Raw genomic sequence first — 57,144 nt, 5'->3', positions numbered from 1 at the left:
AGCCGACGATACGCTCAACCTCGGCCAGCGCCTTGTCGACCTGGGTCTTCAGCTCGTCCGGATACTTGCGGTCATTGGCGTAATAGTAGGTGCAAAGCTCGGTGGTGACGGTGAATCCCGGCGGAACCGGCAGTCCCAGATTGCTCATTTCGGCAAGGTTCGCGCCTTTGCCGCCCAGAAGGTTGCGCATGTCCGCGCTGCCTTCCGCCTTACCTTCACCAAAGCTGTAGACCCACTGCGCCATCTTTAACTCCCTCCAAAGAGACCACCCGGCCTCTCATTGTTCGTCACCCCGGACTTTGCGTCCGGGGCCTATCCATGCCGTCAAAGACGGCAGGCAGAAGCGGGAGCCTGATGCTGGCGCCCGCCCCTATCCTTCGATCACCGTGAAGTCGGCAATAAGGCCGAAGACAGCACGGATGTTCCCGAGCAGCGCCAGACGGTTCGCACGAACGGCAGGCTGATCGGCATTGACGGTAACGTCGGTGAAGAAGGCATCGACCGGATCGCGCAACTCGCCCAGCTTGGCCATGGCGGCGGCGTAGTCTTCAGCCTCGACCAGCGGCTTAACAGCGGCTTCCGCCGCAGCCAGAGCCTTTGCAAGGGCCTGTTCCGGCGCTTCCGACAGCAGCGAGCCATCGATGGCGCCGCCGTAGGACTTGCCGTCCTTCTTCTCTTCGATCTTGAGGATGTTGACCGCGCGGCGGTTGCCCGCCAGCAGGTCGGCACCGTTCTTGGTGCCGAGGAACGCCGAGAGCGCATCCACACGCTTGAGCAGACGGACAATGTCGTCCTCGCCACCCAGCGCAAATACAGCCTGGATCAGATCGTGGCGCACGCCCTTTTCACGCATCGCCACCTTTAGGCGGTCGGCGAAGAAGGCGATCAGCGCTTCGACGGTCTTCGGATCAGCCTTGCCATAGCGGCCGACAGCATTCGTGAACAGCGGGGTCAGCGGCAGACGCAGACCATTTTCCGTGATCAGGCGAATGACGCCAAGGGCTGCACGGCGCAGCGCAAACGGATCCTTCGACCCCGTCGGCTTTTCGTCGATGGCGAAGAAACCAGCCAGCAGATCGAGCTTGTCGGCCAGCGCAACCGCCACCGACACCGGTGCGGTCGGGCAATTGTCGGACGGACCCAGCGGCGAATAATGCTCGGCAATCGCCTTTGCGACTTCCGGGGCTTCATTCTGGTGGCGGGCATAATACTGGCCCATCACGCCCTGAAGTTCCGGGAACTCGCCAACCATGCCGGTCGAGAGGTCGGCCTTGGCAAGCTTGGCCGCGCGTTCAGCAGACTTGGCATCGGCACCGACCAGCGGCGCCAGATGGGCTGCCAGTGCAGCGATCCGCTCCACCCGCTCGGCAACCGTGCCCAGCTTGGCGTGGAAGATGCGCGACTTCAGGCCTTCCGACCAGTCTTCGAGCCGCTTCTTGCGGTCCTGGTCCCAGAAGAACTTGGCATCGGACAGGCGGGCGCGAAGCACGCGCTCGTTGCCGCCGATGATAATGGTTCCGCCGTCGCTTGCGATCATGTTCGCTACAACGACGAAGTGGGGGCTAAGGTTGCCGTCGCTCTTTCGCACCGCAAAATACTTCTGGTGCGACCGCATGGAGGTGGTGAGCACCTCGGCAGGCACATCCATGAAGGCATCGTCGATGCGGCCACGCAGCGGCACGGGCCATTCGACCAGACCCGCGACCTCGTCCAAAAGCCCCGGATCGTCTAGCAGAGAGCCGCCGACTTCGGTTGAGAGCGCCTTGGCACCATCAAGGATCTGCTGCTTGCGCTCGTCGGTCGACAGCACGACCTTCGCCGCCTTCAGCTTGGCCTTATAATCGGCCCAGTCGGTCACAGCGAAAGCATCGGGCGCGAGAAAACGGTGACCGCGCGTCACATCGCCGTAAGGCAGGTAATTCAGATCGTCCGCTGCGCCGCTGGCGACATAGCCCGGCTGGCGGCCACCCTCGGTCCGCACACCTAGATGCAGGCCACCGGGCAGGGTCTTGCCGTCGAACAGGGCGAGGATCGAGCGCAGGGGGCGCACCCACTTCATCGCCGTATCGCGCCAGGTCATCGACTTCGGCCAGGTATAGCCCAGGATCAGATCGGCGATCAGACCCGGCAGGATGTCGGTCGCGGCGCGCCCGGCAATCTGGCTGACGGCGAAGAACATCTCGCCCTTGTCGGTCTGACGGCGCTCGAGCTGATCCACCGTCAAGCCGGTGGAGCGCAGGAAGCCGTCGATAGCGGGCTGCGGGGCGTCAGTGCGCGGACCGCGCTTCTCTTCCGAGCGATCCGGGGCCTTGGCGGCAATCCCGGTCAGGTGGAAGGCAAGACGGCGCGGGGTCACCTCGGCTTCGGCCGAGGCAGGCGCAAGCCCCTGTTCGGTCAGCAGCGCGACGAGACGGTCTTTGAGTTCCTCAACTCCACGCACCTGCATGCGGGCGGGGATTTCCTCGCAGAAAAGTTCGAGCAGAAAATCGGCCATTTAAATCTTTTCCTTCAATCTCTTAGGCTGAAATTTTCGCCATCCAGCCCTCGCAGCAGCCCTTGGCCAGGGCGCGTACGCGGCCGATGTAGGCGGCACGTTCGGTGACCGAAATCACCCCACGTGCATCCAGCAGATTGAAGTTATGGCTCGCCTTGATGCATTGGTCGTAGGCGGGCAGCGGAAGACCGGCCTCCAGGAGCTTGGCGCATTCGGCCTCGGCATCCTTGAAGTGCTGCAGCAGCACGGCCGTGTCGGCATGCTCGAAATTATAGGCCGAGAACTGCTTCTCATTTTCGAGGAAGATATCGCCGTAGGTCTTGCGGGCGGCGCCTTCGGCCCCGTTCCAGTCCAGGTCATAGACGTTGTCGACGCCCTGGATATACATGATCAGGCGCTCAAGCCCGTAGGTCAGCTCGGCGCAGACCGGATTCACGTCCAGGCCACCGACCTGCTGGAAGTAGGTGAACTGCGTCACTTCCATCCCGTCGCACCAGACTTCCCAGCCCAGGCCCCAGGCGCCCAGCGTCGGGCTTTCCCAATCGTCTTCGACAAAGCGGATGTCATGCTTCATCGGATCGATGCCGAGGCGCTTCAGGCTTTCGAGATACAGTGCCTGCGGATCTTCGGGCGACGGCTTCAGGATCACCTGGAACTGATAGTAATGCTGCAGGCGGTTCGGATTCTCGCCATAGCGACCATCTGTTGGGCGGCGCGACGGCTGCACATAGGCGGTGTTCCAGACACCCGGACCGAGCGTTCGCAATGTAGTGGCCGGATGGAAAGTACCCGCACCGACTTCGACGTCATGTGGCTGTAGAATAACGCATCCCTGTTCGGCCCAGAAATTCTGGAGCGTAAGGATGAGCGACTGGAAACTGGGGGCTTTTGCGCCGCCTCTGACCATGTCGAAAAAACCTTTCTTGACGTCGGGTCGGGAAGAAGGTCGGCGGCAGCTTTAGCCGGGCAAGCCACGGAAATCAAGCCACCGACAGGTGAAGTTTTGGCAATGCAGCAACGCGTAAAGCTGCAAATTCGTAACGATATTACAAGGGACTCAGCTACCGGGGCAAGCCAGGCGACCGCATGTAGTGCCGCTACGCAACACTACATAGGTTCCACAGGCTGGACACTTTTGCAGATCCTCGATTCCCTCTTCTTTTTTAGCGTCCGAGGGGCTGGTCGCGCGAAAGCGTCCCTTCTTTTCGGGTTCGGCAGGCCTCCCCCCGCCAAAGCGACGGAAGAGATACCAGATGCCCCCGACGATCAGGGCGAGGAAGAGGATTTTGGAGAGCGAGAATCCGAGCATGGGACTTTTTACCGGGCAAGCCCGGGCTTGGTCAAATCCCGGGTCAAAAAGAGGAAGCGAGCCGTCAGCGCAACGGCTGCCGTGGCAAGTCCGACGGCAAGGCCGAGCCACAGCCCCTGGGTGCGCATGCCCAGCGGGAAAGCCATGACCCAGGCGCTCACCAGACCGACAGCCCAATAGGAGAAGAGGCCGATCACCATGGTTGAACGGACATCCTGGATGCCACGCAAGGCCGCCGCCGCGACGGCCTGGGTGCCGTCGACCAGTTGGAAGATCCCGGCTATGATGAGGAGCGGCGGGGCAAAGGCCAGCGTCGGCAGGTTGCCCGGCACATCCAGATCGATGAAGCGCCCCACCACCCATTCCCCAGCGGTAAAGAATAGGGTTGCCGAACAGCCCATGCCAACAAGGCCGAGGCCGATCCCGGTCAGGCCGATGCGGCGGACACGATGCTGCGCCCCCTGCCCCACGGCATGGGCAACCCGCACCATCGTTGCATGGCTAAGGCCGACAGCCACCATGAAGGTCGAGACGATCGACTGGTTGGCGATGGTATGGGCCGCAAGCTCGATCGAGGTAAAGAAGCCCGCCATGGTGGAACTGGTGGAGAACAGCAGGGTTTCGGCCGCAAAGGCGACGCTGATCGGCCAGCCGATAGTCCAGAGTTCCTTGAGATCGGCATTGCCAGCGTTGGGTCGCCACAACATCGCATAGCGGCGGCAATGTTTCTCGAACCGCACATAGAGGGCGAAACAGCCCAGCATCACCCAGATGCCGATGGTGATGCTGAGCCCAACGCCCTTCAGCCCATAGCCATGATCAAGCAGCCAAGATCCGATGACATATTCGACCCCGACACCGAGGATCGCGATCAGGGTGCCGACACGCGGGCGTCCGATGGCGGCCGTCGTGAACCGCAGCACCGTCACCCAGGTATAGGGAATAAGCCCCAAGGCCAGGAACGCAAGATAGCCGCCGACATCCGAAGCCAGGTCAGCATTATATCCCAGCGCCCGCAGCAGGCCGGGCAGCAGGAGCAGAATCGCCATGCCCGGCAGGCCGATCAGGAAGGCCAGCTTCAGCCCCTGATAGGCAAAAGCGCCTGCTTCATCGACATTCCCACGCCCTTCGGCCTGGGCCACCTTGACCCCGACAGAAGAAACGAGGCCATTCGCGATCACGGTCAGCGAGAAGAAGAGCGCATTGCCAAGACCGGCGGCGGCCAGGGCAGCCGAACCGATCTTTCCGGCCAGCACCGTCGCCACCACATTCATCATGACGAGGGCGAATTGCGCGATGATGATCGGCAACGCCAGACGGAATGTCTGCCCGGCCTCGCTCAGCAGCGAGGGCCGTTCGACCGTGGTGCTCACTTAGACTTCCTCCCCAGGAAAGGCAGCGGCCTCTTTTAAAAGGGCCTCGACCTCTGGCGTATAGCCTTGGCCGTCCCGATGCAAGACGAGACCTGCCTTTAAGGTAAACGGCGCTCGGCTGCCCTTTATGCCCCGTAGGATCACGCGCTTGGCAGCCCCCCCAGGACGCGGCCAGAGCGGCAGAGCTTCCAACGCCCCAAAACGACCACTCACGGCTGTCAGCAGCTCAGGCAGCCGGTCCATGCGATAGATGAGCGTCAACTGTCCGCGCGGCGCGATCAGACGTGCCGCCGCCTTGGCCCAGGGTTCGGGGTCGGCGATGGTCGCTTTGGCCTTCCAGGCGATGGGCGAGGCGTCGGTTTCTGAAACCCCATGATAGGGAGGATTGGCATAGCCGCCCGCAAAGCGGCCCTCGGCAACCAACACATCCCCTTCGATCACCGTCAGCCGATCCGCGAACCCGTTGAGGACCGCATTCTCCCGCGCCAGGGCGGCAAGAGCGGAATCGATCTCATAGCCTGTCACCCGCAGGTCCGGCCGCCGGGCAAGCAGGCACAGCGCGGCCGCCCCGACCCCCAACCCCATCTCGACCAGATGAGCACCTTCCGGGGCCAGTATGCTCGCGGCCAGGATCACAGGATCGACACCCGCGCGATATCCTTTGGCAGGCTGGCGCACGCGCAGAAGTCCGCCAAGGAAGATGTCGTCGGTGGTGTCGGTCACGGGGTCACGATGCCAGCGTCACGCAAAAGCCCCAGAGCAGCCTCGCCATCCTCGTGCAGCACCATCAGGCGACGCGGTAGGATACCGAGGCTGCCCTCGACCACGCTCGTAAAACCATCGGCCACGACACTCTCGATGCCGCTGTCGGTGAGCAGCGCCTGGGCATAAGAAAGCTTCACGGGATCATTGGTGGTCAGGACAGTATGCATGGGTGCGGATCGTAGAGAGTCGCTAGGGCTACTCAAGTGAAAAGCGTCTGACAGAAGCCGTTATCCGAACGGCACGGTTCACCCGCGACAAGCATTTTCTTGACCCCGCGCTCATCCCCCCTATTCTGCGCGCGCAGTTTTCTATGAAGGGCCCGGCCCGGAGTCAGGATGAGCCAACCCGTACGCGATAATCACCGCCCCGCTTCGATCGATGCGTTGAGCGCCCTGGTCGCCGACGATATGCAAGCGGTGAACGCGCTCATCATCGAGAAGATGCAGAGCCCGGTCGCGCTGATTCCGCAGCTTGCCAGTCATCTGATCGCGGCGGGCGGCAAGCGCCTGCGCCCCATGATCACCATCGCGGCCGCCCTTTTGTCCGGCTATCGCGGTGCCGATCACGCCAAGCTGGCCGCCTGTGTCGAGTTCATTCATACCGCGACGCTGCTGCATGATGATGTGGTGGATGAGTCGAACCTGCGCCGCGGCCTTGCCTCCGCCAATGCCGTCTTTGGCAACAAGCCCAGCGTGCTTGTCGGCGACTTCCTGTTCTCCCGCGCGTTCGAACTAATGGTCGAGCCGGGTTCACTTGAAGTGCTGGCGATCCTGTCGCGCGCCTCCGCCGTCATTGCCGAAGGCGAAGTGTTGCAGCTTGTCACCACCAACGACCTGTCGACCGACGAGGATAAATACCTCGAAGTGATCGGCTCGAAGACCGCGGCCCTGTTCGCCGCAGCTGCCGAAGTCGGCGGCGTCATCGCTGGGCGTCCGGCCGAGGATAATCAGGCTCTAGCGCGCTTCGGGCAGGAACTGGGTATCGCCTTCCAGCTGATCGACGATGCACTCGACTATGCCGCCAGTCAGGCGGCTCTAGGCAAGACAGTCGGCGACGACTTCCGTGAAGGCAAGATCACCCTGCCCATCATCCTGGCCTACGCAAAGGGCAGCGAGGAAGAACGCGTCTTCTGGCGTCGCACGATGGAAGATCTGGAGCAGGACGACAGCGACCTCGCCAAGGCGCAGAAGCTGATCGAAGCCCACGGCACGGTTGCCGAAACGGTAGAGCGTGCCCGTCAGCGCGGCGAGATCGCCAAGCAGGCGCTGAACCGCTTCCCCGACAGCCCCCTGCGCCGCGCCTTGTGCGAAGCGGTCGATTTCGCGATCGAGAGAGGCCACTGAGGTACTCTAAGCACTAAATGCTTCAGAGAGAGGCGCGATAGCGCTGAAAGGCCTCAGCCAACATTGGGCTCAAGATCGTCAGTTTTCCTTTGAAGCGCCCCAGGATCTCAAGCAGAAACCGCGTCTCCAGTGCCCTGTCATGACCGACGGAATAGTCATTCACCGTGGATCCATCCTGCGGGTAGGCGCCTTCGGGATGGGCGAAGAGGTCGATCCCCGCGACGATCAGATGAGCAGGCTGTAGACCAACCGCAGCCGCCAGCATGACAGCACCGTTCGTTGGCGTGTAGGGCCCAAAGTCGGCCGGATCATAAAGCCCCAGACGTTCGGCTATTCCGTATCGGATGACCCGTGGTGCGAATGCGAGAGCGGAAAGCATCGCCAGTTCGTCATCAGGCGTCTTCAACATGAAGCCTGCCGGCGGGCTAAGATCTTTCACGGCTGACAGCGATGTAAAAACAAAATCCGGTTTCAGAAAGCTCCCGCGTTGCAGCCAACTGCTGTTAACGCGGAACAACCGGTCATAGGCAACGCCCTGTAACTCCGGCGCTTCGCTGCTGGGACCGTTGCCTAGGCACAATATCGACTGCGGGTTACCGAGAGTTGCCTGGAGTTCAGCGAGGCCAGAATACTGCCTGAACTTGCGCTCGAACAATGCCCCGAAGATTGGAAGCGATCGGATGCGATTCAGGCGTCGGACGCGCCCGCCTGCCAGTGTATCGGTGCCCCTTCTGCCCCGTTTGCTGGCCACAAGATGCGGCTCGAGGATATCGACCAAATTGGTCACCGCCGCTGGAGCGAGGGCTTGGATATCAGGAATATAGAGAGTCTCTCCCCTGCCTCCAGCCCCCTCTCCCACCACCAGCCTGCGGGTCACCCGCGAGCGCCAGGGCATGCTTTCCAGCAGAGGTAGCGTCTCAGCATCAGCAACGGCAAGAATATCGCACCCTCGCCAGGCCGCTTTTTCTATGAGCGACACAGGCAGACGCTCAAACTGTCCGGCCAGAACAACCAACCTGACGCGCGCGCGCTTCAGAAAACGGCGTTCGAAGAATTTCATCGGATAGGGATGGCTGACCACATCCGCCAACCGCTTGCTCTCAGTTCCGAGCAGCAGGACCGGCAGTCGAGGGTATCGGCCGCGCAGATGGTGGACCAATGCCAAGGCCTGATCCGTCATGGGGGTATCCCCCGCCAGGATCAGAACGCTACGGGTCGTCTCAACAGGGACCCATCCGATCCGCGAGCGAAGACCACCCATCAATAGCAGCTATCTAAGCCCGCACCAGCTGGAAGGCATCAGGACGCACGTGACGGCGCGCTATCTCCTGCTCCAAATCCTGGCGTGTGACTACGCCCTTATCCAGGCATTCCTGCAGAAGGTCGAAGAAAAGTTTCTCCTGCGCCTTATCCGGATGGGGCTTGTAGAAGCCGTTTGGCGCATAGCCTTTACCGGATGCATGGGCCTTGAGCGCGCGCCACAGCCCCTTCAAACGGGCGGACAGCGTCGTGCGACGCGCCATGAAATCGACCGGGAGGCCGGTCTTCCAGGGCTGGGTGCGGCGATTGGTATTATGCAGCATCCGGGTTTCAGGAGCCAGGCGATCAAAGTCGTTCCAGACCGGATCCAACGGACCGATCGTGCCGGGAGGCTGGGTCAGTAACCACATCCAGTCGCGATAGTCGCGCTTATTCTCGAACAGCACACCAAAGTCTTCCGCCGCCTTCCAGTGGGTCAGCTTGGCGCAATCGAGGAGCATGACGCTGGAAGCGAAATGGCTTGGCCTGGTGTCCGTCGCCTCCATGGGACGGGCCAGAATGGCAGCCCCCTTCATATCGGTCGCAAACAGATCGTTGATATCCCCGATCGCAAAAATATCGGGGTCCATCACCACTGCCTTGCCCTGATAGCCCATCAATTCTGGAACTGCAAAGCGCAGCGGGGTGAAAGATTGGAGATTGTTGGCTTCCCAGACGACGCCCTTGCCTTCACGCAAATAGGTTTTTCCATCATAGGCAGCGATGAATGGGAAATCTTCGTCCTTGATGATGCGGACATCGAAGGCATCGGGATTGGCAGAATTACGGCGCAAAGCATGGGCGGCGACATGCGCACCCAAAATCTGCTTGGCATTAGTGTGAATGAAGACTGTGTTCTTCATGCGATCGCCGCTCCGTTTCCGCCTGGAGCCATGGTGGTATCATTCACCCGCTGTCGGTGACAAGCGGTGCGTCAGCCTGCCGCCTTGCTGGCAGACGCAGAGCCGAGTTCATCCCGCTGAAGCCAACCGCGCACCATGTTCTGCATGGCGTCATAGTCAGCCGGGAAATCCAGCTCGCACCAATCCAACCCCTGAATGGAGCGGATCCCAACACAATTCTGCGCTTTCGCAATCTGATCGATCGCCGACAGATACCAGCGGCGCAGACCTTCAGTGGTCGCCATGGCCTTTTCGACTTCAGCAACGAAGATACGGCCACCTTCTTCGGTGAAGCGCAGGAAGCCAATCGACTCGCCGTCAGTCACATCGGCGTCCAGGGTCTTGCCGATGGCTACAAGTTTGTCGCCTTCGGTTGCGACCTTCATATCGTCGGAATCGTAAGTCGGTTTGCGATTCACGGTGACCGTGATCGGAAAGCTGGTCGGATGCAGCAGAACATGCTGTGCCACATCGCCATCGAACAGAGTATCGCCATTCAGGATCGCGAACGCGCCGACCATTTCCTTGCGGGCAATCCAGCAACTGCCGAGATTGTCTGCAACCGAATAAAAGGGGTTATAGAGCGTGCGAACCGACAGGCCGGGAAAATCGCGCGTAGCCAGAACCGCATCGACCTGATCTGCGCCAAAGCCGGTCACGACGACAACCTCCGTCACCCCGGCGCTCGCCAGACTTTCCAGCTGCCATTCCAGCACGGAACGACCGGACAGCGGCATCAGGCACTTGGGCCGAGTGGCCGTATGCGGCAGCAGACGCTTTCCTTGCCCAGCGCTGAGAATGATGGCCTTCATGGGTCGTCACCTAAACAGAGATTACAGCGCCGAGTTCACAAGAACGGGGCGTTCGGACGGGCTGATCACTCCCAATTCAAGACCGACAGTTTCGATAATATCGATGGCACGGTCGATCTGCGCGGGGGTATGGGCCGCGCTGATGCTGGAGCGCAGCAGGCAAAGGTTGTTCGGCGTCGCAGGCGGCAGACTAAGATTAAGGTAGATACCCGCCGCAAGCAGCTTGTTCCAGAATGCGATCGCGGTCGCCTGATCCGGCAACGCAATCGATACAATCGGACTCACAGTCGGGCCGACCTGAAATCCAAGGGCGCGCAGACCAGCATGCAGATGCTCGGAATTATCCCGCAGGCGCTGGCGCAAAGCCGGACGCTGACGAAGCTGGTTCAAGGCTTCCAGCGATGAAGCGATCGAAGACGGCGGCAGCGAAGCCGTAAACATATAAGGTCGGCAAGCGACACGCAGCACATCAAAGTCGGGGATATTCGATACACAGAATCCCCCAACGGTGCCCAAGCTTTTGGAGAAAGTGCCGACGATAAAATCGACATCGGCATCAACGCCGACCTCTTCGGCCAATCCGCGGCCACCTTCTCCCAGAACACCCAGCGAATGAGCCTCGTCCACCAGCAGGTAGGCGCCCATCTCCCGCTTGATGGCGGCGATTTCAGCCAGCGGTGCCTTGTCGCCCAGCATGGAATAGATGCCTTCGACCACAATCAGGCGGTCACCGGGAACGCCCTCCAGACGCTTCAGGCGCTTATAGAGATCATTCGGATCATTATGGCGGAAGCGCAAAACCTGCGCATTACCCAGACGTACGCCATCGTAAATGCTGGCATGGCTATCGGCATCGATAATCAGATGATCATCCTTGCCGACCAGGGTCGACAGAATCCCAAGATTAGCCTGATAGCCGGTCGAAAAGACCATCGCATGATCGCGGCCATAGAAATCCGCCAGCGCCGCTTCGAGAGCGCTGTGCTGAACATAAGTGCCGTTAGCGATGCGCGAGCCGGTCGTGCCGGTTCCATAGCGCGTCAATGCATCCACCGCACGATCGATACAGGCCGGATCGAACGTAAGACCCAGATAGTTGTTCGTCCCCATCAAAAGGATGGAACGGCCCTGAAATACACCTTCGGTGGCGGAGGTTATCGAGTCGAAAGAGATACCGAACGGATCAAAACCTTGCTCCTTCAGCGACGAATAGGCCGCTTGAAGGGGGGCAAACTTATCTAGAATGCTCATGCAGCCGCATGCCCTTTGAGTTCGCCGATTGTGCGTACGAGATCGCCCACAGCTTCAATTTCCGCAATACGGTCCAGCGAGATCGAGACATCGAACCGGTCTTCGAGTTCCATCACGAAATCCATCACGGCAACCGAATCAAGACCGAGATCGCTTGCGATCCGAGTTTCGGGAGTCACGGTAACCTGCCGGGAGAGCGTCGACTGAATCATCTCGACGACATCCCGGAAAATGTCCGCTGGATCGATCATGCTTGTACTTCCATCACTCTCATAAAGGCGCAAGCTATAGAGAAAACAAGCCCCGCCCCCGGCGACCCCCGTAAAGATGGGCCAATTATGTCATTTTTTGTATCACATGGTTTTGAAATCGCTGCCCAACAAATCATTACAAAACATTACAAAGGTGCGACCAAGCTGTGGGTTACACCAGTCCGCGGGCACGGTACCATCGTGCAGTGGAGGTTATCCCAGCGTGCATCGTGATCTGCGGGGTCCATATTTCGGCTGGAGGTAAGGCTTCACCCGCCACGGCCCAATCCTTATGCGTGATCTCCCGAGCCTTGCCGCGTGTGAGCATCATTACTCGCCCCGTCAGCCGACCCCAGGTTTCACTGACCGCGCCCGCCACATGAATCATCGTCGAGGGGATCTGGATATAGAATGGATCGCTGCCCAGCGCTGCAGCCGCGATCTTCAGAAGGTCGGCGAACTCGTATCCCGACGGCTCCGCATCAGCGAGATACCAATGCCCTGCCAGCCGGGTCCGGCTGATCGCTGCAACCGCCCGCGCTGCATCTTCGGCATGGATCAGGGCCAGCCTGCTACCCTGCGGCTGGCCTAGCGGCGCAATCCGCCCACTCGCCAGCTTGAACAGCACAAGGGTTTCTTTGTCGCCGGGTCCATAGATCGCAGGGGGACGGAGAATGCCGATGCGGTCTTCAGGCAGTATGGCCCGGATCATCTCCTCTCCGGCGAGCTTGCTTTCGGCATAATGGGAAAGCTCCGGACTCCGGGCCGCAAGCGAAGATATCAGGAGAAAATGTGCGTTAGGAATCAGGCGTGAAACAGTCTGCGCAAGCCGCCCTGCCCCATCCCGATTGACAGCCATGAAATCTTCGCGGCTGCGCGCCTTGATCAGTCCGGCGCCATGGATCACCGCCTGAGCCCCCAGACACAGACGATCCAACGCCTGCTGATCCTCAAGCCTGCCGGGCACGACCTCCAGATCGACACCAGCCCAGCGGGCGTCCTGGGGATCCTGACGCATCAATATACGAACGCGATATCCCGCTTCATGCAGGGCGGGCACAAGATAGCGCCCCAGGAAGCCGCTGGCTCCGGTGAGGGCTACAACCGGCTTTTCGCCATCAATCGTCACGGAACGCGTCATCGAAGTCGCCCGCCAGAAACTGGGCTTTGCTTTTGGCACGGCTGAGCTTGCCCGAAGAGGTCTTCGGCAGACTGCGCGCCGGGACGAGCCTCACGTCAGCCTCAACCCCATGGCGGCTGCGCAGCAAAGCGGCAATATCGGCCGCCAATTTGGCTCGCCCACCTGCATCGGTCAAACGGCATTGCACGAGCGCGCAGACGCTTTCGCCTTCGGCACGATCAATCGAAAAAACCGCCACATCACCGCTTCGCAAGCCGTCGACCCCGGCTTCGACGCTCCATTCCAGATCCTGCGGCCAGATATTACGGCCATTGATGATGATCAGATCCTTGGCACGCCCGGTAATAACGATTTCACCACCCAGTATGTAACCGAGATCGCCGGTATCGAGCCAACCATCGGCCGACAGGACAGCCGCCGTCTCCTCGGGCGCGCCGAAATAGTCGCGCATCATGCTGGGGCCGCTGACGAAGATCCTGCCGATCCGCCGCTCTGGCAGGACCGCACCCGTGGCATCTCGCACTTCGACCTTATGATCGGGCAGGATCGGACCGCAGAGCACAAAATCGCGCGGCCGGGCATCGGGACCGCTTGGTGCCGCGGCGACCTGATTTTGCTCGAGCTCTCGCAGATCGACAGTATCCCGGCGACATCCTTTGCCCAACGGCGCAAAGCTCAGGGCCAGGGTCGTCTCCGCCATGCCGTAGCTGGGCGTGAAGATATTGGCGTCGAACCCACGAGCAGCGAAACGCGCTGCGAAACGGTCCAGCACTTCTGGCCGGATCATGTCGCCGCCGATACCAGCCGCACGCCAGCTCGAAAGCGACAGATGATCGACGTTCAGGGTTTCCGCCCGGCGCGCGCAAAGCTCGTATCCGAACGAAGGACTATAGGAAAGCGTCGCTTTGTTGCGCCCGATAAGATCGAGCCACACCAGCGGACGGCGCGCAAACTCATGGGTCGGCAGCAGATCGATGCTCACCTGCGCGGTCAGCGGCGTCAGGAAGAAGCCAACAAGCCCCATATCGTGATAGAGCGGCAACCAACTGACACCCCGGTCAACCGAGGTCAACTTCAGCCCATGCTGCGCAATCGCCCGGGCGTTGGCCATGAAGGCCTTCTGCGTGACTGCGGCCCCTAACGGGAAGCGGGTGCTGCCGGACGAAAACTGGATATAGCTGAGGCTGCTGCTGTCCTGAGACGGCAGACTATCAACAGTCTCTGTGGCCTGCGCCTCGAAACCGGCCAGGGTTCCGGCGAAGACAAGATCTAGGCCGGTGACGGCGTCGGCGATCCAGGCCGCCAGCGCAGTTGGCCCGAAGGCTGCCCGCGCGCCACAATTCTCGATCATCCGGCGGATATGCGCGACATAGGCCTCGCGCCCCCCGAAGGCGGCTGGCAGAGGCATGGGAACCGGGACTAGGCGGGCATATTGGCAGGCGAAGAAGATGCGGGCGAAATCGCCATCACTCTCTGCGAGCTGCGCTACTCGGTCGCCAGGTTTCAAACCACTTGCCAGCAGCCTGGCCGCCAGGGCCTGCGCCTCAATGCGCAACCGACTGTAGGACAGGGCTTCGACCAGTTCGCCCTTGCCTGAATAGAAATTGAAACCCGTCTCGCCCTGCGCAGCGTAATCAAGCGCATCGGCTAGCGTGTCGAAAGTCGCCAACTGCTGCGGCAGATTGGCATTCACGGTCGGTGTCGGCTCGATCATAAGCTGCTTTTGAATGAGTTAGGAGCTGCTGCCCAGCGTTGCCGCCGGTGCCTGCGAAAGGATATGCCCGCCTTCAAGACGAATTGTACGCGATGCCGCGCGGGTCCAGGCCGGCTGATGCGAGATAGCAAGAATGGCGATGCCCGTCTCGTCGGACAAAGCACAGAGATTGCGCACGATGTTGGCTTCAGTCTCGGGGTCGAGGGCGGTGGTCGATTCATCGAGGATGAGCAGACGCGGCCGATGCAGCAGGGCGCGCGCAATGGCAATCCGCTGCCGCTGCCCCCCCGAAAGACGCGCTCCACGTTCCCCAACCAGGGTATCCAGCCCCTCCGGCAAGGCCTTCACGAAATCGATGGCTCCGGCCTGGGTCAAAGCCCGCTCTACATCTTCCCGGCTAAAGTCGGCCTGACCAAGGGTCACGTTGGCAAAGATCGACTCATGGAACAGCGTCAGTTCCTGCGGCACATAGCCGATCATCTGCCGCCAGGCGACAATATCGATATCGGACAGCCGACGACCGTCTATGAAGACCTCGCCAGCGGACGCATTATGCAGCCCTAGCATAATGTCCACAGTGGTGGTCTTGCCTGATCCAGAGGAACCGGTCAGGGCCGTGACCATTCCTGCCGGCACCGAAAAACTCGCCTGCGAAATGATCGGCGTCACGCCGTAGGAGAAGGAAACATCGCGGAACTCTATGGCTCGCTCGAAAACAGGCTTTTCCTTGCCAACCGATCCTTCGACCTCGGCACGGGCCGTTTCGATCGCATCGGCAATGGCGACATAGCCGCTCTCATTGATGCGGACATTTTGCAGATCCTGCTGAGCGCGCCCGATTGTCAGCACGGTCTTCACCAGCAGCACGGCCATCACCAGCACCTCGCCAGCGGGCATCTTCCAGAACGTCATCGCCCCATAGATGCCGACAGCAAGGCAGATCGCCAGGATCGGCTCCTGCAACGCCTTATTAGCGTTTTTGGAGAAGACCTGATCACGCATCGCCCCGTTGATCGCCATCACATCGCGGCGGAAGAGCGTCGCGAAGCCCGCCTGACGTCCCATAGCCTTGATTGGCTTGATGCCGCCCAGGACATCGGTCATTTCGCCGATCATCCGGCGCAGCACCTTGGTCTGAACCTTCGCGCTGCGCTTGGTGATCACCACAAAGCGATTGAGCGTCAGGATCATCAACAGACCGACCACGCTGGAAAGCACTGCAAGCTTCCACGACATCAGCGCCGCGACCGCCAAATAACCGATGACCAGAATGACATTGCTGAAAAGCTGCGCCGCGGCGTTATAGGCCTCGCCCGCCTGATTGGCCTCGGTTCCGAAGGAATTCGACAAGCGCCCAACCGGCTGCCCCGCATAGTAGGACCAGCGGGCCGCCAACAGCGCCTCGATCAATTCCAGCCGCATGCCGGTCGCCACGTCCGCCGCTGCGCGCCCCACCTGCCGCAAAGCCAGCATCAGCAGCCCCGCCTTGAGCAGCATGCCGATGATGAGGAAGCCCAGGAAGAAATTGACGTCTGGCGCCAGCCCGATTTCGTGGGACCATCTGACGATTTCACCGCCCAACCCACCAGCTTCATTACCATTCTCGCCTAGCATGGCGAACAAGGGCAAAAGACTAGCTATACCGAGTGCTTCCGCGAGACCGGCGAAGGTCAGACAGAACAGCGTCAGGAGCCCACGGGCCGGAGAAACGGCCGAGCCGACCCTGACCAGCGCAGGGGGACGCGCTCGCTTTGGCTTGTCAGATTTCTGTTTGCGTGACATTCGATCCAGCATAAGGCCGCCCGATGGGGCGTTTCTCACTCATAAAGTCAGTCAGGGCATTCTAAGATGAATAATGGGAAGCCATTACTAACGGCATCGGATAGCCCCAGCAAGGATAAGGGTGTTTTGGTAGACGGACAGGCCCGCCGCATTGCAGCGGTGACCACATCCCATAAGGCGGGCTACAAGGCTTATAGCCGCCAGATGGCAGAAACCTTCGATCAGTATTGGCCGGCAGATGTCCCCTTGCTGTTTTATACCGAAGGCTTCGATCTGGATGTTGCGAGTCCCCGGATCCTAGGCCGCGATCTCGTCTCATCTTGTCCCGAACTGATCGCATTCAAGGCCCGCCATGCGGACAGTAAGCTCGCCCATGGCAAGAGCTGGCGCATCCGGCCGCGCATCCGCTTCAACCATTATCTGGGCCGCCCCGCCTTGCGCGGCCTGCGCTGGGGTCTTGGCTATCGCTGGGACGCCGTTCGATTTGCCCATAAGAGCTTCGCCATCCTGCACGCCGCCCGCAACACCGATGCCGATGTGCTGATCTGGGTCGATGCCGACACCCGCTTCTTCGCGCCCTTAAGCCGCGAGACCCTGGAGGGTTTCGTGCCGCAAGAATGCTTCGTTGGCTGCCTGCGCCGCTGGTCGATCCATACGGAGACGGGTTTCCTCGCCTTCAACCTGCGTCATCCGGCAACGATGGCTTATATGGACGGGTTGGAGCGCCTCTATACCGAAGACCTCCTGTTCAAGGAGTATGAGTACCATGACGCTTATCTGTTCGACGTCCTGCGCGAACGGCTGGAGCGCCAGGGACACCGGACCCACGATATAGCCGAAGGCGCCGGGAAGAAGGCCAAACATGTCCTGGTCAATTCGCCCCTGGGCCGCTTCATGGATCATATGAAGGGCGGCCGCAAGGAGACCGGTAGCAGCAGCGCCGCCGATCTTGTCACAGATCGGGGCGAAGATTACTGGAACAGGAAAGCCTAGGCCCGGACCAGGGACAGCGCATCGGCGCGGACGTGGTGGAGCGCGATTTCGCGTTCCACGTCCTGGCGGGTGATAGAACCGTTGTTCAGGCACTCTTGCAACAGGTCGAAAAACAGCTTCTCCTGCGCACGGTCGGGGTGCGGGGTATAGCGACCGTTGGGTGCATTTCCGCCACCGGTCAGCTTGGATTTCAGCGAGCGGAAGATAACGCCCAGGCGCGATGACAGTGTGGTGCCGCGCGCGGTGAAATCGGCGGCGAGCCCTGTCTTCCAGGGCTGGGTGCGGCGATGGGTGTTATGCAGCATCCGCGTTTCAGGGGTCAGTTCGTCGAAATCGTTCCAGTGCGGATCCAGCGGCGCGACACTGCCGGGCGGCTGGGTCAGCAGCCACATCCAGTCGCGATAATCCCGCTTATTCTCGAACAGAATCCCGAAATCCTCCTCGATCTTCCAATGGGTCAGCTTGCCGCAGTCGAGCAGCATGACGCTGGAGGCGAAATGGCTGGGGCGACGATGGTTGGCTTCCATCTGACGCGCCAAAACCGCTGCGCCCTTCATATCGGTTTCAAAGAGGTCATTGACGTCGCCGATGGCGAAGACATCGGGATCGGTAACGATGGCCCGCCCCTCGTAGCCCATTAGCCCCGGCACGGCAAACCGCAGCGGTGTGAAGGATTGCAGGTCATCGGCATGCCAGACGGTTGCCTTGCCCTCTCGCAGATAGGACTTGCCGTCATAGGCTGCGATGAAAGGGAAGTCTTCGGCCTTGATGATGCGGACGTCGAAAGCATCAGGGTTCGCCGAATTCCGCCGCAAGGCATGGGCAGCGACCTGCGCGCCCAGGATCTGCTTCGCATTGGTATGGATGAAGACCATATTCTTCATGACGCCCTCTTTCAAAATCGTCCCATTAGGTAGCATTCGCTGCCCGCCGGTGTCTAAACGCATTCCATCGTCTGCGCGTTGATCTAGGACAGGAGCTGCCGCACCCGTAGGGCACTTGCCGCCAGTTCGGCCCGCCCCTGCATCCGCGCAGCATCGCCCCCTCGCAGCAGATCTGCCGCCCGCAACCCGCGCTCATAGGCGCCGATATCTCGCACGGACGATAACATGCCCCAGCCCATCAGCCGTTCGAGAACCCGCAAACCGAGAGGAAAGCCGCTCAGCAGACTGCTTACGTAATGGGCGGAGCGCCACCTGAAATCAGGCTTTTCTGGCAGAGGAAAGATTTCCGTCGGTCGTCCCGACAGGACGGCATCGGCCATCATTGCCGCACTATCGCCGGTCACCAGCAGGCGATCCGACTGCCGCAGGATTCCTTCATAATCATTCGCCACACCAGCGCGCCACAGGGCAACCACATGAGGCACCTCGGATACCTTAAGACGTCGCTGCAGGATCTCAGCAACCTCTCCGGATGTGCGCGGACTGGTGGATAGGACCAGCCCTCCCCCCATATTTCGGGCCATATCCAACGCCGTATCCGCAAGACGCTCTGCCGCAGCGGCATCCAGCACCAGGGGGCGACTGTTGCCCCCCACCAATACTCCCAGAAGGGGGCGCGGAAGCGCTTCAAGCCATGCAGGGCGAGCAGTTCCCCCCTCTTTCCCGATCTCCTGGGTAAGCGGCATGAGATTGGCCTGAATGTTCGGCAGATCGGGCAGACCATATTGCGGGGTCGTGACGACCAGATCGAACCACTCCGGCGGTCCCCAAGGACGGCCAATATGGATAAGGCGCGTCGTGCCGCCAGACATTGCCTTGATCCAACGCGCTGCAGGAACCGCCCGCCTACCGGACGTAATGACGGCCAGTGGCCAAGGAGCGATCAGCTTAGCCTTGGAGGCTGGATCGAGGCTTATCCGCCGAGATCCCAGCAGGATATTCGGTAAGGCACTTGCGCCATTGAAGCCCATCTGCAAGGCCGTGAAAGGCAGGCCCGTCGCCCGAGCCAGGGCCAGCATCTGCTTGTTATCGCCTGCCCGGCGTCCCAACAGGACCCAGATCATCGCACCACGCCGCGACGCCACAAACGCCAGAGCAGCGCAGGCGCCATCAGGATCGGATGGCGTTGCTGCCAGGGCGTGAGGTTCAGCGCCACCCCGCTATGCCGCTCGATCTTCCAGGCGAGATAGGCGGCGCCTCCCCGGAAGGTGAAGGCCGCTTTTATCAGGCGGGCAATATTCAGGGGCTTGCCGAGGAACGACCGAAGCCCCCAGCCCTGGAAGCGTGCAGGCGCCACTCCCGTCTTGATCAAGCCACCGGCGGCTGTCTGCTCAAATGCCAGTTCATTCGCCTGCCAGGCAAGCGGCAGCAACTGGGCGTAGCGGGCGCCGCCATGGGCCACGATATCGGCCGAGCGGCCATCGTGCCGTTCCACCCGCAATTCGGCGCGATAGGTGTGGCTGAACAACGATCGCCAATAGTCTTCCGCCGTACCGCTGACAGGGCCAAGGGCGTAGGCCCAACCGGCGGCACTCGCAACTGCCTGCGCGATGGTGGCGCCAAGCTCCGCACGCGATGCCTCGTCTCGCGCCCAGATCAGGGCTGTCGGTTGGGAAAAGCGCGCCCAGACCGTGGTGTTGATCGCGTTGGGACGGACAAGGTCGGCGAACTGCCCCTGGGTCAGGACGGCGACCTTGGCTCGCAGGATTCGCCCCTCCGCAGGGATCTCGGCATATTCGACAAAAGGCGGCAGCAGCCGGCAGGCGAGATCGATCACCGTACCGATGTTCCAGTCCTTCAAACGGTCGACGATCACATAGAAGTCCAGCACCCCTTCCAGATCGCCGGTACGCAACGAGGATCCATAAAACAGGACACCTGCCACCCCTGTGCCACCCCGTGCTGCCAGAGCGGCCGCGCTCTGGCGAATCGCCTCCGGCACCGGAGCCGCGAGCTCAGTCGCAATGCTGGAGAGCAGATCGCCACTCATGGGCGAAAATAGTCGAAGGTGGGGCCGGTCGCGATTCGCAGACCGGAGGGGCCGGTGGCATAGCTTTCGCCATCGAGGACAAAGCCGTTCGCAAGCTGGATATGCAACTCGCTCACACCATGGCTGCGGTAGCTGTCACCCTGGCGCATCCAGTCGGGCGCCTTGCCGCGCAGCAGCGTGTAAAGGGCCCGCACCATCTTTTCAGGCGGCGCATCCGCGTCCAGGAACTGGATCGGGCCTTGATGTTCGTTCCAGAACGGCCAGGCCCCCAGCACCAGCTTCTGCAATGTCGTCGCCAGTACCAGCAGATGCCGTCCGGAACGCGGAGCATCGTCGCCAGCCCGCACCACCATCTCTTCACCACCCCGCCACAGGGAATCGGGCTTTCCCGCCAACACCTGATAGGCGGCGCGGGCGATGGCAATCGCCACCGCCGGGCCATGGCCGATGCGGTCGTGATAGTCCGATTTATGGGCGAGTTCGGCCGCCAGTCGAAACATGCCGACGCCAAAGAACATACCGCGCAGCAGCGGATCGCCCGCCTCCCGCGTGATTTCCAGACAAGGACGGCTGTTGATTTCGCCGCTTCCAGTTTCAGCAGCCGACTTCAGCGCAACCAGCGCATCGATACCGATAGCAGGCCGCCCCACATCGGCTGCGATCACATTGGTATTGCCGGACGGGATGATCGAGAGTTTGGGCAAGCGGTCGCCGAAGGCTTCCGGCAGGGGCGTCATTACGTCCCGCACCGTCCCATCGCCGCCATCGACGATGATCCAATCGACCTCCTGGGCGGCAAGATCACTCAGGATCGCCGGGATCTCGGTGACGCTGGCGGGCTCGATGAACCGATTTCCGAGCCAGATCTCCGCCGAACCGCGCAGATCCTTTCCCCGTTTGCGATTGCGGGTGGAGCGCGGGTTGCGGATCAGCGCAGCCTTCCTCATTGCGCGAGCCAGGACACCAGCTTGCCGCGACGCGATGCCACCGCTCCCTGCAAGATCTGCAAGGTGTGGACGGCAAAGCTGAGTGCGGTCCAGATCGCCACCGCCGTCATGCCCATCGCAGGCTCGCCCAGAATCAACGCCACGGTGAGGATCAGCAGATTGGGATTGCGGCGCGCGGTGATCAGACGGAAGCGGCTGTCGAAACGGCGCCAGATGTGCATCTCGATCCCGAAGGCGCGCATGAAGATGCCTTCTTCGACCCGTTGCAGAATGTAGCCCGCGACGATCACGATCAGCGCGATATTATTGGGGTCATAGGCCGCGCCCAGCCCGACGATCCACGCCCACCACCAGAAAGGCGGATGGATCAAATCGATGCCATGGTCGAAGACATTGCCGAACTTGGTCGAGGTCAGGGTCACCCGCGCCAGCTTGCCGTCGACGGTATCGAGGAAGGTCATGATCCAAGCCATGACGAGGCCGATGGCGAAATGACCGGTCCAGAAGGCCCAGAAAGCCCCCAACACAAAGGCCAGACTGGTGAGGGTCACCTGGTTGGGCGTTATGCCGACGACACTGCAGAATTTCGTGACGCGGCTGGCTGGCCCCGGCCAGACATATTTGGTGATGGCATCCGTCACGCCCTTATAGGAACCGGCGAAGAGACGGGCTTCCAAAGCTTTGACGGAGGTCTCATCGACCTTGGACAGCAGCGGAATCTCCCGCTTGCGCAGGGCATTGTTATAGCTGCCGCCCAGGCCTTCCGCCGTCAGCCGTTCGATCCCCGGCGGCAGAGCCTCTGCGCTTCCGGAGCGGATGGCCGACAGTAGAACCGGCCAGTCTTCAGCCGCGCCATGGACGGCCACCAGCGTTCCATCGTCTGCCAGCAAGGCTACCCCGGAACGCTCCACCATTTTACGGACGAGGGCTTCGTCAAAAACCCAGTCGCCCTGGAGCAGCACGGCACTCTCGCCCGACTTCGGCCCATCGTCGAGCGACGGCGCGATACGATCTGCGCCCACGCGCTTCAGGCTGCGCCGCAGACGCTCGTCGGGCGACAATCCCCACAAGCGCAGCGGCGAGGTTCCGTTTATATAGCCGACGCGCACCGTCTGTCGTTCTGCGACACCCACAATTCCATCCTGTTCCTGTCCGGCGAGGCGCTACACTAGTGGCAGACGTTGTGTCACGCTAGCCCATCGCGCTCTAAACCGTTCAATGTTGGATATCCGGCCCTTTGACCCGCTTTCGCCTTGCCCATCTCTCCGATCTGCATCTTCCCATGGATGGGCTGCCGCTAGGCCCACGCGGCTGGCTTTCCAAACGGGGATTGAGCCATCTTTCCTGGCAATTGAAGCGCCGCAAGCGCCACCTGGGCAGCGTACTTAAATCAATGTTCGCCGATATCGCCGCCACCGCTCCCGGCCATATCGCTGTGACAGGCGACATCACCAATACAGCCCGGCCCGAGGAGTTTCAGCGATCGATCGACTGGCTGTCGCAATTGGGAGCCCCGTCCGATGTCACTTTGGTGCCGGGCAACCATGATGCCCTGGTGACCGTCGCCCATGACGACGGGCAAGGCCATTGGCAGCAATGGATGCGCGGAGATGGCGAAGACCCTTCCGCCTTTCCCTTCGTGCGGCTGCGCGGCCGGATTGCCTTGATCGGCGTCAATACCGCTATCGCCACCCCGGTCTTCCGCGCCACCGGCAAGATCGGCGACGCGCAGCTATCGCGGCTGGAAAAAATCCTGGCCAACCTCGGTGCGCAAGATCTGTTCCGGGTGATCCTGATGCATCACCCGGTGACCGATGGCCTTCAACCGGGTCGCAAAGCGCTGATCGACCGGGCGGAGATGCAGCAAGTTCTGAAACGGGCTGGTGCGGAAATGATCCTGCATGGCCACACCCACCGCGCGAGCTTAACCTCGGTTGCAGGGCCAAAAGGGCCGATTGCGGTGATCGGCGTGCCCTCTGCGTCAGGAACGGCACGCCACGTCGAGCATGCGGCCCGCTGGCACCTTTATGACATCGATGCCGATGGCGCGAATTGGCAGGTCCAGGTTTCTGCCCGTCGATTGGCCCCGGACGATAAGTTTCACGACATCGCGGATTATACGCTGAAGATTCCGTCCAGCCGGGTCTAATAGGTGATCTTGATCGTCAGGCGGTTCACCCCGGCAACGGCAGCGAATTTGACCTCGTCAAAGCCGGGGATGCCCAGCAGACCGGTGGGGTTTCGCGAGAATCCGTAGCCTTCATCGGGAAGCCCGACGAAGGTGCGATTGAATTTTCGATCCATATTCTCGTCGTGATAGACGGCGATGGCATAGGTCCCCGGTTTCGGCACCTCCAGGCAAGCTTCCGTCATCGGTTGGCTGACCGGAACCCTCACCCGAGCCTCCTTGCCACCCGACGCCAGAAAACGCGATGGGTCATCCGGATAAACCGTGACGGTCAATTGCCCCTTGTTGGAGCGTACCCCCTCCATCTGTATCTCGAGCATGGCGCCCCCCGTCACCCCTGGCGCGCAAGCTGCCCAGGCAGATGATGCCGTGAACAGCAGCCAGCCTGCCGTCCCTATCGCTCCGAAGATCCGCATCGCTATCCTTTTTCTTTACGCGACAGCCATTAGCTTAAACAATCTCCCGCCTCATATGGTAGGGGACATACGATATGTCGCCTGTTGAGACAGGATCTGGAAGGTTGCCTTTTGAGCATGGCTAACGCGACGCAGACAAAATTCGGCTATCCCGAGACTTTGATCGCGGAAACCGACTATTGGACCCTTCAGACCCGCCCGGCCCAGCCGACGCTCGGGTCATTGGTTCTGGTCTGCAAGGAAGCCGTCGGCGCGTTCGGCGCCGTAAGTCCCGAGGCTTTTGCCGACCTGGGGCGCACCATCCCCCGGATCGAGGCGATGCTCCAGGCCGCCATCGGTTATCAGCGCATCAACTATCTGATGCTGATGATGGTTGATCCCGATGTGCATTTCCACGTTCTGCCCCGCTATGAAGGCGAGAAGCGTCTGGGCGACATTACTCTTGCCGATAGCTCCTGGCCGGGCGCACCCGACCTTGGAAAGGCCGTCACCTTAAGCCCGGCGGAATTGCAGATATTGCGCGATCATCTGCGGACACATTGGGCGACCGACGTTACCGAATGACGATTGAAGTCGATAATCCGCGTCGCCGGTCCGACGGCTGGTCGATCCTGCGCCTCGATCGCTATATCTTCGCAGCGACCGCCCGCCCCTTCGCGATCACCCTTGGCGTCGTGCTGATCAGCCTATTGCTGGAGCGGGTCTTAAGGCTTTTTGACCTGTTGGCGCAGACCGGCATCTCAATGCCGGTGATCGTCGAACTGGCAGCCAATCTGGTACCCCACTATCTGGGCCTCGCGATGCCGATGGCGTTTTTCATCGCCGTTTTCACGGTGATCGGACGCCTGGACGACAACAACGAACTCGATGCAATGATGGCGAGCGGCCTGTCGATCTCGCGCATCACCCGCCCCTTCCTGATGATCGCTGTTCTTGCAACCGGCGTCAGCCTGCTCCTGTTCGGCTTTGTTCAGCCTTACAGCCGCTACGCCTATCGCGCGTTGCTCGATACCGCATCGAACGCGATCTGGGATGGGCGCACCCAGGCCGCCACCTTTGTCGATACTCCCAAGGGCATCGTGCTCAGCGCCGACGGCGTCGACCCCTCCGGCACCCGGCTGACAGGAGTGTTTCTGCGCGAAAAGCTGCCCAACGGTGGCGAGCGCATCACAACAGCGAATGTCGGCGAACTGTTTTTGGGGGAAAAGACCGGCGAGATGACCCTGGTCATGGAGCGGGGGCAGACCATTGTCGACAAGCCCGGCGAGCCCCTGCAGATGACACGCTTCGAATCCCTGCTTGCATCTGTCTCCTATGCTGACGAACGCCCCCCGTTCCGCCTGCGGGGCGAGGATGAGCGCGAACTGACGCTGATCGAACTGGCCGCGGGCATGCGGGATCCAGCCGCCTCGAAAGTCTCCTATGCCGAAATGGCGGCCGAGCTCTATGGGCGGCTTGCCAGGTCCCTCTCCCTGCCGCTTCTACCACTGCTCGCAATACCGCTGGCCATGGTGTCGAAGCGGGGACGGCGCGGGGCGGGTCTGGTACTGGCTGGCCTGATCCTGTTTGCCTATCAGCATGCGCTGCAGTTCGGGACCAGCCTCGCGGAAGCGCGTCGTGTCGCGGCTTTTCCCGCCGTCTGGACACCCTTCGCGATCTTTGCCGCCCTCTGCCTCTGGCTGTTTCTCTCCAGCCGTCAGCGCCCGGGCGACAATCCGCTGACTCGCATAACCTCGCTGATCGATCTGGCTATCGGCGGCCTGCTGCGCTTTCTTCCTAAGCGGAAACCGCGCCCATGATGCCCGGTATCCTGTCGCGCTATCTTGTCCTGATGCTCGTGAAGCGGGTTGTCGCCAGCTTGGCTGGTTTTGTCGGGCTGCTGCTGCTGCTCGCCACCTTGGACAGCGCCACAGAGATTCTGGATCGGGGCCTGGGAGCGGCGGGCATCGGCTATTTCCTGTGGCTGCGCTTACCGACTGCCGTCGATCAGGCGATGATCCTCGCCATGCTGGTCGGCAGCGTGACGACCTTCACCCTGCTGTCCCGCCGCAGCGAAATGATCATTCTGCGGGCTGCCGGTATCACGATCTATCGCATCGCCCTGATGATGCTGCCCGCCCTGCTGATCTATGCCGCCGCTCACTTCCTGCTGGCTGATCAGGTCAAGCCGGTGGTGCAGCGTGATTTCGCTCTCTGGTGGCAGGCCACGACCCCGCCGGAAAAACTGAAAGATAGCCGCACCGTCTGGTTCCGTGCCTCGCCTGACGTGGTTTCGGCAGAAGCTGTCCGCGACTCCGGACGAGAACTGCTGAATGTCGAGATCTATAAGCGCTCCAAGCAGGACGGGATGTTGATCAGCCGCATGTGGTCGCCCAAGGCGGTCTATGTGGATAACGCCTGGCTGCTCTATGACGCCGAATTGATCCGGGTCGACGGCCCGCGCATCTTCCGGGAAGGTCCATTTGATACGGTCTGGGAGACCAGCTTGCGTCCGGAAGAAGCCGTAGACCTAGCCAATCCGCTCTCCACCCTGGGATCGGGGACGATCCGGAGTGCGCTGGATGGCGAAGCACCGGCAAACAGGTCCCAGGCCTATTATCTGACTCATCTGAATGCCGCCTATGCCACCCCCTTGGCCTCTTTCGTCATGTTCATCCTCGGTCTCGTCTGTGCCTATGGCGACCGACGCAGCATGGCGGGCGAGAAACAAGCCCTCTTCAGCCTGGGCATTGGCATGGCTTTCATGCTGGTCAACGGCATCATGGTCGCGTTCGGTGAGGCAGGGGCGATTCCGCCGGCGCTTGCCGCCTGGGGGGCATTAACCATATTTGCCTGTGTTGCAGGCACCATCCTGCTAAGGTTCGAAGAATGATGATCGTTTGGATCGATACAGCCCCCGCTGTGGGTGCCCCTGCCCTGTTTGGACTTCCGCCGGTAACGCGCCTGCGCAGAAGTATCGCCAAGGTTTTGCCCACTGTCGGTGAGCCCATCCTGTCGGATGCCTCGCAAGGTCCATTGGGACAGCGTTTGATCCTGGCACTGAAGGCTGCCAAGGGGCCGCTACTGGTCATAGACGGCGCGACCGTCATTGACAGCCGCCTCATCGGTTTTCTGGGCAAAGGCGACACTCCCGTGGCCGCCTTCCATGGCGAAGGGCGTGAACGAGCGGTGATTGCCCGCCTGACCCCGGAGATGGCGGACAGCATCGACCCGGCGGCCTCCGACCTGCTGACAGTCTGCGACGCCCTGGTGCGCGATGGGCGGATCGAGCCCCTGGCCAATGACGCGATGCCAGGTTTCATGGCCAATCTGCGCCGATCCATCGACTTCTGGCTGTTCACCGTCTCTGACGACGAGACCCGGAAACGGCTGGAGCGCTGGATGTTCTGGTCAAACTACAAGGGATCGACCGATCTGCTGACACGCTGGGTCTTCCCGCCCATCGTCTGGCCCCTGACCCAGCTTGCCACCCGCTGGCACATCCACCCGAATCTGATCACCTTCGTGTCGATCATCTTCACCTTTGCAGCAGTGCCACTGTTTGCCAAAGGGATGTTCTTCTGGGGCTTTGTCCTGGCGTTCGGCATGTGCATTCTCGACAGCGTCGACGGAAAGGTCGCCCGCCTGACCCTGACCGATTCGCCCATCGGCAATATTTTGGACCACGGTCTAGACATCATTCATCCGCCGCTGTGGTATGGCGCTTGGGCGTTCGGGCTGGGCGGCCTTGCTTTTGGCGATCCGATGATCCAGCTGGCGATCTGGCTGATCGGCTTCTATGTCGCCGACCGGATCGTGCTGGGCATTGCCAAGGCGCGCTTCAAGCGCGGGCTCCATGCGATGACCGAACTGGACGGAAAAGTTCGGGCGATCATTGCACGTCGCAACATCAATCTCGTCATTTTTGGCGTTGCCCTCCTGCTTGGAAAAGGCGAAATCGGTCTGATCGCCGTAACGGCATGGCAAGGGCTGACGCTGCTATGGCACACGATCCGCACCATTATGGTGAAGCCACTCCCGCTTAAGGCCGCTTGATGAATATGCAGACAACGTCCGGGATCATCGTCAGTCGCGTAGAGGATAAGGCGGCTCTCGACCGCTTTATCCGCCTGCCTGAACGGCTGCATGCCCGCGACCCGGCTTATATCGCTCCGCTACACATGGAGCGTGAGGAAGCGCTTTCATCAAAAAAGAACCCCTATTTCACCCATGCCGAAGCCGCTTACTTCATTGCGGTTCGCGATGGGGTGGATGTTGGCCGTATCACGGCCCAGGTCGATTTCGAAGCTTTGAAGTTGGAGCCTAATGTCGGCCATTTCGGGATGATCGCGGCCGAGGACGACCCTGCCATCTTCAGCGCGCTGATCGATGCCGCCTCCGACTGGTTGATCGAACGCGGCATGACCCACATCCGGGGTCCGCTGAATCTATCGACCAACGAGGAGACGGGTCTGCTGGTGGACGGGTTCGATCATCCGCCCATGCTGCTGATGGGACATGACCTTCCTTACGTGGGCCCGCGCCTTGAACAGGCGGGCTTCACCAAGATCAAGGACGTGGTCGCCTATCTCTACGATACGCGGGGCGAATTGCCGGTGGCGGCGAAACGCCTGCTGAAGCGCGCCATGCATCCGAGCATGGTTCTGCGCCCGATGGACTGGAGCCGTTACGATCAGGAGATCCGCTCGGTTACCGAGATCTTCAATGATGCCTGGTCAGGCAATTGGGGCTTTGTCCCCCTGACAGAGGCCGAAACCGCCCATATGGCGAAAGCTTTGAAACCACTCATCCATGAACGTCTCAATTGGTTTGTCGAGATCGATGGTGAGGTTGCAGGCTTCATCGTGGCTTTGCCCAATCTCAATGAAGCGATCCGCGACCTCCGCGGCAAGCTATTCCCCTTCGGTTGGCTGAAACTGCTCTGGCGCCTGAAAGTCAAAGGGGTCAAGACTGCGCGCGTTCCCTTGATGGGTGTGCGCCGTCGCCATGCAGGCAGCCTGATGGGAGGCCTTATTCCCTTCTTGCTGGTCGACGCGGCCCGTCGCGGATCGCTGGAAAAAGGCTTCGAAAAGATGGAGCTGTCCTGGATTCTTGAGGATAATACCCCCATGCGCCGCATCATCGAAACCCTGGGCGCCGAGACCTACAAAACATACCGCATCTATCAAAAAGCCCTGGATAGCAAGTCGTGAGCGGCATTACGGCCCTGGTGCTGGCTGGCTCCCGTCAGGGGGCCGCCGATCCGCTTGCCGTTGCAGGCAATGTCAGCCACAAGGCGCTGCTGCCCGTCGGTGGGCAGGCGATGATCCTGCGCGTCGTCACGGCCCTGCGTGCCAGCGGACGGATCGGCAGGATCGCGATTTCCATCGAAAGCCCGCAGGCTCTCGCCCCCATCATCGGCCTTCTAGGCGATGTGGAGATCCTTCCCGCAGCATCAGGACCCAGCAAAAGTGTGGCCGAAGCCCTGGACCTTCTGGGCGCACCTCTTCTTGTGACCACCGCCGACCATGCGTTGCTGCAACCGGAATGGGTCCGGCAGTTTCTGGATGATCAGCCGGCAGATGCCGATCTGGCCATCGGCCTGGCAGAGCGCAAGGCCATTCTGGCGGCTCTACCGAACACCCGCCGGACTTATCTCAAGTTTTCCGATGGTGCCGTTTCGGGGTGCAATCTCTTTTACCTCCGTACGCTGGAGGCGCGCCGGGCTGTTGTTCTGTGGCAGCGCCTGGAAGCCTTGCGCAAACAACCGCTGCATATGATTGCCGCCTTCGGGGTCTGGCCGCTGATCCGCTTTGCCACGGGCACTTTGAGCAAACGAGCGGCCCTGAAGCATATCGGTAGGAAAACCGAACTCGCAGTCGGCGCGGTTGAGATGAAGAACGGCCTAGCGGCTGTCGACGTCGACAAACTCCAGGATTTGGAACTGGTGGAAGAACTGTTCCGCACCGGCCGGATCTAAGCCGTCTAAAGATGCTGTTGACCCGTCTATAGCTTCACACTGCACCTCTTCCTCCATCACCTGACCGATGGAGGAACCAGATGCCTACGCCTAGCCGACCGCGCCTGATCGAACGCCGTTTTACCCAATCCATCGCCGCCCCGCGAACCGCCGTGCATCCCCTCCTTTGTCCAGAGCGGGAATGCGACTGGCTGCCGGGATGGAGCTATCGCATGATCCGTTCGGAAAGCGGGCTCGCCGAACTGGGAGCCGTCTTCGCGACGCCCTACCCTTCTGGCGGAGAGTCGATCTGGATCGTGACGCGCCACTATGTTCCGACCGGAGTCGGCTTCATCCGCCTGCAGCCCGATGGCTTGCTGGTCGAAATAGAGATCGATCTCCGCCCCGATGGCGCTGACCGTTGCTTCGTGGATATTCTCTATCGCTATACGGCGGTGTCCGAGGTGGGCGAGGTCGCCCTCGCGACGCTGGCATCCGCCCAATGGCAGACGACGATGGAGCATTGGGAAGGAGCGATGAACAGATGGTTCGCCCTCGCAGCGTGACCGGCCGCTCGCTCAGCATTGGAGCCCTTGCCCGTCGGGCGGGGCTTTCCCGGGCTACTTTGCTTTACTATGACCGCATCGGGCTGTTGTCCCCCGAAGATCGTAGCGCCAAGGGGTATCGACTCTACGGCCCCGAAAGCCAACGCCGACTTGAGCGCATTCGGGAACTACGCAGCACCGGCCTGCCACTGACGGAGATCGCATCACTATTGGATGGTCGAAGTGCAAAAGAAATCCTCGAGCGGCAATTGACGGAGATCACTCAAGCAGAAGCGTCGCTCGCCACTCAGAAAGCAGTGGTTTCAGCTTTGCTCGGCAGTCCCCTGACTCCAACCGGCCTGAACCGAGAAAGTTGGACAGCGCTTTTTGCTGAAATCGGGCTCAGCCACGCCCAAATGAGCGACTGGCATCGCAACTTCGAGGCACGGGCTCCCGAAGCACATGCCGCATTTCTTCGAAGCCTTGGGATTCAGGAGCTTGAAATTGCGACGATCAGACAATGCAGCCGCTGAACTCTAAACCCTTAGGTTGGTTGCAGGATCAAGGGCATTGACGCCAACGAGCGTAATCGTGAATTCCGCATAACCATCGCCATTTACGTCCCCCGACAAGCTATGCGCCGCCGCGTCGAAACGCAGTTCGCCCGCTGTCTTGCTGAAGGCAGCTCCGCCAATGAAATCGAAAGCCTGATTACCGTCGATCTTGGTGTTAGCGTCCAGGCTGATCAGTTGCAGGATATCTCCGGCTGAAAAATCCTCAATCGTCGTCACCTGGTTCTTAACGCCCACCTCAATGCCACGATAATTGAAGATGTCATCGCCCGCTCCGCCATAGAGCGTGTCTCCGCCATTAATGAAGCATAGAACGTCATCGCCGGCATGGCCTTTCACCAGATCGCCCCCCACACCGCCGGACAACGTATCGTTGCCATCGCCACCATAGAGACGGTCAACACCATCGTCCCCAACGAGGCGATCATCTCCTGCGTCGCCCGACAAAGTATCGTTATGCGCCCCGCCGAATATCTGATCATTGCCGATGCCGCCCCAGGCAACATCCAGCCCCGCTCCGCCACTCATGAGATCATCACCATAACCGCCGTAAAGGCGGTCATCGCCATCTTCACCGTATAGGGTGTCGTTACTGGCGTCCCCATATAAGGAATCGGCACTCAGCCCACCGACCAGGATGTCGCTGCCGAAGCTTCCAACCAGAGTATCGCTTCCCGCACCGCCACTGAGCACGTCGTTTCCGGCGCCACCGTTCAAACTGTCGTTTCCAGCCTCGCCTAATAGGCGGTCCTCACCATCCAGACCTAGGATGACATTCTTACCGATATTGCCGTAAATCGCATTGTCTTGGCTGTTACCGTGGCCGACCCAATTACCGGCACCATCCAGAACCAACCGCTCGAGGTTTATCGCCAGCGTGTAACTACCGTCGAAGATGACCCGGTCATTCCCGGTCGTATCGGAGATGACGTCATATTTATCGGCGTAATAAGTATCGTTACCAATGCCCCCTATCAGGTGATCGGCCCCACTTCCGCCAGATAACTTATCGTCCCCTACCCCACCAGAAATAACGTCATTACCAGCATTTCCAACCAGCAGATTATTGACCTCGTTCCCGATCAGAAGATCCGCTCCCGCCCCACCGATCGCCTGTTCGATCACGGCACCGGCACAGATGACGAATCCTCCCCAGGACGAAGAGGCGCGAGAGAGATAACCGCCAGCATTCTTTCCCGACAGTTCGGCATCTCTAAGATCAATGGTGGCTTTGCCTGCTCCTGTATAGCGGATGGTATCTATGCCGCCAGTGTCCCAGATGGATTTCCAGACATTACCGGCACCTAGGGTCGCGCTAATCTTATAGACAGTATTGCCCTTATTCGTATTGGGATTGGCGCCATAGATGGATTGCAACACAGCAACATCAAGCGCCATAGGCGAGGCAACCCAACCGTACCCCTTATCGTAGTTGGCAAATCCAGGCAGATTCGGCGCGTCATCCTTGTAACTCATGACGGTAAAGAGCGGAGAATTGTTACCATAATCCCCAAGATCGTAGGGGTCGGTCACCCCCGGCATGATCGCTGAGCTTCCGCCGTTGTCATGGGGATGAGCCAGGCCGAGCCCATGTCCCAGTTCGTGAATGATGGTCATGAAACCAAAGTTACCGGGCGCCATACCCTTGTCGCTCCAGCCAATTCCATCCTGATTATAGTACCCCTGGCCCTGATAATACCCGCCGTGGGGGCCATTCTGAGCAGCAAGCCACCCAGGTCCCCCAAAGAAAGCATCGTCTACACGGTGGAACTGCAAATTTCCGCCAGAAGCCACTTCCTTGAAATGGATATCAAGATATTCAGCGTAGACATTCAAAGCAGCCCGAATGCTTGCCTTGCCACCCGAACTCCAATCGTCATAGGACTCAGGGAAGGAGAAAGTGATGGGGCTTCCTGCCGACTCTTTCCATTTGTCACCCCAGGTGATCGAAGAAAGCCATGGGTTATCAGGCTGCTTCACGGAACCTGGAGACGCAATCGCCATGACACATACTTTCGCTTAAGACAGGAGAAAGCAGCCTAGCAACCTATCCGCGAGCTCACAACATGGCAGATCGAACAATTAATCGCGTAAAATGCGGTATATTCTCGCAGTCAGCAGCCACCTTTGATTGTAAATCCGAATCTCCCCTCGCCCCCGACAATAGGCATATCGGACCGCTTGACAACACGCACGCCCCCGTTCCGAATATTTCGGCGATGACCATCCTTGCCCACTATGGCTTGACCTGCAAAAAACCCCTTGCCACCCCTGCCTGAAATGCCCTACAAGGCGCCCCACGACGGCGACGGAGTGTAGCTTAGCCTGGTAAAGCGCTTGCTTCGGGAGCAAGAGAGCGGAGGTTCGAATCCTCTCACTCCGACCATCGTCGACCCAAGAACCCGCCTGCTCTGCAGTGCGGGTTTTTTGTTGTCTGGACCGCCGCCTCCGACCGGCCGTTCAATCACCCCGACTCATCTCTTATATAAGACATAAAATATATTGATTCCGATTGCTCCGCCCCGTATCGTTTGAAGCAATAAGGGCTGGCTCGATCAGCCAGCTAAGAAGAAATATTCGGGGGCGAAATGGCCGGGGTGGACATCAAAGGTGCCGTCAAGCGCTATGGCAACGTCCAGGTGCTGCACGGTATCGATCTTGAGATCCGTGACGGGGAATTCGTGGTTTTTGTCGGCCCCTCGGGCTGCGGAAAATCCACGCTGCTCCGCATGATCGCGGGGCTGGAAAGCATCAGCGGCGGCACCATCGAGATCGGTGGTCGCGTTATGAACGACGTACCGCCCCGCGGGCGCGATATCGCGATGGTCTTTCAGGACTATGCGCTTTATCCGCATCTTTCGGTCTTCGAAAACATGGCCTTTGGACTTCGCTTGCGAAAAGCCCCCAAGGCAGAAGTCGAGACGGCGGTGAAGCGCGCGGCAGGGATCCTCAAGATCGACCATCTGCTGGACCGCAAGCCGCGCGCGCTTTCGGGCGGTCAACGTCAGCGCGTGGCCATGGGCCGTGCCATCGTTCGCGATCCGCAGGTTTTTCTGTTCGACGAACCGCTGTCAAACCTTGACGCGCTGCTGCGATCGGAGATGCGGGTGGAGATCAAACGGCTGCATCAGCAGCTGAAAACCACCACCATCTACGTGACCCATGATCAAGTCGAGGCGATGACCCTGGCCGACAAGATCGTAGTGCTTAAGGGCGGCGATATCCAGCAGGTCGGCAGTCCTGACGATATCTATAACCGCCCGGCCAATCTTTTCGTCGCGGGCTTTACTGGCTCACCGCCGATGAATGTCATCGACGCCACGGTTCAGGGAGATGGACTACAGCTTGCAGAGGGCATCACCCTTCCTCTGCCCGCAGCCCTGCGCAACGCCCACGGAGGGCGCGATGGGCAGGCGGTAAAGCTGGGCATCCGCCCCGAACATATGTCGCTGGCCGGGGATGGTCCGAGCTTCACGCTGCCCGTCTCTCTCGTTGAGCCGCTAGGGTCCGATACCCTGGCTTTCCTGACCCTAGGCAGCCGCGAGATCGTGGCCCGCTTCACGCCCGATGAAGCACCGCGCGCAGGCGACCGCGTCACGGTTCATCTGCAATCCGACAAGCTGCATCTCTTCGACGCCCAGACGGGCGCGACGCTTACCCATCGCTGACATCAAGACCGGCAGGCTATGCACCGGCCGGATCACATCTGTGGAGGTACGGAAATGAGGAACAAGCTTACCAGCCTTCTGCTTGCCGCCGGTGCCGCCTCGGCGCTGATCTGCGGAACCGCATCGGCCCAGGCTCTCAAGGTGTTCGTCGGCGGCCAGCAGCGCCCCGACGTCATGAAGCAGCTCTTCGACATCTATGAGCGCGAAACCGGCCAGAAGGTCGAACTGGAAGTCGGCGGCACCACGTCGGAAGCCCAGCAGCAGTATCTAACCACCGTGCTGTCGTCCAAGGATGCGTCGCTGGACGTCTTCCTGATCGACATCGTGCGTCCGGCACAATATGCCGCCGCCGGTTGGGCCGAACCGCTCGACCCCTATATCGGCGCCAACAAAGCCGAATTGCTGAAGCGCTATCTGCCCGCCTATGCCGAAGCGAACAACGTCAACGGCAAGCTGGTGGCGATGCCTGCCTTTGCCGATGCCATGTTCCTTTACTACCGCAAAGATCTGCTGGAAAAGCACGGGGTCCAGCCGCCCAAGACCTGGGACGAGATGGTCGCCGCCGCCCAGAAGATCACGGGCGCCGAGGGCAATCCGAACCTCCAGGGCTTCTCCTATCAGGGGGCCAAGATCGAAGGCGCAACCTGCACATTCATGATCCCCTTCTGGGGCAAAGGCGCCGAACTGCTGAACAACGGCAAGCCCAGCGTCAACAATACGGCAGGCAAGGAAGCCTTCCAGTTCCTGCTGGACCTCAAGGACAAGAGCAAGGTCTCCAAGTCGGCCATCGCCGAAGTGACGACCGAAGGCACGCGCCTGGATTTCCAGGCGGGCAACGTGGTCTTCGCCCAGCTCTGGGGTTATGGCTGGAACCGCTTCCAGGCGGACGACAGCTCGGTCAAGGGCAAGGTTGGCGTCGTGCCGTTGCCTTCCTTTGCCGGTGGCAAGCCCGTCACCTGCGTTGGTGGCTGGCAGTGGGCCGTTTCCAGCTTCTCCAAGAACAAAGAGAAGGCCGCGAACTTCGTCATGTGGATGTCCGGTCCGCGCGTAATGAAGGAACTGGCCCTGCGTGCCTCGAACCTGCCTGCCATTCCGGAAGTCTACAAGGACCCGGAAGTGCTGAAGTCGATCCCCTGGTTCGAACAGGCCCTGCCGGTGGTCCAGACCGCCCGCGCCCGCCCGGTGAGCCCGCGCTACACCGAAGTCTCCGAAACCATCCAGTCCAATGTGAACGCGGTGCTGGCTGGGGTTAAGACGCCGGACGCAGCCCTGTCGGAAATCGACAGTCGCCTCGCCCGCATCTATCGCTAAGCGTAACGGGGCCGGGGTACCCCCCCCCCCCGGCCCCTCTCCACCCGAGGTTCCCATGGCTTCCCGCCCGCAAAAGATCCCGCGCGACATGCCCGAGGGCTGGCTTGCCTTCCTGATGCTGCTGCCTGCCATGGCGCTGCTGGGGCTGATCGTCGTCTATCCGGTGGGACGGCTGATCTATACGAGCCTGTTCGATCTGCGCCTGTCCGCCGGTTCCACCGAACCGATCTTCATCGGGATCGAGAACTACATCTTCGCCCTGACCGAAGATCCGCAGTTCTGGCACGCAACCTGGAACACGATCATCATCGTGCTGGTCACGGTGCCAGGCAGCCTTCTGGTCGGCCTGGGCCTCGCGCTGCTGGCGAACCAGCCCTTCCGCTATCGCTGGCCCACCCGCCTTGCACTGCTGCTGCCCTGGGCGCTGCCGCTGGTCTTTGCGGGCCTGATCTTCCGCTGGTTCTTCAATACCGACTACGGGATCGTCAATGACGTGTTGAACCGCCTGGGGCTGGAAGGCACCTCCTGGCTGACGCGCCCCAATCTGGCGATGGCCTGCATCTGCCTTGTCATCATCTGGAAGTCGGCCAGCTTCATGGCCATGATCCTGCTGGCTGGGCTGCAGACCATTCCCCGCGCGCTTTATGAAGCCGCCGAAGTGGATGGCGCCACCCGCTTCCAGCAGTTCGTAAAGATCACCCTGCCCATGCTGGTGCCATCGATCCTGGTGGCGATGATCTTCCGCACCATTACCGCCATACAGACCTTCGATATTCCCTATGCCCTGACCGCTGGCGGACCGGGCAACACCACCGAAACCCTGGCGATGTATATCCACAAGAACACCATCGACTTCCTCGATTTCGGCTATGGTTCGGCCCTGGCTGTGCTGATGTTCTGCGTCTCCATGATCGCCACTACCGCCTATCTGCGGTTCGTCAAGGCCGGAGGCTCCGATGAGCGCTGATCAAACCTCGACCGAGCGCGTCACAATCGAACGTCGCCTCTGGCTGTTCGTCGCGGGGGCCATCGTCTGCGTGAATGGTTTTTTCCCGGCGATCTGGATCCTGTTAACGTCGCTGAAGACCGATAGCGAACTGCAGGTGAAGCCGATCACCTATCTGCCGGTCGATGCGACCATGAAGAATTATCTTCAGGCTTTCACCGAACAGCCGCTGCTGACCTTCGTGTTCAACAGCGTCGTGGTCGCGGTCGGTGCCACCATCCTCTCGCTGCTGGTAGCGGCATTGGCAGCCTACCCCATCGCGCGGCTGCAGATGCGGTATCGCAACCTCGTGCTGTCGGCCATCGTCGCCATCAGCATGTTCCCGCTGATCTCCATCATGGTGCCGCTCTACCAGACCATGCGGGCGCTGGGACTGCTGAACAGCTATCTCGCGCTGATCCTGCCCTATTCGGTGCTGAACCTGCCGGTCTGCGTGCTGATGCTGGTCAGCTTCTTCCAGGGTATCCCGAAGGATCTGGAAAACGCCGCCATGATCGACGGCTGCACCCGTATCGGCGCGCTGTTCAAGGTGGTCCTGCCGCTATCGGCGCCGGGGGTTTTTACGGCGGGGATCATCAGCTTCGTCAATGCCTGGGATGAGTTCCTGCTGGCGCTCTCCATGAACTCCTCCATGACGATGCGGACTCTCCCTGTGGGCATCACGCTCTATCAGGGCGAGTTCGCTTTCCCCTGGCCGATCATCTCGGCCGCGCTGATGGTCGCCATCGTGCCGATTGCCGTGCTGATCGTCATTTTCCAGGAACGCGTCGTTTCGGGCCTCACGTCCGGCGGCATGAAGGGCTAGCGCCATGTTCAATCCCACGAATTTCACCGCCGCCGAAGGGTTCGGCACTGTCGAGACGACCAAAAACGGCGTGCGCCTGCAAACCTCGCAAGGCCCCCTAACGGTCGAGGCTCATGCCCCCGGCACCTTCCGCCTGCGCGCCGGTCGCACTGACCTTCCCGACTATGATCTGCTGATCAAGAAGGAGGCCGACCCCACTCTGCGCGTCGATGTGACGGTGGAGGCCGATCGCATCACGATCCGTCAAGGTGAGAGCGATCTGACCCTGACGCCGAATCCGCTGCGGCTGGAACTGAAGCTCGGCGGGCGGACGATCCTGACCTCCATCACCGATCAGCACTTCCGGGGCTGGAGCCGCATGCCTGCACTGGGCAAAGGCGACACCCACTGGCTGCTCTCCCTGGCGCTGGTCTCAGGCGAAGCGGTCTATGGCTTTGGCGAGAAATGGGGGCCGCTCAACCGGCGCGGCCAACTGATCGTCAGCCGGATCGAGGACGCGTTGGGCGTCAATACCGAGCTTGCCTATAAAAACACCCCCTTCGGCTGGTCGCCGCGCGGCTGGGGCGTGTTTGCCCATACACCGGCGACCGTGACCACCGGTGTCGGCTTTGCCCAATGGTCACACCGCACGCTGGCGATGGCCGTCGAGGATGAGGCATTCGACGTTTTCCTGTTTACGGGCGCGGAACCAGCGGACCTTGTGCGCCGCTATACAGCCCTGACCGGCCGTCCGAGCCGCCCGCCCGACTGGAGCCTGGGAGTCTGGCTGTCCCGCGCCTATTACCGCACGCCCGAAGAATGCGTGGCTGTTGCCAAGGAAGTGCGCCAACACAAGATTCCTTGCGACGTCATCACTTTCGACGGCCGCGCCTGGCAAGACACACCGACGCGCTTCTTGTTCGAATGGGATAAGAGCCGCTTCAAGGACCCTGCCGCCACATGCAAAGAGCTTAAGGACCTCGGTTTCCGGATCTGCAATTGGCAGTATCCGCTGGTCTCCACCGCTCATCCCGATTACCCGGACTTGGCGGCCAAAGGCTACTTCCTGAAAGACGCAAAGACCGGCGAGCCTTACGTCTATCAATGGGACCCGGGTCCCTTTGGCGCCGTGCTCACCCCGTTGCCGCCCAGCGGTATCATCGATTTCACCAACCCCGCCGCCTACGATTTCTGGAAACAGGCCCACAAGCCGGTCTTCGATGTGGGCGTCGATGTCTTCAAACCCGATTTTGGCGAACAGGTGCCGGACGATGTGGTCGCCTTCAATGGCGACAGCGGCAGGCGCCTGCACTCGGTCTATACCGCGCTTTATAATCGCTGCGTGTTCGAGGCGACTGCCGAGTATGGTCCCGGCCCCCAGCCGGTCGTCTGGGCGCGCTCAAGTTGGATCGGGGCGCAGCGATATCCTGTGCAATGGGGCGGCGATCCGCAGACCGATTGGGAAGCGATGGCGGCCTCGATCCGGGGCGGCCTTAGCTGGGGCATGAGCGGCGTGCCCTATCACGCCTCCGACGTCGGCGGCTTCTATGGCGCCAGCCAACCGGATGCCGAGCTTTATGTGCGCTGGGTGCAGGCAGGCATTCATATCAGCCACTTCCGCTTCCATGGTATCGGCGTGCGCGAGCCCTGGGGCTTTGGCGAGGAAGCGCTCGGGATCGTCCGCAAGGCGCTGGAATGGCGCTATCGCCTGATCCCCTATCTCGCCCGCTGCCTCGACGAGGCAGCAAATGCCTCCGTGCCCGTGCAGCGCGCCATGGCCTATGCCTTCCCCAATGATCGTCATGCCCACATCTATGAGACCCAATTCATGTGCGGGCCCAACCTCCTGGTCGCCCCCATCATCGCGCCTGGAGGCGAAGTAGAGGTCTACCTGCCTGCAGGCGAGCGCTGGGTCGATCTGGATAGCGGCACGGTGCTCGAAGGCGGCCAACTTATAAAGATGGTCTGCCCACTCGACCGCATTCCACTCTTTGGCCGCGTCGGAGGAGACATCCAACTAGGACCGACTGTGCAGCACTTGGGAGAGTGTGGAGACAAAGCAACAACGGTGGAAATTTGGCATTTCACCGCCCAAGGCGTCAAATCATGATCCAAATACTTTGTGGACCTGATTAACGACCTGCTGCCGTTTGAATTTCATCCATTAGATATTGCGCTTTATCGCGTAGAATTTCGAATTGCTGTTGAGAGAGATCCTGAACGCGATTAAGCTTAACGTAAATGAAGCTAAGGCACGATATGAAATAAAAATACCTCAGAGAAACAAGATCTTGTTTATAAGAACCTGATTTTAGTCTATTTGCCCTGAATTGCTCCATAAATTTTATCTGTATAGCCTTATAATCTTCGATTACCCCCAAACGAAATAATGAAGACAACAATCCACCATACTCAAATCCGATTGGAGCGAACGAGAATTCACCCCAGTCGATGAGGGTAAATTTTGGCTTTTTAAAGCGTATATTCTTTTGCAAAAGATCAAGATGCGATGGTACGCGAGGCATATCTTGGCAAAGCCGAGACATTCCATCCAGCATAGCAATAATCTTTTGAGAGTTGAAGCTTTCGGGGGCGGTCAGCAATGGCCCTTTAATTATCTTGCGAATATATTGCCGGTAGTTACCGCGGTAACGCCGAGATGCTGGCGCGGAAAAATAATCAAAACTCCCGAAACATGACAAATCCGGAGCGTCCGCCTGCATAACCTTAACAATACTCACAATCTTCAAATAATCTCGATAAAGATTAACTGATCTCCGGCCTTCCTTAGACATAAATATACTGCTACCCAAAAAAGACCTTTCGATCTTTAGTATTTTCGGACAGTATTTTTGAGCAGAAGGCCAAACATTCAGTATGTTTTTATAAAAAAACTCTTCTGCACTTGTTCCACTAAAAATGGGCCTATGAAATAATCTCTTTTCCACTATAGACAAGCATCTGTCATTTTCGTTGCATATGCTATGAACCAATATCCCTCTAGTGGAAAAGCGGCCACCCCCCTCTGAAACGACCGAATAAGAGGTCGGAACAAATTTTTCGTAATGCTCCTTCAGTATTTCCCGAATTTTCTCCGGGATTACATGATTTAAATCAGCAGCCATAACTTCACACTAACAACGGAATAGAAAGAGAAACATCACAGCACAAATAATAAACGTCAGGCCAAAATGGCAACCACGATACAAACTTATTCTGACTGCAGATTCGAAACAAACTCCGCCATTCCGATCTGGCGGTCACGACGCAGGCGTTCGGCCATCAAAATGGCCCTGACGCGCATATAGGTTTCGTCAAGGTCGGAATTCACCAGCGTGTAATCATATTTGTTCCAATGAGACACATCGTCGTGTGCCTTGGCCATACGACGGGCGATCACCTCTTCGGGGTCCTGGGCCCTACCACGCAGACGACGCTCCAATTCCTGCATCGATGGCGGCAAGATGAAGATAGTCACCAGATCGGGCCGCGCGCGGCGGAGCATCTGCTGGGTACCCTGCCAATCGATGTCGAACAGCACATCCAGCCCTTGGGTCAGCGCCTTTTCGACCGGGTCGCGCGGCGTGCCATAATGATTGCCATAGACTTCTGCATATTCGAGCAGACGGTCCCCGGCAACCAATTCATCGAAATCCGACTTACCAATGAAATGATAATCACGACCATGCTCTTCGGCGGGCCGCCGGTCACGCGTGGTCACTGAAATCGAGAGGGTCACCTGAGAGTCATCCGCCCGCAACATCCGGGAAAGCGTTGTCTTGCCCGTACCGGACGGCGAAGACAGGATTAACATGAGCCCACGGCGCTTGGCCGCCAGCGAAAGATCAGGAAGGGTAAGGTCGGTATGGGCGGTCATTCGACGTTTTGAACCTGCTCGCGGAACTGATCGATCACGGTTTTTAGCTCCAGGCCGAGCCGCGTCACCGCCATCTCCGCCGCCTTCGACATCAAGGTATTCGCCTCGCGATTGAATTCCTGCGCAAGGAAATCCAGTTTACGTCCTACCGCGCCATCGGCAACGAGCAATTCTCGAGCTGCGGCAACATGCGCCTCCAACCGGTCCACTTCTTCGGTGGGATCGGCTTTCGCGGCCAGCAGGGCAATCTCTGCCACCATACGATCTTCGGGAACGCTGGCCCCTTCCAGCAAAACAGTGACCTGGGCTTTGAGCTTCGCTGCGACAGCGGCAGTCTGCAAGGTCGCCGCCGACCGGGCTTCGAGAGTCAATCTCTCCACGAGATCCAGATGTCCTGCCAGCACCGCGCTCAGACGTCGCCCTTCACTCCGCCGCGTATCAACGAGGGCGGCCAGCGCAGCATCAAGCCCGTCAAGGATCGCCTTGTCCTGGGCCGACGTATCTTCCTGAGCGGCCTCCGGTTCCGGCGCCTCCATCACCCCACGCAAAGACAGAAGATCCGTCAGCCGGGGCGGCGTCTGATCGACCAGAAGCCCCAAATCCTGCTGCAAGGCGACGAGAGTTTCGATATAGGCTCGATTGATCGTCAGCGACGCCGACTTAACCTCGACGCGGCGAAGCTCCAGGGTCGCGCTAATATTACCGCGTTTCAAAGCTTTGCCGATTCTCTCACGCGCCGGTATTTCCAGGCGGTCGGCACCACTAGGAAGGCGGATACGGATATCCAGCCCCTTCCCATTGACGCTCTTAAGCTCCCACTGCCAGGAGTAAACATCTTCGACGCCGTTCTGCCGCGCGAAGCCAGTCATGCTGTGAATACAGATATCGCTCATGTGCCTGTTATATCGGCTGGACCTTGTGCGGGCAACGCGCCAAACCCGATGAAACGCGGTATGATGGGAAATGCTTGATCTTTTCGGCCGATCCCCGGCGCTGATTGCCCCTGGCGTGGTTCTTCTAACTGCGTTTTCCGACGTGGCTGTTCTCAAGTCGCAGATCGAGGCTGTCTCACTCCTTGCACCGTTTCGACATATGACTACGCCCGGCGGGCGGCCTATGGGGGCTGCTATGACGAATTGCGGGCCGCTCGGCTGGGTCGGCGACCGGAACGGTTATCGATATGAGGCGACCGATCCCTTGACCGGCCGCCCTTGGCCCGAGATGCCATCAGCGTTTATGACACTGGCTCGTCGTGCTGCCGAAACCGCAGGCTTCGGAAATTTCAAACCGGACGCCTGTCTCATCAACCGCTATGCCGTTGGCGTAGGCATGGGCATGCATCGAGATGTCGATGAGTTAGACCGCGAGGCACCGATTGTATCGGTATCGCTTGGACTTACAGCCCGTTTTGTCATCAGGATTGAGGGAAAACTGCAAAAAATTGAACTCAACGAAGGTGATGTTCTTGTCTTCGGCGGACCGGCGAGAGAAGCCGAACATGGTGTTCGGCCTGTTCGGCACAGAGAGGACTCGCAGCCGACAGACTTCCGCTTTAATCTGACGTTACGCAAAGCACGCTGATGCTTGCACGGGGCCGTAAACCATGGTTGTTTGCGGCCCGTTATACATACATGGATCTTTAATGTGAGTTTTTCGCCGGATAAGCCGCTTCGCCTGGGATATTGTCAAAGCACGATTCTGCGTAAGAACAGGCTATTCGCAGCCTGCCTGCCGGAAGCGGGCGCTTTGATCAAAATCGGCAGGATTAGCGGCAATACACAAGGCGTGGATGCAATCATCGGCTGGGGTCGCAAGAAAACCAGCCTCAGAGCGATGAAGCTTGCCGAAAAGCAGAAGCTTCCTTATTTCGCCATTGAGGATGGGTTTCTGCGTTCGCTGGATCTTGGTGTACGCCGAGCTGACGCCTTGAGCCTGTTGGTTGACAAAACCGGCATCTATTATGATGCCCGTTTCCCGTCCGACTTAGAAACTCTGATCTCGGCTGGCGCAGGCGGAGAGGATATAGCCCGCGCGGAGGCAGGGATGGCCCTACTGCGCCATCAGCGTTTGTCTAAATATAACGCAGCCCCCGAAATGGATGAGGCCTTGCTGTCCCGTGGCGACAGGGAACGGATCCTAGTTGTTGACCAGACGGCTGGCGACGCCTCCATTATCTATGGCTTAGCATCAAAAAGCAGCTTTAAGCACATGCTAGAAGCTGCCAAAGACGAAAATCCGAGTGCGGAAATCATCGTCAAGATTCATCCCGATGTCGCTGCCGGACGTCGCCAGGGGCATTTGGCCGATTGGGCACGACGCTGGAACTGCACCCTTATTGATCAGAGCTGCAATCCCTGGTCATTACTGGACCGGGTCGATCAAGTCTACGTCGTCACCAGTCAGATGGGATTCGAAGCGGCGATTGCGGGCCTGCCCGTGCGTTGCTTCGGCATGCCTTTTTACGCCGGATGGGGCGTCACCCGGGACGAGGTCACCTGCGAAAGGCGGACCGTCAAACGGACAGTCACGGATATCTTCGCAGCGGCTTATCTGCACTACTGCCGGTATGCCAACCCCTTCGACAATCTGCCGTCCAGTTTCGAGGAGACGGTTGAGACGCTTGGGCTCTGGCGTCGGACCAACGACGAGAACCGTACCCCGATAGCCGCAGTCGGCATGTCGCGCTGGAAACGAACGCAAGTCGCGAAGTTTCTACGCTCCACCGAAGGCAAGGCACATTTCTTCGATAGCGCCGACAGTGCGCTCGCCTGGAGCCAGAAACATCAGGGCAGGATCGTCGTATGGGCCTCCAAACAACCGGGCGACCTCGCCGAGAAAGCAGCGGCGCGAAATGTCCCTCTTGCTCGAATGGAGGATGGCTTTCTTCGTTCCGTCGGCCTGGGAGCAGACTTCATACCTGCATCCTCCCTGGTCGTCGATAAACGTGGGCTATATTTCGACCCGCGCCAGCCGTCAGATCTCGAGCATATCCTGCTGACCGACCCATTGGCAGAAGACATTTGCGCGCGGGCGGCCAAGCTGCGCAGCATTCTGGTCCATAACGATATTACCAAATATAATGTCGGAAGTTCGTCGAACAGCATTGCTTGGCCTGGAGCCGATGCGCGGCGGATTTTTGTTCCAGGACAGGTGGAGAACGACCGCTCGGTGCAGTTCGGTTCACCACGGATCCAGACCAACCTGAGCCTACTGAAGGCCGTACGAGCAGCGGCCCCCGAAGCATTTATAGTCTACAAACCCCATCCGGACGTCGACGCCGGTCACCGCATCGGTGCGATCCCCGACTCTGAAGCTCTTCAATATGCCAACGCCATCGCACGGGATATCTCCTCGGCGTCACTAACACGCGCGGCCGATGAAGTTCACACAATGACGTCACTGGTCGGCTTTGAAGCATTGCTGCGCGACAAGATCGTGCATTGTTACGGTCAGCCCTTTTACGCGGGCTGGGGCTTGACCGTGGATCTTCTGCCGGTTGCCCGCCGGAACCGCCAACTCACCCTGGATCAATTGGTTGCCGCAACCTTGATTCTTTATCCGCGTTACGTGGACCCCGTTACGGGATTGCCCTGTTCCCCAGAACAAGTTATTGAGCGGTTTGTAACTGGCTATCGACCGCCACCTACGGTAACCACATGGCTGCGGCGTAACATCGGTGCAGGCCGGCGGGGACTGCGCGAAGCGATCTGGTCCTTCGGCCGGTCAAAAGTAGTTGGCGATAAGGCTAAAAACCGTGGAACATGAGTTCTCCCTGGCCGACTATCCGGCGCCTAGCAAACGTAACATCTTGGTCCTCCAAGGTGTCGCCAGTATGTTTTTCAGCGATCTTGGAGCGTCTCTGCTAAGCCGGGGACATAAGGTTCTGCGCGTCAATTTCTCCGCAGGCGACCGCTGGTTCTGGCGAAATCAAGGCGCTATCAACTATAGTGGCGGTGCCGCCGCTTGGCCTCGCTATATCCAACGTCTGCTACAGACCGAGCAGATCACCGACATTTTGCTGTTCGGCGATTGCCGGGAAGTCCATCGCCCAGCCATTCGCGCAGCCGAAGCACGCGGAATTGCTGTTCATGTCTTCGAGGAAGGGTATCTGCGTCCAAACTGGATCACGCTGGAACCCCATGGGGTCAATGGCTATTCGAAGCTGCCCCGTGAGCCGGATTATTATCTGAAAGAAGCTGAGAAACTGCCGGAGATTCCGATCCCTCAGCCGGTTGCTGGCGGGATGCTGCGCCGCGTTATCGATGATATCATCTGGAACAGCCTCACTCTGCTGAGCACGCCCTTTTACGGCGGTTACCGGACCCACCGCCCGTTTAATGCCTTTGTAGAATATTCGGGGTGGATGCGGCGCCTCCTGAAGACGAAAAGCAATCGTACCCATGCCGCCCGTATCATAGATAGCTGCCTGCAGGTCCCTGGCCGCGCCTATGTGCTGGCCCTGCAATTGGACAGCGACTATCAGATCCGGGTTCATTCTCCCTTTAGCGGCATGACGGAGGTTATCGAGAAGACCGTTGCATCTTTTGCGGCACACGCCCCAAAAGACTCCTTCCTGATCGTCAAGAATCACCCGCTCGACAACGGCCTGATCAATCATCGCGCGACAACCCGCGACATCGCCCGTAAATTAGGCGTGCGCAGTCGCGTGCGCTTCATAGATGGTGGGCACTTGCCTTCCTTGCTGGACGCGTCTCGTGGACTGATCGTTGTCAACAGCACGGTGGGCTTGTCCGGCATCCACCACCATTGCCCGACGATCACCCTCTCAAACCCGATCTATAATATGCCGGGTTTAACCTATCAGGGATCCCTTGACAGCTTCTGGCTTGAAGGGGAAAGGGCTGATCAGAACCTTTATAAGGCTTTCCGCCGCGTCATCGCTGCCCAGACCCAGTTGAACGGCAATTTTTACACCCGTGCCGGGATTCAGCTCGGAATCCGCCATGCGATCCGACAGATCGAAGCCGCTCCCCTTAAGCCCGTGTTCACCAATGCGGATGCTGTCCTGGACGGTAATTTTTCCGGTCTCTCGATCATCGAGCCATGACCGCACCTTCTAGCGGCAACGATTCGCCTCGACAGTCATGATTCCCCTCTCGTTCTGGCTTGGCGCCGGCTTGGTCGGTTTTGGCTGGCTTTTCGCCCGAATGCTCGCCGTCGCCCCATTGAAGCGGTCAGGGGTTCGAGCCCAGTTGCACCTCGATCTGGCCTTGACGGCGGTTGTTTGGATCCTTGTAACCCTAATAACTGCCCGCCCGGTTCTGTCAGGAATAGCAACGGTGGCAACACTGCTATTGTTTGGGATCGTCAGCAGGGTGAAATTTCGCGTGCTGCGGGAGCCTCTGGTTTTCTCCGACCTGTCTCTTGCCAAGCTGGCGATCAAGCACCCGCAGCTCTATATCGCCTATCTTGGATATGGTCGCGCAGCAGGGGCGACCATAATCACCGCGATCATATTAGGCTTACTCCTGTGGCAGGAGCAGCCGATCTGGTCCGGATGGTTAGGCGAGGCTACAGGCTTTGTGCTGATCGTCCTGTCGGCACTGGCCATCCAGTCTCCACGGCCGGTGAACCGGTTAGCAGATCGCTTCCGCGCAGAGCAACCGACCGGTGACCCCGAGATAGACCTGCCGCGCTTCGGCCTTTTCGGCAACCTTCCCCGCTATGCTTATATCGCCCGCGATGAACGCCCTGGGCGTCAGCACCGTTTCGCCCCCAAGACGATACCGCCTGTCGGACCGGCAAGCCGCTTACCGACGGTCATCGCCGTCCAGGCGGAAAGCTTTTTCGATCCACGTATTTTGCGTGGAGGCTTGCCTCACGATCTGCTGGTAAATTTTGATCGGCTCGCGCCTCAAAGTGCCCATGGGCCGCTGGCCGTGGGCGGGTGGGGCGCAAATACCATGCGGGCGGAATTTGGCTTCCTGAGCGGGCTGGAGGAAGCCGCTCTCGGGTACGACCGCTTCAATCCCTATTACGCGCTTGCCCGGCAGCAGCTCGACAGTCTCGCATGGGTAGCCCGCAGCAAGGGGTATCGGACCATCTGCCTGCACCCCTACCCCGCAGCCTTTTTTGGGCGCGACGTTATTTATCCGAACCTCGGTTTTCACGAATTCCACGATTTAACTTATTTCAAGGATGCCGCGCGCCAGGGCCCATATATCGCCGATACTGCCCTTGCAGACTATGCGATCCGGCTTGCCCACAGTCGCCAGGAGCCCTTGTTCATTTTCATTATCACCATCGAAAATCACGGTCCCTGGACACATGGTCGCCTCCCTGGAGATCCAGCGACTGTTGCAGACGTGGTTGGCCAGGAGAAGGAGAGATCGGATTTTTCCATTTATCTCCAGCATCTGCGATCCGGCGATCGGATGCTGGGCCAACTTGCCGATTTTCTGGAGGCCGAAGACCGCGGCGGACTTCTTGCCTATTACGGCGACCACCTGCCCAGCTTCCCGCATATCTTTAAGGCGGCGGATATACGGTCTACCGACACACGATATCTTTTATGGCAACAATCGATCCAAAGCGGCGAAGACGTTCCGCTTTCCGCAGCTCGCCTAGGCCAACAGATGCGGGATCGGATACTCGCGCTTTAATTCCGTCTACCGTCAAATCTCTTCTGAAGTCGCAGCCAGCGAAACATTATTGGTCTGTTCGTAATATTTCAACGCGTCTCGAACATCCTCAAAGTACGTCAACTTACCATTTTGAAGAACGACGCCAGACTTGCAGTATTTAATCAACTGATTCGGATTGTGGGAAACCAAGATCATTTTGGAATATTTAAAGCGTTCCGTCATCAATGCATCAGCACGCTGACGGAACCGCGCATCACCAACGCCGAGAATTTCGTCCATCAGATAACATTCGAAATCGATAGCGAAGGACAGGCCAAAGACGAGCCGCGAGCGCATACCTGACGAATATGTCGCAATAGGCATATCAAGATAATCGCCCAATTCGGCAAATTCCTCGACACGCTCCAAGATGCGGCGCCAATCTTCGCCATAGATGCGCGACACAAACCGAATTGTGTCATAAGCAGTTGAGCTGTTCGGAAAGCCGCCGACGAAGCCAAGAGGCCAGGACATACGTACCAACCGGGTAACCTTCCCGGAGTTCGGCGCCATCGAACCGGCCAAGATACGAACCAGCGTCGACTTACCAGCACCATTTTTTCCAATGAAGCCGATATTCCGGTCTGTTGGTAACTCGAGCGAGACGTTGTCCAGGATAATTTTCCGACCCTGGGTGGTCTTGAAATATTTATAGACCTCTTCGAGACGAACCATGACTACTCCAACGTGGCCTGACGCGACGCGGTCTTTTCTGTGATAAATCCGATGAACAGCAGGGGCACGCCGCAATAGAAAATAAAAGGTATGTCAGCAAAAACCCGCAAATTCTCGAAATAACTTTCACGAGAATATTCAATTACGTGAAAAATCGGGTTCATCAGCAGAATATCCCGGATAACTCCCGGCAACTCGGCGGCCGTATAAAACAGGCCGGAGAACAACACCATGACTCGCAAGATCGGAGGAAATATCTTCTCGATCGAGGTTGTATATTGGCCGATCGTATTCAAAACAGAACCGAGGGACATACCCAGAAAAGCGGCGAGGAAAACCGACATCACCACGCCCAAAATATTCGACGGCCATGGCGAAAGCCCAGTCAGCGTCATTCCGGCGATGAATATCATCAGCACACAAAAAGAATTCGCTATTTCCAGCAGGGTGCGGCCAATAATGATATCCATCACTTTAATCTGCGGATACGCAAGAATCGCGCGATTATTGTGACTGGACATCATGACGCGCTGGGCGGTGTTACGGAACGTCAGGAACGGCACGACAGCACTGACGACAAACGGCGCCAGAGGCAGGCCCGAGCGAATCTTGCGCCCCATCACATCGAAGATAATCAGGATTGAGACGATATAGACCAATGGCTCAATGACAGCCCAAAGATAGCCAAGACGCTGACGACCATAGCGGATCTTAATCTCCCGCATGATGATCGCAAAAATCACGCGACCTTGAACTTTCAGTGCCGAGCTTCGCTTCATTATCCAACCCGTGAATCATCGCCGTCTCGCAGCCGAGGCTATTACCACAGTCGCTCGGACACGTCAGCCGACGTTTCATCAGCCGCCCCAGCAGACAATCGGCAAAACCGCGAAACCAGATTGATATATCTGAGGAGTGGCTGGGGAACGTGGACTCGAACCACGATTGGCGGAGTCAGAATCCGCTGTCCTACCATTAGACGATTCCCCACCAGCTGGGGCCGGAAGCGCCATCAGCGCCTCGGTGGCGGGTGGATAGCAAAGGCCAACGTCTCTGACAAGCGGAAAATGCCATGATCCCATTCCAAGCTGCTCTCTCGCCTTCTTGAGACTGTATCGCTAAAGTGCCGTTATGACAGTTATGACCAACCCGTCCGCCCAGCGTGGTTCTGCGGCGGAGGCCCCAGGTGACGGCCTGTTTGCCGCACTGGACTTGGGGACAAACAATTGCCGCCTGCTGATCGCGCGGCGCCGAGAAGAGCCGGGGATCTCCCCCGGATCGACGCAAACGGGCATCGATGTCGTCGATGCCTTTTCGCGGATCGTGCGTCTTGGCGAAGGGCTTGTCGCAACCGGCGCCTTGTCCGAAGAAGCCCAGGAGAGGACATTGTCCGCCCTTGCGGTCTGCGCGGCCAAGATCCGCCGCCATCGTCCGCGAGCTTTGCGCGTGGTGGCAACCGAAGCCTGCCGCCGCGCCAGCAATGGTCAGGCATTTCTGGCGCGGGTCGCGCAGGAAATCGGCCTGGAGATGGAAACCATCGATCCGGCGGAAGAGGCTTTGCTGGCGCTTGCCGGTTGCGCCGCTCTGCTGAGGCCTCACAAGCCCTATGCCGTGGTCTTCGATATCGGCGGCGGGTCCACCGAACTGATCTGGCTAGAGCAGCGCCCCGGGCAGGCCCCCATCGTCCATGCCTGGACGTCGATGCCGCTCGGCGTTGTCAATCTCGCCGAGGCCGAGGAGCCAGACCTCCCCACCCCCAAGGCTTACGAGCGCATGCGGGCCCGGGTGGAGCAGTTCCTGGATGGTTTCACCGCAAGCCCAACGATCCAGGCCGCTGTCGCGCGTGGCGACGTTCAGATGCTGGGCGCCAGCGGCACCGTGACGACCCTGGCAGGCATTCACCTGGATCTGCCGCGATATGACCGCTCCAAGGTCGATGGCATCACTCTGAATTTCTCCGACCTTGCCGCCGTCTCGCTGAAGGTGCGGACAATGGAGGAGGAGGTTCGCCACGCTCACCCCTGCATCGGTCGGGCGCGCTCCGATCTGGTCGTCGCGGGTTGTGCTATTCTGGATGCCTTATGTGCACGCTGGCCGGTGGGATCGCTCCGGATCGCCGACCGCGGCGTGCGCGAGGGTATTCTTCTGGGTCTGATGGGCGTCCCCGCCCCGACCCTCGTCAACGAAGGAAGCTATTCATGACGGCCAGCGGTCGCGGCAAAACTCCGGCCAAACGTGGCGCCGCCGTGCGGGTGAAAACCGCCGCCAAGCGCTCGCACTCCTCCACCCTTTGGCTGCAGCGCCAGCTGAACGATCCCTATGTCGCCGAAGCCCAGCGCCTCGGCTATCGCTCGCGCGCCGCCTTCAAGCTGGTTCAGCTTGACGACAAGGTGAAGTTCCTCGGCCCCGGCAAGCGCGTCGTGGATCTCGGCGCTGCGCCGGGCGGCTGGACCCAGGTCGCGGTCGAGCGCGTGGGCGCCAAGGGTGCCCGTGGCCTTGTCGTTGGCCTCGATATCCTGGAGATGGACGTCGTGCCGGGCGCAGAGACCTTCCAGTGCGATTTCATGACGCCCGAGGCTCCCGACCGCTTGAAGGGCCTGCTGGGCGGGCCTGCCGACGTGGTGATGAGCGATATGGCCGCCCCCACCGTCGGCCATCCGAAAACCGATCACCTGCGCGTCATGGGCCTGGCCGAGGCGGCGCTGGAGTTTGCGATTGAAGTCCTGGCACCGAACGGCACCTTCCTGGCCAAGGTGTTCCAGGGCGGGGCTGAAAAAGACTTTCTCGACACCCTGAAGCAGAACTTCAAGACAGTCCGTCATGTGAAGCCCGCTGCCTCGCGCGCCGAAAGCAGCGAGATGTATGTGGTCGCGACGGGGTTCAAGGGACGCTAAAAGCGTCGCCTCAATGATATAGCCGTCATCCCGGCCTTAGAGCCGAGATGACGGATGGCATTTCAAACCACCTCTGCTCTGAGCTCCGCCGCCCAGAAAGCCAGACGATCCTTAAGACGCCTCTGGGGGCTCAGTTCCTCGGGATCGATACGCTCCAGTATATCAAGCGTGAGCCCCCCCTCCCCGTTCCTGTTCCAGGCGGCCTGCAAGCTCGCCGGCTTGGCAGCACCCTGACGCAGGGAGAACCAGATACGGTTCCGGATCGCGTCGACATTCGGTGCACGCCCCACCCAGACCTCACCGGTGTTGGGGCAGCGGACGGCATAGATCCCCGCCCCTGCAGATTTCCGCTCCTTATAGTCGGCCACAGCCGCCTGCCGCTCCTCGCCCTTCATCATCCACTCCTCGTCAATCAGACGCAGACGAATATCATCCGGGTTTTATTCGATCAATTATTTTATCCGGGTAATTATTAATCCTCCGCCCGAAGTGCCTTCTCCACTTCTGGATCAAGTGACGGCAGGGTGAGATCCAGGCCCTTGGAAAGCTCGCGGGTGATGTACCGCATCGCCGCAACACGGGCAGCGCGCTTGTCATCGGCATAGATGACTTCCCAGGGCGCGATGGCCGTGGAGGTCTTTTCGAACATCTCGTCGATAGCGACTTCGTAGTTGTCCCACTGGCGACGATTGCGGATGTCCTCGGTCGAGAGTTTCCAGCGCTTCAAAGGATCTTCCATCCGGTCGCAGAAACGCTGGTGCTGTTCCTTGCGGCTGACATGCAGGAAGATCTTGATCAGGTGCACGCCGTCATCGATGAGTGCTTTCTCGAAATCATTGATCTCGCCATAGGCACGCTTCCAGGTCGGCTTCTCGATGAAGCCTTCCACCCGTTCCACCAGCACGCGGCCATACCAGGTGCGGTCGAAAATCGCGAACTGGCCCTTCAGCGGCAGCCGCTCCCAGAAACGCTGGAGGTAATGCTGGCGACGCTCCACCTCGTTCGGCGCCGAGATCGGCCAGACGAAGAGAGACCGAGGGTCCATGGCCCAGGCGATCCGACGGATAAGACCACCCTTGCCCGCTGCATCCCATCCCTCAAGCGCAATGATGGCCCGCTGCCCGCCCGCCAGATAGACCTGCTGAAGCAATTGCAGTTCCTTCTGATAGTCGCGGATCAAACTCCAGGCTTCCTCATCAGGAATCGCTTTGAGTTTCTTGGCGGTCTCAAGGCTTGGGGTCATGGCCATTCATAGCTCCCTTTCTGTCCGGTCGGTCAAAACTAGCATGGAAGGGCTTTGCGGCATGCATGGGACGCAAACTTGGCAAATCGATTTCCCTGTGTATTATGCCGCACCGGAGCAGGTGCCGGGGATTGTACCCCGTGCCGACCGCGCCGGGTTTGCGACGACAGCCCCCGACGGAGTGCCCCCGCGATGATTATCCGCGATGCTTTCACCTTTGATGATGTCCTGCTGGAACCGGCCGCGTCCGACGTGCTGCCAGCCCAGGTCGATACATCCACGCGGGTGACGCGCTCCATAACGCTGGGTATTCCCTTGATCTCCGCCGCTATGGATACCGTGACCGAAGGCAACCTCGCCATCGCCATGGCCCAGGCAGGCGGCATGGGCGTCGTTCATCGCAATATGGATATCGACCGTCAGGCCGCTGAAGTCCGCAAGGTGAAGAAGTTCGAGAGCGGCATGGTCGTCTCGCCGGTCACCATCACCCCGGAACGCAGCCTCGCCGACGCTTTGGGCCTGATGGCCGAGCATGGCATCAGCGGCATTCCCGTTGTCGAGACCTCGGGGAAGCTGGTCGGCATCCTGACCAACCGCGACGTGCGCTTCGCGTCGAACCCGCTGCAGCCGGTCGCCGAACTGATGACCAAGGACGTGGTCACCGTCAAGGAAGGCACCACCCGCGACGACGCTCGCCGCCTGCTGCATCAGCATCGCATCGAAAAGCTGATCGTGGTCGACGATGCCTATCGCTGCATCGGCCTTATCACGGTGAAAGATATCGAGAAGGCCCAGCGCTTCCCGAATGCCGCCAAGGACGAGCACGGTCGCCTGCGCGTCGCCGCTGCCGTCGGCAGCGGCGATGATGGTATTGCCCGCGCCGAGGCTCTGTTCGATGCCGGCGCCGACATGGTGGTCGTCGATACGGCCCACGGTCATTCGGCCCGCGTGCTGGAAACCGTCCGTAAGGTCCGCGCCTTGCGCAATTCGACCCAGGTCATGGCCGGTAACGTCGCCACCGCCGCAGCTGCTCAGGCCTTGATGGATGCTGGCGTCGATGCCGTAAAGGTCGGTATCGGCCCGGGCTCGATCTGCACCACGCGCATTGTCGCCGGTGTCGGCGTTCCGCAGCTGACCGCCATCACCGATGTCGTTGAAGTCTGCCAGAAGGCCGACATTCCGGTCATCGCCGACGGTGGTATCAAGTTCTCCGGCGATCTGGCCAAGGCAATTGCCGCCGGTGCCAGCTGCGCCATGATCGGCTCGCTGCTGGCCGGTACCGACGAAGCCCCCGGCGAGACCTTCCTGTTCGAAGGCCGCTCGTATAAATCCTATCGCGGCATGGGCTCGGTCGGGGCCATGGCACGCGGCTCGGCCGACCGCTATTTCCAGGCTGAAGTGAACGATACCCTGAAGCTGGTGCCCGAGGGTATCGAAGGTCGCGTTCCTTATAAGGGTCCGGTCGGTCAGGTTCTGCATCAACTTGTTGGTGGCTTGCGCGCGTCGATGGGCTATACCGGCAACCACACGATTGCGGAAATGAACCGCAATTGCCGGTTTGTCAGGATCACCGGCGCAGGCTTGCGCGAAAGCCACGTCCATGGCGTGGGTATCATGCGCGAGGCGCCGAACTACCGCCAAGGAGGCTAATGGCGTGAAACCAGGGGCGCGGCTGCAAGCAGTCGCCGAACTGCTGGAAGATATTGCGAGCGGTGGCGTTGCTGACGCCGCCGCTTCGCGTTATTTCCGGGAGCGGCGTTATATCGGGTCCAAGGATCGCTCGAGCGTGGCCGAGCGGCTGTTCGCGATTCTGCGCCGTCGTGCGCGTCTCGACTGGTGGGTGAACCGGATTCTCGAACGGTCGCCAGACAGCCCGCCGCCTGCTGCACGCCACCGCCTGATCGCCGATCTGATCCTGGTGGATAACTGGGGCATGCAGAAGTTTCTCGACAGCTTTGACGGCGAAAAGCACCATCCCGCCCCTCTGTCGCGCGCGGAAAAGACCTTGATCGAGAAGCTGGCTGACCAGCCGCTCGATCACCCCGAGATGCCGCGCTGGGTGCGTTTCGAAGTCCCGGAATGGGCCGAAGGCAAGCTCACCGAGCTTTTCGAGAATGACGACGCCGAACTGGCGGCACTGAACGAGAACGCCCCGCTGGATCTGCGCACCAATCGCCTGAAGTGCGACCGCGACGCAGCTATGGAAGCGCTGAAAGAACAGGGGCTGACCGTCGAGGCCGCTCCCTGGTCGCCGCTGGCGATCCGCGTTGAAGGCCGCCCAGCGCTGGGCAATCTGCCTGCCTTCCACGAGGGCATCGTTGAAGTTCAGGACGAAGGCAGCCAGCTCGTCGCCCTGCTCGCCGACGCCAAGCCCGGCCAATGGGTCATGGATTATTGCGCGGGTGCCGGTGGCAAGACCCTGGCGCTGGCAGCCGAGATGGAAAACAAGGGCCGCCTTGTCGCCTCCGACATCTCCGCCAAGCGCCTCATGCGCGCTGTCGAGCGGCTACGCCGCGCCGGCGTCCATAACGCCGAACGTCGCCCGCTCGATGGCGAGCATGCCCAATGGTTCAAGCGCCAGGCGGGCAAGTTCGACCGCGTGGTCGTGGACGCCCCTTGCTCCGGCACCGGCACTTGGCGCCGCAACCCCGATATGAAGTGGAAGATCGGGCCCGAGGATATTGCCGAACTCCAGGTAAAGCAGCGCGAGATCATCGCCGCCGCTTCTAAGCTGGTGAAGACCGGCGGCCGCCTCGTCTATGCCACCTGCTCAATCCTGCCGGAGGAAAACGAGCAGACCATTGCTGGCTTCCTGGCGGACCATCCAGATTTCCAGGTAGTTCCGGTGACCAAGATCTGGGCCGAGCGCATCGGCACGGAGTGCCCGGTCGAAGGCGACTTCCTACGCCTGTCTCCCAAGAAACACGGCACCGATGGGTTCTTTACAGCGGTGCTGGAAAAGAAGCCCCAGACGTCCACCACTTGAAGCGCTCATATTTTACGTCTTCAATCATTCTACAGATACGTATAGAAAGGGCGCAAAAAGAGGCGGAAGTTCGGGCATGAATAGCGGGGCAATCGGTAGACAAATTCTGAGAGAGCTTGCCCTTGGCGTATTCTCTCAATTTGATAAAACTTATCCGGGAAGAGGTCTGGATAGTTTTACTGGAGATGCTTCTCTAGACCACCCGATGGCTTATGCTCTCTATGCCTCCTCGGCTCATATGCTCGGCTTTCAGAAAGAAGCTGAGGCCGCCTGCCAGTGGCTGTGCGAGAACGCCTTACGTCCGAATGGAGAAGTTGGCTGGGGTTTGCCGTTCGAATGGGACGCTTTTGCGGATGGCTCGCCAAACCCTGTAGACACGATCTACGGAATAACCACCGCTCTTTGTGTACGCGCGCTCCTTGATACCGATTATGGCCTGCCAAAAGCAGAGGCAGCGCTTGAAAACTATTTGCGATATGCTGTTCCAACGCCTCACGGCCTGTTCTTCAGCTATTCTTCTCAGCCTGACGATGCCAAGAGTGTTTTTAATGTCACTTCCATGTTAGCGGGACAATACGCACGTTTGGGGCACATCCTCGGGCGCGCTGACTTCATCGAAGCCGCTCATGCAGCAGCAAAAGATATAATTGCCCACCGTCAGGAACACTCATCAGGGTATTTCTGGTCATACAGTACCGAAATCGCGCAGCCTAATGATTCGGTTCATGCCGCCTATACTGTACAAGGCCTGATCGAATTGCAGGCATGGCTCGCTATGGATCTACAGGTTTCCCGCTGTTTATTGTATCTCAGGGAGTTTTTTCGAAAAGGGGAAGCATTCGAATTCGCACGGCATGAAAGCTTGAAACCCATAAAAAGGCAGCAAAAAGCGCGGCTCTGGGGAATTGGCATGTTGCTGCACGTAGCGTGTAGCGTGCGCGACACGCCTTTAAAGAAGCTGGCATTGCGGTGGATCCGACAAAATCTGGAAGCAGACACGCCGCTTCAATCGGACGCTGCCTTCCTTCCTCGTCATCAATCTCATTTGGTATTTGGATTGGCCCGGGCCGCGGTCCAGGAACCACCG

General features: G+C 59.6%; 53 protein-coding genes and 2 tRNA genes (2 of these 55 cut by a window edge). 26 read left to right on the top strand and 29 right to left on the bottom strand.

Annotated elements, in window-relative coordinates:
- From ppdK to ACFSM5_RS17060, 6 genes are all read right to left on the bottom strand, one after another.
- Positions 1–244 carry the start of a pyruvate, phosphate dikinase gene (gene ppdK, locus ACFSM5_RS17085; protein WP_379877722.1) on the bottom strand. The gene continues 2,438 nt to the left of window position 1, outside the view, so 244 of the gene's 2,682 nt are visible here — the first part of the coding sequence; it begins with the start codon at positions 242–244; the stop codon falls past the left edge of the window.
- 126 nt (positions 245–370) lie between these two features.
- The gene (gene glyS, locus ACFSM5_RS17080; RefSeq protein WP_379877721.1) at positions 371–2,494 is read right to left on the bottom strand and encodes a glycine--tRNA ligase subunit beta; all 2,124 of its coding nucleotides are present in this window, start codon (positions 2,492–2,494) and stop codon (positions 371–373) included.
- Positions 2,495–2,516: 22 nt separating this feature from the next.
- Entirely contained in the window at positions 2,517–3,401 is an 885-nt protein-coding gene (locus ACFSM5_RS17075; RefSeq protein WP_379877720.1) for a glycine--tRNA ligase subunit alpha, read from the bottom strand.
- Between the two features lie 410 nt (positions 3,402–3,811).
- Entirely contained in the window at positions 3,812–5,176 is a 1,365-nt protein-coding gene (locus ACFSM5_RS17070; RefSeq protein WP_379877719.1) for an MATE family efflux transporter, read from the bottom strand.
- A complete protein-coding gene (locus tag ACFSM5_RS17065; RefSeq protein WP_379877718.1) occupies positions 5,177–5,899 on the bottom strand; it encodes a tRNA1(Val) (adenine(37)-N6)-methyltransferase in 723 nt (240 codons plus the stop codon).
- Positions 5,896–6,108, bottom strand: coding sequence for a putative signal transducing protein (locus ACFSM5_RS17060; protein WP_379877717.1), 213 nt, complete (start codon positions 6,106–6,108; stop codon positions 5,896–5,898). The genes ACFSM5_RS17065 and ACFSM5_RS17060 overlap by 4 nt, the downstream gene beginning before the upstream one ends.
- Positions 6,109–6,276: 168 nt before the next feature.
- Between ACFSM5_RS17060 and ACFSM5_RS17055 the strand changes: the two genes are divergently transcribed.
- Positions 6,277–7,284: a polyprenyl synthetase family protein gene (locus ACFSM5_RS17055; RefSeq protein WP_379877716.1), complete on the top strand. Its 1,008-nt coding sequence runs from the start codon at positions 6,277–6,279 to the stop codon at positions 7,282–7,284.
- Between the two features lie 22 nt (positions 7,285–7,306).
- Here the strand turns inward: ACFSM5_RS17055 and ACFSM5_RS17050 are convergent, their stop codons facing one another.
- The 8 genes from ACFSM5_RS17050 to ACFSM5_RS17015 form a co-directional block, all read right to left on the bottom strand.
- Positions 7,307–8,464 carry a hypothetical protein gene (locus ACFSM5_RS17050; protein WP_379877715.1) on the bottom strand — a complete coding sequence of 386 codons (1,158 nt, stop codon included), beginning with the start codon at positions 8,462–8,464 and terminating at the stop codon, positions 7,307–7,309.
- A 94-nt stretch (positions 8,465–8,558) separates the two neighbouring features.
- The gene (locus tag ACFSM5_RS17045; RefSeq protein WP_379877713.1) at positions 8,559–9,446 is read right to left on the bottom strand and encodes a glycosyltransferase family protein; all 888 of its coding nucleotides are present in this window, start codon (positions 9,444–9,446) and stop codon (positions 8,559–8,561) included.
- A gap of 71 nt (positions 9,447–9,517) precedes the next feature.
- A complete protein-coding gene (locus tag ACFSM5_RS17040) occupies positions 9,518–10,297 on the bottom strand; it encodes a phosphocholine cytidylyltransferase family protein (RefSeq protein ID WP_379877712.1) in 780 nt (259 codons plus the stop codon).
- Between the two features lie 21 nt (positions 10,298–10,318).
- A complete protein-coding gene (gene spt, locus ACFSM5_RS17035) occupies positions 10,319–11,548 on the bottom strand; it encodes a serine palmitoyltransferase (protein ID WP_379877711.1) in 1,230 nt (409 codons plus the stop codon).
- Positions 11,545–11,799: an acyl carrier protein gene (locus ACFSM5_RS17030; protein ID WP_379877710.1), complete on the bottom strand. Its 255-nt coding sequence runs from the start codon at positions 11,797–11,799 to the stop codon at positions 11,545–11,547. The genes spt and ACFSM5_RS17030 overlap by 4 nt, the downstream gene beginning before the upstream one ends.
- Before the next feature lie 172 nt (positions 11,800–11,971).
- Positions 11,972–12,940: an NAD-dependent epimerase/dehydratase family protein gene (locus tag ACFSM5_RS17025; protein ID WP_379877709.1), complete on the bottom strand. Its 969-nt coding sequence runs from the start codon at positions 12,938–12,940 to the stop codon at positions 11,972–11,974.
- Positions 12,918–14,654: a fatty acyl-AMP ligase gene (locus ACFSM5_RS17020; protein ID WP_379877708.1), complete on the bottom strand. Its 1,737-nt coding sequence runs from the start codon at positions 14,652–14,654 to the stop codon at positions 12,918–12,920. The genes ACFSM5_RS17025 and ACFSM5_RS17020 overlap by 23 nt, the downstream gene beginning before the upstream one ends.
- A gap of 18 nt (positions 14,655–14,672) precedes the next feature.
- Positions 14,673–16,436: an ABC transporter ATP-binding protein gene (locus tag ACFSM5_RS17015; RefSeq protein ID WP_379877707.1), complete on the bottom strand. Its 1,764-nt coding sequence runs from the start codon at positions 16,434–16,436 to the stop codon at positions 14,673–14,675.
- A gap of 126 nt (positions 16,437–16,562) precedes the next feature.
- Here ACFSM5_RS17015 and ACFSM5_RS17010 point away from each other — a divergent pair, with 126 nt between their 5' ends.
- Positions 16,563–17,429 carry a hypothetical protein gene (locus tag ACFSM5_RS17010; RefSeq protein ID WP_379877705.1) on the top strand — a complete coding sequence of 289 codons (867 nt, stop codon included), beginning with the start codon at positions 16,563–16,565 and terminating at the stop codon, positions 17,427–17,429.
- On the opposite strand, the gene ACFSM5_RS17005 is transcribed toward ACFSM5_RS17010, so the two are convergent.
- The 5 genes from ACFSM5_RS17005 to ACFSM5_RS16985 all read right to left on the bottom strand — a co-directional run bounded on the left by ACFSM5_RS17005 (position 17,426) and on the right by ACFSM5_RS16985 (position 22,443).
- Positions 17,426–18,313, bottom strand: a complete 888-nt coding sequence (locus ACFSM5_RS17005) for a glycosyltransferase family protein (protein ID WP_379877704.1) — start codon at positions 18,311–18,313, stop codon at positions 17,426–17,428. The genes ACFSM5_RS17010 and ACFSM5_RS17005 overlap by 4 nt on opposite strands.
- A gap of 83 nt (positions 18,314–18,396) precedes the next feature.
- Positions 18,397–19,437, bottom strand: a complete 1,041-nt coding sequence (locus ACFSM5_RS17000) for an ELM1/GtrOC1 family putative glycosyltransferase (RefSeq protein ID WP_379877702.1) — start codon at positions 19,435–19,437, stop codon at positions 18,397–18,399.
- On the bottom strand, positions 19,434–20,363 hold the full coding sequence (locus ACFSM5_RS16995) for a hypothetical protein (RefSeq protein WP_379877701.1): 930 nt from the start codon (positions 20,361–20,363) through the stop codon (positions 19,434–19,436). The genes ACFSM5_RS17000 and ACFSM5_RS16995 overlap by 4 nt, the downstream gene beginning before the upstream one ends.
- The gene (locus ACFSM5_RS16990) at positions 20,360–21,310 is read right to left on the bottom strand and encodes a diacylglycerol/lipid kinase family protein (protein ID WP_379877700.1); all 951 of its coding nucleotides are present in this window, start codon (positions 21,308–21,310) and stop codon (positions 20,360–20,362) included. The genes ACFSM5_RS16995 and ACFSM5_RS16990 overlap by 4 nt, the downstream gene beginning before the upstream one ends.
- On the bottom strand, positions 21,307–22,443 hold the full coding sequence (locus tag ACFSM5_RS16985; RefSeq protein WP_379877699.1) for a CDP-alcohol phosphatidyltransferase family protein: 1,137 nt from the start codon (positions 22,441–22,443) through the stop codon (positions 21,307–21,309). The genes ACFSM5_RS16990 and ACFSM5_RS16985 overlap by 4 nt, the downstream gene beginning before the upstream one ends.
- Positions 22,444–22,547: 104 nt before the next feature.
- Here ACFSM5_RS16985 and ACFSM5_RS16980 point away from each other — a divergent pair, with 104 nt between their 5' ends.
- On the top strand, positions 22,548–23,459 hold the full coding sequence (locus tag ACFSM5_RS16980; RefSeq protein ID WP_379877698.1) for a metallophosphoesterase family protein: 912 nt from the start codon (positions 22,548–22,550) through the stop codon (positions 23,457–23,459).
- Here ACFSM5_RS16980 and ACFSM5_RS16975 read toward each other — a convergent pair.
- Positions 23,456–23,914, bottom strand: coding sequence for a DUF2141 domain-containing protein (locus ACFSM5_RS16975; RefSeq protein WP_379877697.1), 459 nt, complete (start codon positions 23,912–23,914; stop codon positions 23,456–23,458). The two genes, ACFSM5_RS16980 and ACFSM5_RS16975, sit on opposite strands and share 4 nt — an antisense overlap.
- Positions 23,915–24,031: 117 nt before the next feature.
- Between ACFSM5_RS16975 and ACFSM5_RS16970 the strand changes: the two genes are divergently transcribed.
- The 8 genes from ACFSM5_RS16970 to ACFSM5_RS16935 all read left to right on the top strand — a co-directional run bounded on the left by ACFSM5_RS16970 (position 24,032) and on the right by ACFSM5_RS16935 (position 30,930).
- The gene (locus ACFSM5_RS16970; RefSeq protein WP_379877696.1) at positions 24,032–24,478 is read left to right on the top strand and encodes an HIT family protein; all 447 of its coding nucleotides are present in this window, start codon (positions 24,032–24,034) and stop codon (positions 24,476–24,478) included.
- Positions 24,475–25,713: an LptF/LptG family permease gene (locus ACFSM5_RS16965; protein ID WP_379877695.1), complete on the top strand. Its 1,239-nt coding sequence runs from the start codon at positions 24,475–24,477 to the stop codon at positions 25,711–25,713. Before ACFSM5_RS16970 ends, ACFSM5_RS16965 begins: the two co-directional genes overlap by 4 nt.
- The gene (locus tag ACFSM5_RS16960) at positions 25,710–26,786 is read left to right on the top strand and encodes an LptF/LptG family permease (RefSeq protein ID WP_379877694.1); all 1,077 of its coding nucleotides are present in this window, start codon (positions 25,710–25,712) and stop codon (positions 26,784–26,786) included. The genes ACFSM5_RS16965 and ACFSM5_RS16960 overlap by 4 nt, the downstream gene beginning before the upstream one ends.
- Complete coding sequence (locus tag ACFSM5_RS16955; protein ID WP_379877693.1) at positions 26,783–27,949, top strand: CDP-alcohol phosphatidyltransferase family protein; 1,167 nt, start codon at positions 26,783–26,785, stop codon at positions 27,947–27,949. The genes ACFSM5_RS16960 and ACFSM5_RS16955 overlap by 4 nt, the downstream gene beginning before the upstream one ends.
- Positions 27,949–29,106 (top strand): dATP pyrophosphohydrolase, encoded by a 1,158-nt coding sequence (locus ACFSM5_RS16950; protein ID WP_379877692.1) that lies wholly within the window; start codon positions 27,949–27,951, stop codon positions 29,104–29,106. The genes ACFSM5_RS16955 and ACFSM5_RS16950 overlap by 1 nt, the downstream gene beginning before the upstream one ends.
- Positions 29,103–29,873, top strand: coding sequence for a nucleotidyltransferase family protein (locus ACFSM5_RS16945; protein WP_379877690.1), 771 nt, complete (start codon positions 29,103–29,105; stop codon positions 29,871–29,873). The genes ACFSM5_RS16950 and ACFSM5_RS16945 overlap by 4 nt, the downstream gene beginning before the upstream one ends.
- A gap of 80 nt (positions 29,874–29,953) precedes the next feature.
- Positions 29,954–30,418, top strand: a complete 465-nt coding sequence (locus tag ACFSM5_RS16940; protein WP_379877688.1) for a hypothetical protein — start codon at positions 29,954–29,956, stop codon at positions 30,416–30,418.
- A complete protein-coding gene (locus ACFSM5_RS16935) occupies positions 30,397–30,930 on the top strand; it encodes a MerR family transcriptional regulator (protein WP_379877687.1) in 534 nt (177 codons plus the stop codon). Before ACFSM5_RS16940 ends, ACFSM5_RS16935 begins: the two co-directional genes overlap by 22 nt.
- Before the next feature lie 3 nt (positions 30,931–30,933).
- On the opposite strand, the gene ACFSM5_RS16930 is transcribed toward ACFSM5_RS16935, so the two are convergent.
- On the bottom strand, positions 30,934–32,949 hold the full coding sequence (locus ACFSM5_RS16930) for a M10 family metallopeptidase C-terminal domain-containing protein (RefSeq protein WP_379877686.1): 2,016 nt from the start codon (positions 32,947–32,949) through the stop codon (positions 30,934–30,936).
- A 329-nt stretch (positions 32,950–33,278) separates the two neighbouring features.
- On the opposite strand from ACFSM5_RS16930, the gene ACFSM5_RS16925 reads away from it, so the two are divergent.
- The 6 genes from ACFSM5_RS16925 (at position 33,279) to ACFSM5_RS16900 (ending at position 39,848) form a co-directional block, all read left to right on the top strand.
- Positions 33,279–33,355 (top strand) — tRNA-Pro (locus ACFSM5_RS16925).
- A 202-nt stretch (positions 33,356–33,557) separates the two neighbouring features.
- Complete coding sequence (locus ACFSM5_RS16920; RefSeq protein WP_379877685.1) at positions 33,558–34,637, top strand: ABC transporter ATP-binding protein; 1,080 nt, start codon at positions 33,558–33,560, stop codon at positions 34,635–34,637.
- 54 nt (positions 34,638–34,691) lie between these two features.
- The gene (locus ACFSM5_RS16915) at positions 34,692–35,948 is read left to right on the top strand and encodes an ABC transporter substrate-binding protein (RefSeq protein WP_379877684.1); all 1,257 of its coding nucleotides are present in this window, start codon (positions 34,692–34,694) and stop codon (positions 35,946–35,948) included.
- A 55-nt stretch (positions 35,949–36,003) separates the two neighbouring features.
- Complete coding sequence (locus ACFSM5_RS16910; RefSeq protein ID WP_379877683.1) at positions 36,004–36,915, top strand: carbohydrate ABC transporter permease; 912 nt, start codon at positions 36,004–36,006, stop codon at positions 36,913–36,915.
- The gene (locus tag ACFSM5_RS16905) at positions 36,905–37,759 is read left to right on the top strand and encodes a carbohydrate ABC transporter permease (RefSeq protein WP_379877682.1); all 855 of its coding nucleotides are present in this window, start codon (positions 36,905–36,907) and stop codon (positions 37,757–37,759) included. Before ACFSM5_RS16910 ends, ACFSM5_RS16905 begins: the two co-directional genes overlap by 11 nt.
- A 4-nt stretch (positions 37,760–37,763) precedes the next feature.
- The gene (locus tag ACFSM5_RS16900) at positions 37,764–39,848 is read left to right on the top strand and encodes a glycoside hydrolase family 31 protein (RefSeq protein ID WP_379877681.1); all 2,085 of its coding nucleotides are present in this window, start codon (positions 37,764–37,766) and stop codon (positions 39,846–39,848) included.
- 22 nt (positions 39,849–39,870) lie between these two features.
- Here ACFSM5_RS16900 and ACFSM5_RS16895 read toward each other — a convergent pair whose 3' ends face one another.
- From ACFSM5_RS16895 to ACFSM5_RS16885, 3 genes are all read right to left on the bottom strand, one after another.
- Positions 39,871–40,863 (bottom strand): hypothetical protein, encoded by a 993-nt coding sequence (locus ACFSM5_RS16895; protein ID WP_379877680.1) that lies wholly within the window; start codon positions 40,861–40,863, stop codon positions 39,871–39,873.
- 86 nt (positions 40,864–40,949) lie between these two features.
- On the bottom strand, positions 40,950–41,615 hold the full coding sequence (gene gmk, locus ACFSM5_RS16890; protein WP_379877678.1) for a guanylate kinase: 666 nt from the start codon (positions 41,613–41,615) through the stop codon (positions 40,950–40,952).
- The gene (locus tag ACFSM5_RS16885; protein ID WP_379877676.1) at positions 41,612–42,508 is read right to left on the bottom strand and encodes a YicC/YloC family endoribonuclease; all 897 of its coding nucleotides are present in this window, start codon (positions 42,506–42,508) and stop codon (positions 41,612–41,614) included. The genes gmk and ACFSM5_RS16885 overlap by 4 nt, the downstream gene beginning before the upstream one ends.
- A gap of 70 nt (positions 42,509–42,578) precedes the next feature.
- Here ACFSM5_RS16885 and ACFSM5_RS16880 point away from each other — a divergent pair, with 70 nt between their 5' ends.
- From ACFSM5_RS16880 to ACFSM5_RS16865, 4 genes are all read left to right on the top strand, one after another.
- Positions 42,579–43,196: an alpha-ketoglutarate-dependent dioxygenase AlkB gene (locus tag ACFSM5_RS16880; protein WP_379877675.1), complete on the top strand. Its 618-nt coding sequence runs from the start codon at positions 42,579–42,581 to the stop codon at positions 43,194–43,196.
- A gap of 63 nt (positions 43,197–43,259) precedes the next feature.
- On the top strand, positions 43,260–45,380 hold the full coding sequence (locus tag ACFSM5_RS16875) for a capsular polysaccharide biosynthesis protein (RefSeq protein ID WP_379877674.1): 2,121 nt from the start codon (positions 43,260–43,262) through the stop codon (positions 45,378–45,380).
- Positions 45,370–46,683 (top strand): capsule biosynthesis protein, encoded by a 1,314-nt coding sequence (locus ACFSM5_RS16870; RefSeq protein ID WP_379877673.1) that lies wholly within the window; start codon positions 45,370–45,372, stop codon positions 46,681–46,683. The genes ACFSM5_RS16875 and ACFSM5_RS16870 overlap by 11 nt, the downstream gene beginning before the upstream one ends.
- A gap of 232 nt (positions 46,684–46,915) precedes the next feature.
- Positions 46,916–48,238: an LTA synthase family protein gene (locus ACFSM5_RS16865; RefSeq protein ID WP_379877671.1), complete on the top strand. Its 1,323-nt coding sequence runs from the start codon at positions 46,916–46,918 to the stop codon at positions 48,236–48,238.
- A 12-nt stretch (positions 48,239–48,250) separates the two neighbouring features.
- Here ACFSM5_RS16865 and ACFSM5_RS16860 read toward each other — a convergent pair whose 3' ends face one another.
- The 3 genes from ACFSM5_RS16860 to ACFSM5_RS16850 form a co-directional block, all read right to left on the bottom strand.
- Positions 48,251–48,934, bottom strand: a complete 684-nt coding sequence (locus ACFSM5_RS16860; RefSeq protein WP_379877670.1) for an ABC transporter ATP-binding protein — start codon at positions 48,932–48,934, stop codon at positions 48,251–48,253.
- Between the two features lie 2 nt (positions 48,935–48,936).
- Entirely contained in the window at positions 48,937–49,713 is a 777-nt protein-coding gene (locus tag ACFSM5_RS16855) for an ABC transporter permease (protein WP_379877669.1), read from the bottom strand.
- Between the two features lie 137 nt (positions 49,714–49,850).
- Positions 49,851–49,924, bottom strand: a tRNA-Gln gene (locus tag ACFSM5_RS16850).
- 141 nt (positions 49,925–50,065) lie between these two features.
- Here ACFSM5_RS16850 and ACFSM5_RS16845 point away from each other — a divergent pair.
- Entirely contained in the window at positions 50,066–51,136 is a 1,071-nt protein-coding gene (locus ACFSM5_RS16845; protein WP_379877668.1) for a Ppx/GppA phosphatase family protein, read from the top strand.
- Complete coding sequence (locus ACFSM5_RS16840; RefSeq protein WP_379877667.1) at positions 51,133–51,828, top strand: RlmE family RNA methyltransferase; 696 nt, start codon at positions 51,133–51,135, stop codon at positions 51,826–51,828. The genes ACFSM5_RS16845 and ACFSM5_RS16840 overlap by 4 nt, the downstream gene beginning before the upstream one ends.
- Positions 51,829–51,890: 62 nt before the next feature.
- Here the strand turns inward: ACFSM5_RS16840 and ACFSM5_RS16835 are convergent, their stop codons facing one another.
- Together ACFSM5_RS16835 and ACFSM5_RS16830 are read right to left on the bottom strand one after the other, a co-directional pair.
- On the bottom strand, positions 51,891–52,223 hold the full coding sequence (locus ACFSM5_RS16835) for a GIY-YIG nuclease family protein (RefSeq protein ID WP_379877666.1): 333 nt from the start codon (positions 52,221–52,223) through the stop codon (positions 51,891–51,893).
- Positions 52,224–52,300: 77 nt separating this feature from the next.
- The gene (locus ACFSM5_RS16830; RefSeq protein WP_379877665.1) at positions 52,301–53,077 is read right to left on the bottom strand and encodes a polyphosphate kinase 2 family protein; all 777 of its coding nucleotides are present in this window, start codon (positions 53,075–53,077) and stop codon (positions 52,301–52,303) included.
- A 186-nt stretch (positions 53,078–53,263) separates the two neighbouring features.
- Here ACFSM5_RS16830 and guaB point away from each other — a divergent pair, with 186 nt between their 5' ends.
- The 3 genes from guaB to ACFSM5_RS16815 all read left to right on the top strand — a co-directional run.
- Positions 53,264–54,721: an IMP dehydrogenase gene (gene guaB / locus ACFSM5_RS16825; protein WP_379877664.1), complete on the top strand. Its 1,458-nt coding sequence runs from the start codon at positions 53,264–53,266 to the stop codon at positions 54,719–54,721.
- A 4-nt stretch (positions 54,722–54,725) separates the two neighbouring features.
- The gene (locus tag ACFSM5_RS16820; RefSeq protein WP_379877663.1) at positions 54,726–56,057 is read left to right on the top strand and encodes an RsmB/NOP family class I SAM-dependent RNA methyltransferase; all 1,332 of its coding nucleotides are present in this window, start codon (positions 54,726–54,728) and stop codon (positions 56,055–56,057) included.
- Positions 56,058–56,133: 76 nt separating this feature from the next.
- Positions 56,134–57,144: the 5' portion of a glycosyltransferase gene (locus ACFSM5_RS16815; RefSeq protein WP_379877662.1), read on the top strand. The gene runs 1,632 nt beyond the window's last position; the window shows 1,011 of its 2,643 coding nt (coding positions 1–1,011); the start codon lies at positions 56,134–56,136; its stop codon lies off the right edge, out of view.

Source organism: Lacibacterium aquatile (assembly GCF_042683105.1).
In the GTDB taxonomy this organism is placed as follows: Bacteria; Pseudomonadota; Alphaproteobacteria; order Elsterales; family Elsteraceae; genus Lacibacterium; species Lacibacterium aquatile.
This window is presented reverse-complemented; position numbering and strand designations above follow the sequence as displayed.

Coding starts and splice junctions, on each gene's coding strand:
- glyS (WP_379877721.1), bottom strand. CDS start 2,494: ATGGCCGATTTTCTGCTCGAACTTTTCTGCGAGGAAATCCCCGCCCGC.
- ACFSM5_RS17075 (WP_379877720.1), bottom strand. CDS start 3,401: ATGGTCAGAGGCGGCGCAAAAGCCCCCAGTTTCCAGTCGCTCATCCTT.
- ACFSM5_RS17060 (WP_379877717.1), bottom strand. CDS start 6,108: ATGCATACTGTCCTGACCACCAATGATCCCGTGAAGCTTTCTTATGCC.
- ACFSM5_RS17055 (WP_379877716.1), top strand. CDS start 6,277: ATGAGCCAACCCGTACGCGATAATCACCGCCCCGCTTCGATCGATGCG.
- ACFSM5_RS17050 (WP_379877715.1), bottom strand. CDS start 8,464: ATGACGGATCAGGCCTTGGCATTGGTCCACCATCTGCGCGGCCGATAC.
- ACFSM5_RS17045 (WP_379877713.1), bottom strand. CDS start 9,446: ATGAAGAACACAGTCTTCATTCACACTAATGCCAAGCAGATTTTGGGT.
- ACFSM5_RS17040 (WP_379877712.1), bottom strand. CDS start 10,297: ATGAAGGCCATCATTCTCAGCGCTGGGCAAGGAAAGCGTCTGCTGCCG.
- spt (WP_379877711.1), bottom strand. CDS start 11,548: ATGAGCATTCTAGATAAGTTTGCCCCCCTTCAAGCGGCCTATTCGTCG.
- ACFSM5_RS17030 (WP_379877710.1), bottom strand. CDS start 11,799: ATGATCGATCCAGCGGACATTTTCCGGGATGTCGTCGAGATGATTCAG.
- ACFSM5_RS17025 (WP_379877709.1), bottom strand. CDS start 12,940: ATGACGCGTTCCGTGACGATTGATGGCGAAAAGCCGGTTGTAGCCCTC.
- ACFSM5_RS17020 (WP_379877708.1), bottom strand. CDS start 14,654: ATGATCGAGCCGACACCGACCGTGAATGCCAATCTGCCGCAGCAGTTG.
- ACFSM5_RS17015 (WP_379877707.1), bottom strand. CDS start 16,436: ATGTCACGCAAACAGAAATCTGACAAGCCAAAGCGAGCGCGTCCCCCT.
- ACFSM5_RS17005 (WP_379877704.1), bottom strand. CDS start 18,313: ATGAAGAATATGGTCTTCATCCATACCAATGCGAAGCAGATCCTGGGC.
- ACFSM5_RS17000 (WP_379877702.1), bottom strand. CDS start 19,437: ATGATCTGGGTCCTGTTGGGACGCCGGGCAGGCGATAACAAGCAGATG.
- ACFSM5_RS16995 (WP_379877701.1), bottom strand. CDS start 20,363: ATGAGTGGCGATCTGCTCTCCAGCATTGCGACTGAGCTCGCGGCTCCG.
- ACFSM5_RS16990 (WP_379877700.1), bottom strand. CDS start 21,310: ATGAGGAAGGCTGCGCTGATCCGCAACCCGCGCTCCACCCGCAATCGC.
- ACFSM5_RS16975 (WP_379877697.1), bottom strand. CDS start 23,914: ATGCGGATCTTCGGAGCGATAGGGACGGCAGGCTGGCTGCTGTTCACG.
- ACFSM5_RS16970 (WP_379877696.1), top strand. CDS start 24,032: ATGGCTAACGCGACGCAGACAAAATTCGGCTATCCCGAGACTTTGATC.
- ACFSM5_RS16965 (WP_379877695.1), top strand. CDS start 24,475: ATGACGATTGAAGTCGATAATCCGCGTCGCCGGTCCGACGGCTGGTCG.
- ACFSM5_RS16960 (WP_379877694.1), top strand. CDS start 25,710: ATGATGCCCGGTATCCTGTCGCGCTATCTTGTCCTGATGCTCGTGAAG.
- ACFSM5_RS16955 (WP_379877693.1), top strand. CDS start 26,783: ATGATGATCGTTTGGATCGATACAGCCCCCGCTGTGGGTGCCCCTGCC.
- ACFSM5_RS16950 (WP_379877692.1), top strand. CDS start 27,949: ATGAATATGCAGACAACGTCCGGGATCATCGTCAGTCGCGTAGAGGAT.
- ACFSM5_RS16940 (WP_379877688.1), top strand. CDS start 29,954: ATGCCTACGCCTAGCCGACCGCGCCTGATCGAACGCCGTTTTACCCAA.
- ACFSM5_RS16935 (WP_379877687.1), top strand. CDS start 30,397: ATGGTTCGCCCTCGCAGCGTGACCGGCCGCTCGCTCAGCATTGGAGCC.
- ACFSM5_RS16920 (WP_379877685.1), top strand. CDS start 33,558: ATGGCCGGGGTGGACATCAAAGGTGCCGTCAAGCGCTATGGCAACGTC.
- ACFSM5_RS16915 (WP_379877684.1), top strand. CDS start 34,692: ATGAGGAACAAGCTTACCAGCCTTCTGCTTGCCGCCGGTGCCGCCTCG.
- ACFSM5_RS16910 (WP_379877683.1), top strand. CDS start 36,004: ATGGCTTCCCGCCCGCAAAAGATCCCGCGCGACATGCCCGAGGGCTGG.
- ACFSM5_RS16905 (WP_379877682.1), top strand. CDS start 36,905: ATGAGCGCTGATCAAACCTCGACCGAGCGCGTCACAATCGAACGTCGC.
- ACFSM5_RS16900 (WP_379877681.1), top strand. CDS start 37,764: ATGTTCAATCCCACGAATTTCACCGCCGCCGAAGGGTTCGGCACTGTC.
- ACFSM5_RS16895 (WP_379877680.1), bottom strand. CDS start 40,863: ATGGCTGCTGATTTAAATCATGTAATCCCGGAGAAAATTCGGGAAATA.
- gmk (WP_379877678.1), bottom strand. CDS start 41,615: ATGACCGCCCATACCGACCTTACCCTTCCTGATCTTTCGCTGGCGGCC.
- ACFSM5_RS16885 (WP_379877676.1), bottom strand. CDS start 42,508: ATGAGCGATATCTGTATTCACAGCATGACTGGCTTCGCGCGGCAGAAC.
- ACFSM5_RS16880 (WP_379877675.1), top strand. CDS start 42,579: ATGCTTGATCTTTTCGGCCGATCCCCGGCGCTGATTGCCCCTGGCGTG.
- ACFSM5_RS16860 (WP_379877670.1), bottom strand. CDS start 48,934: ATGGTTCGTCTCGAAGAGGTCTATAAATATTTCAAGACCACCCAGGGT.
- ACFSM5_RS16855 (WP_379877669.1), bottom strand. CDS start 49,713: ATGAAGCGAAGCTCGGCACTGAAAGTTCAAGGTCGCGTGATTTTTGCG.
- ACFSM5_RS16845 (WP_379877668.1), top strand. CDS start 50,066: ATGACAGTTATGACCAACCCGTCCGCCCAGCGTGGTTCTGCGGCGGAG.
- ACFSM5_RS16840 (WP_379877667.1), top strand. CDS start 51,133: ATGACGGCCAGCGGTCGCGGCAAAACTCCGGCCAAACGTGGCGCCGCC.
- ACFSM5_RS16835 (WP_379877666.1), bottom strand. CDS start 52,223: ATGAAGGGCGAGGAGCGGCAGGCGGCTGTGGCCGACTATAAGGAGCGG.
- ACFSM5_RS16830 (WP_379877665.1), bottom strand. CDS start 53,077: ATGGCCATGACCCCAAGCCTTGAGACCGCCAAGAAACTCAAAGCGATT.
- guaB (WP_379877664.1), top strand. CDS start 53,264: ATGATTATCCGCGATGCTTTCACCTTTGATGATGTCCTGCTGGAACCG.